Here is a 55,810-nt window from a genome sequence, read left to right as displayed (position 1 = left end):
GGGCCCCGGGACGCGGCCTGGGCGGCGGCGGTGGGCGCGCTGGAGGGCGGGCTCGCGGTCGCCGTGGACTACGCGCACCGCCGCGCGGACCGGCCGCCGTTCGGCACCCTGGCGGGCTTCCGGGCCGGCCGGGAGGTGCGCCCGGTGCCGGACGGTAGCTGCGACGTGACCGCGCACGTCGCGCTGGACGCGGTGGCCGTCCCCGCTGTCCACAGCCTGTGGACGACCCAGCGGGAGGCGCTGCACGCGCTGGGCGTGCACGGCGCGCGCCCCCCGCTCGCGCTGGCCTCCAGTGATCCGGTCGGGTACCTGCGCGCCCTGTCCGGTGCGGGCGAGGCCGCCGAACTGACCGACCCCGCCGGCCTGGGGGGCTTCGGCTGGCTGGCCCAGGCCGTCCGGATGCCGGTACCGCAGAGCCTGGCGGGGCTGCCGGGATGGCAGACTCTGACCCCATGAGGGAGACCACGGTCGGCATCGGCGCAGGCGCAGAGACGCTCACCAGCGAGCTGGGCACCAGCGACATGGTGCTCAACATCGGCCCGCAGCACCCGTCCACGCACGGCGTGCTGCGGCTGAAGCTGGTGCTGGACGGCGAGCGGATCGTGGCCGCCGAGCCGGTGATCGGGTACATGCACCGCGGCGCGGAGAAGCTGTTCGAGGCCCGGGACTACCGGCAGATCATCATGCTGGCCAACCGGCACGACTGGCTCTCCGCCTTCGCCAACGAGCTGGGCGTGGTGCTCGCCGTCGAGCGGATGCTCGGCATGGAGGTGCCCGAGCGCGCGGTCTGGATCCGCACCATGCTGGCCGAGCTCAACCGGGTGCTCAACCACCTGATGTTCCTCGGCTCGTACCCGCTGGAACTGGGCGGGATCACCCCGGTCTTCCACGCCTTCCACGGCCGCGAGGAGCTCCAGCACGTGCTGGAGGAGGCCTCCGGCGGCCGGATGCACTACATGTTCAACCGGGTCGGCGGCCTCAAGGAGGACGTCCCGGCCGGCTGGCTCGGCCGGGTCCGGGTCGCCGTCGCCACCGTCCGCTCCCAGCTGCCGGTCTTCGAGGACCTGGTGCTCGGCAACGAGATCTTCCGCGGCCGGACCGCCGGCGTCGGCGTGCTCTCCGCCGAGCACGTGCACGCCTACGGGGTCAGCGGCCCGATCGCCCGGGCCAGCGGCGTCGACTTCGACCTGCGCCGGGACGAGCCCTACCTCGCCTACGGGGAGCTGCGCGACCGCCTCACCGTGGTCACCCGGGAGGAGGGCGACTGCCTGGCCCGGTTCGAGTGCCTGCTGGAGCAGACCGCCAACTCGCTCGACCTCGCCGACGCCTGCCTCGACCGGCTCGCCGAGCTCGCCCCGGGCCCGATCAACCTGCGGCTGCCCAAGGTGCTCAAGGCACCCGAGGGCGAGACCTACGCCTGGACCGAGAACCCGCTCGGGATCAACGGCTACTACCTGGTCTCGCGCGGCGACAAGACCCCGTGGCGGCTCAAGCTGCGCTCGGCCTCGTACAACAACATCCAGGCGCTGACCGAACTGCTGCCGGGCACCCTGGTGGCGGACATGGTGGCGATCCTGGGCTCGATGTTCTTCGTCGTCGGCGACATCGACAAGTAGCCGCCGCGCCCGGTTGCCGCCCCCCGGCCGGGGAGCGGCGACCGGTCAGGCCTGCTCGTCGGCCGGGTGCGGGGCCAGCGTCCGGGCGCCGCCGGAGGCGATCCGCTGCTCGCACAGACCGACCAGCACGGCGTAGCCCGCCGGGCCCATCAGCTCGGTGAGCTCGGGGCGGTAGCTGACGTACACCGGGTCGGGCGCGTTGTGCGCCTCGGGGCTGCCGGTGCACCACCAGTGCAGGTCGTGGCCGCCCGGGCCCCAGCCCCGGCGGTCGTACTCGCCGATGGTGACCTGGAGGTAGCGGGTGTCGTCGGGGCGGTCGATCCAGTCGTAGGTCCGGCGCACCGGCAGCTGCCAGCAGACGTCCGGCTTGGTCTCCAGCGGCTCCTTGCCCTCCTTGAGGGCCAGCGTGTGCAGGGCGCAGCCCGCACCGCCCGCGAAACCGGGGCTGTTGAGGAAGATGCAGGCGCCGTTGACCCGGCTGGTCTGCCGGTCGCCGTCCTCGTCGAACATGGTGATGCCGCCCTCGACCTTGAGCCGGCCCTTGGCGTCGGTGCCGCGCCCGAAGTTCTCCCAGGTCTCGGGGGTGAGCCGGGCGGCGTGGCCGATCACCCGCTGCTCGTCGTCCTCGTCCGAGTAGTGCGCGCCGAGCGTGCAGCAGCCGTCCGAGGCGCCGCGGCCCGGGCGGATGCCGTGGCAGCCCTTGCCGAAGATGCAGCCCCAGCGCGAGGTCAGCCAGGTGAGGTCGCAGCGGAAGACCTGCTCCTCGTCGGCGGGGTCGGCGAACTCCACCCAGGCGCGGGCGAAGTCGAGCGGCACCTCGGGCCGGAGGGTCGGCGGGGCCAGGTCGACCAGGACGCGGCCGGTCGCGGCCCCGGTCCGGTCCTTCTCCTTGGCCTTCTTCGCCTTCTTGCCGGTCTTCGCGCTCTTCACGGTCTCTGCTGCCACCCCGCAAGGGTAGGCCCTCGCACCTCGCCGACCGGCCGACCGGCGCCCGCCGGGGCCGGCTCCCCCCGCCCCGGGCCGGGCGCCGGGCCGCCGCGGGCTCGTGAAGCGGCTGTGAAAACGGAGCGGCGGCCCTGCGGCGGCGCGGCGGCCGGGGCCTAGGATGGCGGCTTCCGGGTACGTGGCGCAGGGGCGCCGGTGCGGGGGCCGGGCCGACGGGGACGGGGGATGTCCGGATGGCGGACAGGGTGCTGATCAAGCCGTGGGAGGTCCACGGCGAGGGGCGCGAGTTCGAGGCGATCTCACGGGAGTTCGGGCAGGCGGCGGCGGAGCTGGAGAACGCGCTGGCCGGCCTCGGCACCCCGTGGGGCCAGGACGCCCCCGGCAGCGGCTTCGGCACCGCGTACGGCGAGGCCCGCGAGGGCGTGCTGGCCGGGCTCCAGGGCCTCGCGGACCGGCTCGGCCGGATCGGCGCCGGCCTGCACACCATGGCCGAGAACGCCGAGGGCAACGAGGCCGACGTGCGCGCCGACTTCACCGGCCGGGGAACCGCGAGCGGACCGAGCCTGGTCTGAGCCGGTAGGGCCCAGCCACCGACGACCCGAACAGACACGACCGCAGAGGGGGACCCGCGTGTCCAGGAAGCTGCCGGAGGAACTCGCCCCGGCGCTGGCGAGGACCGGGCACCAGTGGCCCGAGGCCGACGAGGACGGGCTGCGCCGGGCGGCCGGCCTGTGGCGGGAGTTCGGTGCCGAGTCGGACCGTCTCTCCCGGCGGGGCGCCGACTCCGTCCACCGGGTCACCGGTGAGAACGAGGGCCCGGCGGTCGACGCCTTCGCCGAGCACTGGCGGGGCTTCACCGGCGGCGGCCGGGGCCACCTGGACGACGCGCACACCGCCGCCGAGGCGCTGGCCGGCGCGCTCGACCGGGCGGCCGGCGCGGTCGACCACTGCAAGGCCGAACTGGTCTCCGTGCTCACCGAGTTGACGGAGCAGATCGCCCAGGCCGACGCCACCGAGGCAAAGGCCGCCACGAGCGCGGCGCAGGCCGGCCCCGGTCTCGCCGGGATGGTCGACAAGGTGGTCGGCGCTGTCCGCGGCGCGATCGCCGAGGCCGGCGAGGAAGCGGCCGTGGAGAGCGCCGCGCTGCGGATCGCCGGACTCCTGGAGGACCTCGGCCGGCAGCTGCGCGACGGGCTGCAGGCGGCGCTTCGGGAGCCCGCGATCATCGCCCTGGAGCGGATCGCCCAGGCGGACGGCCGCGGCCTGCACGGCGAGCTGCGGGAGAAGAGCGCCGCCGGCTCCGGGCAGTTCAGCGGCGCCGTGGGCGGCGGCGCGGCGGCGGTCGCCGGGGTGTGCGCGCTCTCGGCCGCGGTCGGCCCGGACGGCCGGGTGGTCACCGACGAGGCGGGCAACCCGGTGCTGCTGGACGCCGACGGCAAGCAGGTCACCGGCGTCCAGGGGCTCTCGGTCGCGACGGACGAGCACGGCCGCCCGGTGCTCGGCGAGGACGGCAAGCCGGTCCTGCTGGACGCCCAGGGCGCCCCCGTCACCGGGGTCGCCACCGGCGCCGACGGCAAGCCGCTCACCGACTCCGACGGTCACCCGCTGACCGTCTCCGCGGACGGCCGGCTCGGCGCCGGCGGGCTGAGCGTCGCCGTGGACGAGGACGGCAAGCCGCTGCTCGACGCCGACGGCAAACCCGTGGTCACCGGCCCGGACGGCAAGCCCGTCGACGCGCTGGCCACCGACCACGACGGCCGGCTGCTGACCGGGCGCGACGGCGGCCCGGTCGCCTTCGACCCGACCCACCCGGGCGGCCCGCACGACGGCCTGGACGGTCTCGGCGACCCCGAGCACCCGGACCCCCGCCTCGACCCGGACGGCGACCCGGACTCCCGCCTCGACCCGGACGGCGGCCCCGGCGGCCGCACCGGCAAGGACGGCCGGCCGCTGCTCGCCGTGGACGGCGAGGGGCTCGTCCCCGGCCACGGCCACCCGCTGCTGTCGGTGGACGCCGACCCGCTGTCCGGCACCCGGACGGCGACCGTGGGCGTGGACACCGGCGGCATCACCACCGCGGCGGGCTTCGACACCGACACCGACCGCGAGCCGGTCACCCTGCGGGCGGCCGCGGCCCCGCGCCACCAGACGTACCAGGCACCGCCGGTCGAGCCCGACAGCTACAGCTACGACCTGCCGTCCGCAGCGCCGGTGCACCACGCGGCGCCCTCGGTGCGCACCGACTCGGTGCTGCTCGACCTGCCGCAGGTCACCGCCTCGGCGGGCGGCGACGGGTCGGGTCCGTACTCCGGTGGTGGTGGCTACCGCTCCGCCGACCCCTCACCGGTGTACGGCGGGGGGTCGGCGGCCGGGGGCGTCTCCTCGGGCGGCGGGTTCCAGCTCGGCCCGGTCGGCGGGTCCGCCGGGCCGGCGCCCGCGCCCTACACCCCGGCCCCGGTGACCGCCGGGCCGGTGTCCGGCTCGGTCGGCGGTCCGGTGGGTGGCCCGGTCGGCGGTCCGGTCGGTGGTCCGGTCGGTGGTCCGGCGGGCGTGCCCGTCGGCGGAGTGGTCGGCGGCGGTGCGGCGGTGCCCGGCGGCGCCGGTGCGGGCGCGGCCGGCACGGGCGGCCCGGTGGCAGGTCAGGCCGGCGTGGCCGGTCAGCCCGGCGCCGCGGGCCAGCCCGGTGCGGCCGCCGCCGTGGTCGGCGGGGGTCAGGTGCCGGGCGGCGCCGGAGCGAGGTCCGCCGCGGGCCTGCCAGGTGCCGGTCAGCCCGGTGCCGCGGTCGGCAGCGGCGCCGCCCCCGGCGCCACGGCGACCCCGCCGGTCGGCGGCTCGGCACCGGTCCGGATCGGCCCCGAGGGCGGTTACGAGCTGCGCAGGCGCGCCGAGACGGCGGAGCACCCGCCGGCCTCCGGCGGGCCGGTGGTCGCGCTGGCCCCCGGGGTGGGCGCGGTCTACCTGCTGGCCCGGTACGCCGGACGCCCGGCACCGCAGGGCCCGGCGGCCACCCCTGAGCGGGTCAGGACCATCGCGGACAGCCGTCCGTACGGCGCCTCCGGCGGGCTCGGCCCGGTCGACCCGGCGCACCAGGCCGAGGTGGTGCGGCGCACCGCCGTCCCCGAGGGCGGTTCGCTCGACCTGCGGGACGACTGGACCGAGGCGTTGAACGGCGGCGGCCCGCGCGAGAGCGGCCGGGCCAACAACTGCGTGGACGTGGCCCTTTCGGCCGTCGACAGCTATCTGGGCCACGCCTGCTGCGCCGCGCCCCGGCTGCCGGACGGACCGGCCGGCGAGCGCGGCGGCCGGGACCGCGCGGAGCGCGAGCTCGGCACCCGGTTCCACGACCTGGGCGACGGCCGGGACGCGCTGGCCCGGCTGACGGGGAGCCTGCTCGGCGCGGGCCCGGGCGCCCAGGCGGTGCTGCTGACCCTGGACGAGTTCGGCCGCTCGCACACCTGGAACGCGGTCAGCGACGGCGCCGCCGTGCACTACCTCGACCACCAGGAGGCCCGCCGGTCGGCGCAGCCGCTGCACCCGGTGGAGCACGGCCTGTGGGCGATCGCGCTCGACGCGGACTGCCGGCCGATCGATCTGGCCCAGGCCCCGGCCGCGGCCACCGTGACCGTCCCGGCGGGCAGCGCGGCGCCCGCCGCCGTCCCGGTGCCGGCGGCGGCCGCCCCGCCCGCCGCCGCGGAACGGCGGCCGGCCGCTCAGCAGCCCGCCCCGCCGCGCTCGCGGCTCACCGCCCACCACAGCCCCGCCGCAGGACCGAGGAGCACCCGTCGATGATCACCCGTGAGCAGGCCGTCGACACGGCCCACCGCTGGATCAACGGCGAGCTCCCGCAGGACGCCGTCCGGGCGGTGCGCTCGCACGAGTTCGAGCTCGGCTGGGTGGTCTGGCCGGAGCCCTCGCCGGTCCAGGTGGATCCGCTCACCGGCGCCCGCCGCGCCCCCGAGGAGATCGGCGCGGCCTGCGCGGTGGTCGACCGGGTCACCGGCGAGCTGACGGTCTGGCCGTCCGTGCCGGTGCCGGCCGTGGTCCGGCGCTACCGCGACAAGCTGGGCGCGGGCAGCCACGATCCGGTGCTGCCCCCGTGCACCGGCCCCGGGGTGCGGGCCACCCTGGTGCACCGCGACGCCGACGGCGAGCCGCGGACCCTGGTGGTGGACTCCGCCCACGGGCTGCCGCACCCGCTGCTGCGCGGCTGGCAGCAGCTCGGCGCGCAGGGCGTGCAGCCGGCCGACCTGGTCTCGCTCCACGCCGACCTGCGGCCCGGCATGCTCCCCGGCGGCTACTGGGCGCACGTCCTGCGGGCCCGGCTGCCGGAGGTCCCGATCAGCTACGAGCACGCCGACGGGCCCTGGTTCCACCACCGGGCCGAGGCCGCCCGCCAGGTCTCCGCGGCCCGGACGGCGCCCGGGCGGCCGGGCCTGAACCGGGTGCCGTTCCCGGTCGCCGTCCCGCCCGCCCAGCCGGAGTCCGCGGCCGACCTGGCCGCCCGGCTGGCCGCGCTGTTCGGCCCGGACGGGGTGCGCCGCTTCGAGCCCGAGAGCCTGCTCGCCGCCGACCTGCCGGAGGCGGTGGCCCGCCCGCTGCGCGAGGTCGGCCTGCCCCGGGTGGTGGACGGCTTCTTCGCCCTCCACCACCCCGAGCCGGACGGCGTGCTCGACGGCGCCCCCGACGAGCCCGTCCTGCCGGAGCTGGCCACGTTCCTGGCCGCCGCCGGCCGGGGCGGGCGGGCCACCGCGGCCGCCCGGCAGGCGCTGCTCGGGCAGCTGGTGCTCGGCACCGACGGCTGGGCGCTGATCACCGTGGACACCGCGCAGGGCCGGGTCCGCGCGGTCGACCCCGACCACGCGGGCGCCCGCTACTGCAACGCCGACCTGACCGCCTTCACCCGCTGCCTCGCCCTGCTCGCCGACCGGCTGCCCCGGCTGCGCGGCCTCGACCCGCAGACCGCGGGGCCGGCCGTGGCCGAGTTCCAGTGGGTGCTGGCCACGCTGGACCGGACGGTCTTCGACGACCCGGAGAACTGGTGGGCCGTCATCGTCGAGCAGCTCTGGTACGGCCTGCTCTGACGGCCCTTGCCCCGGCCCGGCGCCGGAGCCCGCTCAGCCCCGCAGGAAGTCCTCCAGGGCGGTGGCGAAGGCGACCGGGATCTCGTACATCGGGTAGTGGCCGCAGCCGGCCAGGATCTCCAGGGTCGCGTCCGGGTAGTGGGCCAGCCAGGTGGCCCGCATCACCGGCTCGGTGAGCGCCAGGTCGTGCTCGCCGATGAAGACCCGCACCGGCAGGCGGGTCCCGGCGATCTTGGCGGCGAAGTCCTGGGTGGTCCAGTCCTCCAGGTAGCGCTGGAAGGCCTCCGGCCGGGAGCCGGCGACCGAGCGGGCGGTCATCAGGTCCAGCCAGCCGCCGTTCGCCCGCTGGCCGGTGACCAGGTCGAGGATCGCGCGCCGGTTGGCCGGGCGCTCGGCCGCGCCGTGGAACAGGGCGTGCGCCTCGGCGTCCAGCGGGTAGGCGGAGGCCGGCACCGGGGTGATCCCGGCCAGCCGGCGGACCCGGTGCGGCGCCTGGACCAGCACCCGCTGGGCGGCCTTGGCCCCCATCGAGTGGCCGACCAGCGAGAACGTGTCCCAGCCGAGCTGGTCGGCGAGGTCCAGCACGTCCTGGGCGATCTCCGCGAGGGTGTACTCGCCGGGCACCGCGGCCCGCTCGCCGTAACCGCGGTGGTCCGGTAGCGCGTAGCTGAACTCCTCGCCGTCCAGGTAGTCCAGGAACGGCCCCCAGTGCCGGGTGGTGGCGAACCAGTCGTGCAGCACCACCACCCGGTGCCCGCCGGTGCCGACAAGTCGGTGACTGATCGTCATATGGTCGTCCTCCGCGCCGAGATGAGGTCCCCGTCCGAGGGGGATTCATCCCCGATCGGCTGCCGGTCAACCATCCGACCGGGCCCGGCCCGGCCCCCGGGACCACACAATCGGGCAGGTGAGCGGGTCGGATCGCGTAGCGTGGAGCGTTATGCGACTCGGTGTGCTCGACGTAGGTTCCAACACCGTCCACTTCCTCGTGGTGGACGCCCACCCCGGTGCTGCCCCGCTGCCCGCTTACTCGCACAAGGCCGAGCTGCGGCTCGCCGAGCTGCTGGACGCGGACGGGGCGATCGGCGCGGAGGGCGTCGAGCGCCTGACCGCCATGGTCGCCTCCTCGATCCGGGTCGCCGAGGACAAGGGCGTGGTGGACCTGCTGCCCTTCGCCACCTCGGCCGTCCGCGAGGCGGTCAACGGCGAGGCGGTGCTCGCCCGGATCGCCGACGAGACCGGAGTCGCCCTGCAGGTGCTGTCCGGACAGGACGAGGCCCGGCTGACCTTCCTGGCGGTCCGCCGCTGGTTCGGCTGGTCCTCCGGCCGGTTGCTCAACCTGGACATCGGCGGCGGCTCGCTGGAGATGGCCTGCGGCATCGACGAGCAGCCCGACGTGGCCTGCTCGCTGCCGCTCGGCGCCGGCCGGCTGACCGCCCGCCTGCCCGGCGACGTCGCCGACCCGGACGACCTGCGGGAGCTGCGCCGCCACATCCGCACCGAGATCGCCCGGGTGGTAGGCGAGTTCAGCCGGATCGGCGCGCCCGACCACGCCGTCGCCACCTCCAAGACCTTCAAGCAGCTCGCCCGGATGACCGGCGCCGCCCCGGCCGACGCCGGCGCCCGGGTGCCCCGCCGGCTGACCAGGGCGGGCCTGTCGGCCTGGCTGCCCCGGCTGACCACCATGACGGTCGCCGAGCGGGCCCAGATCCCCGGCGTCTCCGAGGGCCGGGCCAGACAGCTGCTGGCCGGCGCCCTGGTCGCGGACGCCGCGATGGACCTGTTCGGCCTGGAGCAGCTGGACATCTGCCCCTGGGCGCTGCGGGAGGGCATCATCCTGCGCCGCCTGGACACGCTCGACCTCACCGCCGGCCGGCCGGCCGCCATCACGGCCTGACGGCCCGGCGGAGGCGCCCCCGGTCGCGCCCGGCGACCCTCCGGTGACCACCGGCGACGGCCGCGTGATGTCCGGCACGTCCCATTCGGCCGCTTGGCCGCTTACGCTGTTGCCCGTGGCGGAACCAGCGGACCAGGACGGGGCCCGGCCGGATCGCGCTGCCGGGAAGCGGCAGCCGGGGGCGGGCCGGCCGCGTCGCGCGAGGGCCACCGCCGAACCGGCGGCCGGCCGCCGGGCCGCCCGCGCCGCGAAGCAGCAGACGGAGCAGCAGGCGGAGCAGACAGGGTCGGAGCAGGCCGACGGGGATCGGGGTGCCGCCCCCACCGAGGGCCCCAAGGAGGGCCGCGGCGCCAAGGCCGCCCGGGCCGCGAAAGCCGTCAAGGCCGCCAAGACCGCCCAGGTCGCCAAGGCGGCCAAGGCCGTGAAGACCGCCCGCGCCGCCAAGGCCGCCCGCCGCGCCCCGCTGCTGCGCACCACCGACCGGCTGGTGCTCCCCCCGCACCCGGGCCTGCACATCCCGGACACCAAGGTCGCGCTCTCCACCGCCTCGGTCTACCCGGCCAACACCGCCACCGCCTTCGAGCTGGCCGCCAAGCTCGGCTACGACGGCGTCGAGGTGATGGTCTGGAACGACCCGATCAGCCAGGACATCGAGGCGCTGCGCCGGCTGTCCGACGCCCACCGGATGCCGATCCTGGCGGTGCACGCGCCCTGCCTGCTGATCACCCAGCGGGTCTGGACCTCGGACCCGTGGACCAAGCTGGTCCGGGCCAGGGCCGCCGCCGAGAAGCTGGGCGCCGACACCGTGGTGGTGCACCCGCCGTTCCGCTGGCAGCGCCAGTACGCCCGGGAGTTCGTCGAGGGCATCGACCGGATGGCCGGCGAGACCCACGTCCGGTTCGCGGTCGAGAACATGTACCCGTGGCGCTACCGGGACCGCGAGATGCTCGCCTACGCGCCGGGCTGGGACGTCACCGAGGAGGAGTACCGGCACTTCACCATCGACCTCTCGCACGCCGCCACCTCCCGGATCGACGCCCTGGAGATGTCCGCCCGGATGGGCGACCGGCTGGCCCACGTGCACCTCGCCGACGGCGCCGGCTCCGGCAAGGACGAGCACCTCATCCCGGGCCGCGGCAAGCAGCCCTGCGCCGCCCTGCTGGAACGGCTCGCCCGCACCGGCTTCGACGGCCACGTGGTGCTGGAGGTCAACACCCGCCGCTCCACCTCCCCGGCCGAGCGGGAGGCGGACCTCGCCGAGGCGCTCGCCTTCACCCGCCTGCACCTGGCCACCCCGGCCCGCCTGCGCTGACCGGGCCCGTCCGCGTCGAACCCGCCGAGCTCGGGCCGGGCGCCGCGTAGGCTGGCCGGACACGGAGGGGGAACACCATGACCGGTCTTCAGCAACGCGACTACGCCATGTCCTTCGGCCCGGTGGCGGCCCAGTACCAGGCCCACCGGCCCTCGTACCCGCCCGCGCTCTTCGACGAGCTGGAGCGGCTGACCGGGCGCCCGCTGCGGGGCGCGGACGTGCTGGACGTCGGCGCCGGTACGGGCATCGCCACCCGGCTGCTGCAGGCCCGCGGCGCCCGGGTGACGGCCGTCGAGCCGAGCGCCGGGATGGCCGCCGAGCTGCTCGCCGCGGGGCCCGGCACCCCGCTGGTGCGGGCCGGCGGCGAGGAGCTGCCGTTCCACGACTCCACCGCCGACCTGATCACCTACGCGCAGGCCTTCCACTGGACCGACCCGGCCCGCTCCGTCCCGGAGGCGATCCGGGTGCTGCGCCCCGGCGGCGCGCTCGCCCTGTGGTGGAACCACCCGGACAGCAGCGTCCCGTGGCTGGCCGCCTCGCGCGACCGGCTGGTGGCCGCGCTCACCCCGTACCACCCGGTGCCCCGGGCGGAGAGCACCGCCGACCCGCTCGCCGAGCACGGCCTGCGGCCCGCCGGGGCCGAGCTGACCTGGGAGCGCCGCACCACGGTGGACAGCCTGGTGGCCGAATTCGGCTCCCGCTCGCACTTCGCGGTGCTGCCGGCCGCCGTCAGGGAGGAGCTGCTCGCCGCCGAGCGCGCGGCGCTGCTGACCGAGTTCCCGGACGGCTCGGTGCTCCAGCCCTGGCGGCTCCGCCTCTCGGTCGGCGTCAAGCGCGGCTGACCGGATCGCGGACGGTCCGTCCGGCGGCCCGGCCCGGAGCGTAGGCTCGACAGCCACAGCGGTGCTGCACCCTCCCACCAGCGCAGCGGCCGCCAGCAGCCTCCGAAGGAGTGGCGCGAATGCCCGAGCTGAAGTCCCGTACGGTCACCCACGGTCGCAACATGGCGGGCGCCCGCGCGCTTCTCAGGGCCGCCGGCGTAGCCCGCGAGGACTTCGGGAAGCCGATCATCGCGGTGGCCAACTCGTTCACCGAGTTCGTGCCCGGCCACACCCACCTCCAGCCGGTCGGCCGGATCGTCTCCGAGGCGATCAAGGAGGCCGGCGGCATCCCCCGCGAGTTCAACACCATCGCGGTCGACGACGGCATCGCCATGGGCCACCACGGCATGCTCTACTCGCTGCCGTCCCGCGACCTGATCGCCGACTCGGTCGAGTACATGGTCAGTGCGCACTGCGCGGACGCGCTGATCTGCATCTCGAACTGCGACAAGATCACCCCCGGCATGCTGATGGCCGCGCTGCGCCTCAACATCCCGACCGTGTTCGTCTCCGGCGGCCCGATGGAGGCCGGCCAGGCCGTCCTGGTCGACGGCACCGTGCGCAAGCTGGACCTGGTCAACGCGATCTCCGACGCCGTCAACGAGAACGTCTCGGACGAGGACATCGCGATCATCGAGGAGAACGCCTGCCCGACCTGCGGGTCCTGCTCGGGCATGTTCACCGCCAACTCGATGAACTGCCTCACCGAGGCGATCGGCCTCTCGCTGCCCGGCAACGGCTCCACGCTGGCCACCCACACCGCCCGCCGGGCGCTGTACGAGGACGCCGGCCGCACCGTCGTCGACATCACCAGGCGGTACTACCACCAGGACGACGAGTCGGTCCTGCCGCGCTCGATCGCCACCCGCGCCGCGTTCGAGAACGCGATGGCGCTGGACATCGCGATGGGCGGCTCCACCAACACGATCCTGCACCTGCTGGCCGCCGCCCAGGAGGCCGAGCTGGACTTCGACATGCGGGACATCGACGCCATCTCGCGCCGGGTGCCCTGCCTGTCCAAGGTGGCGCCCAACGGCAGCTACTACATGGAGGACGTGCACCGGGCCGGCGGCATCCCCGCCATCCTCGGCGAGCTGTACCGCGGCGGGCTGCTCGACGAGCAGGTGCACACCGTGCACTCCGACTCGCTCGCCGAGTGGCTGAAGACCTGGGACATCCGCGGCGGCTCGCCCTCGCCGACGGCCGTCGAGCTGTTCCACGCCGCCCCCGGCTGCGTCCGCTCGGCCACCGCGTTCTCGCAGTCCGAGCGCTGGGACACCCTGGACACCGACGCCGCCGGCGGCTGCATCCGCAGCGTCGAGCACGCCTACTCGGTCGAGGGCGGGCTGGCCGTGCTGTACGGCAACCTGGCCGAGGACGGCTGCATCGTGAAGACCGCCGGTGTCGACGAGTCGATCTGGACCTTCAGCGGCCCGGCGGTGGTGCTGGAGTCGCAGGAGGACGCGGTCGACGCGATCCTCACCAAGCGGGTCAAGGAGGGCGACGTGGTGGTCATCCGCTACGAGGGCCCCAAGGGCGGCCCCGGCATGCAGGAGATGCTCTACCCGACCTCGTTCCTCAAGGGCCGGGGTCTGGGCAAGGCCTGCGCGCTGATCACCGACGGCCGGTTCTCCGGCGGCACCTCGGGCCTGTCGATCGGCCACGCCTCGCCCGAGGCGGCCTCCGGCGGCACCATCGCGCTGGTCGAGGACGGCGACCTCATCGCCATCGACATCCCCGGCCGCTCGGTCGAGCTCAAGGTCTCCTTCGAGGAGCTGCACGAGCGGCGCCTGAAGCTGGAGGCGGACGGCGGCTACCGCCCCAAGTCCCGGGTCCGCCCGGTCAGCGCCGCGCTGAAGGCGTACGCCGCGATGGCCACCTCTGCGGACAAGGGCGCGGTGCGGGACGTCAGCAAGCTCGGCTGAGCCGGTCGGCCGTACGGCGGAGCCGCTCCCGGCCGGGGGCGGCTCCGTCCGCGTCCCGGGGGTGTTCGGGGCGTGGTCCGTCCGCGTTCCGTTCGTGGTCCGGGCTCCCGGTCGGGCCATAATCGGATCCGTGGACGACGTACGGAGCACCATTCCCGCCCCCCGGCCCGCAGAGGGCCCGGCCCCCGAGCCGATCCGCTGGTTCGGCACCAGCTGGGTCGAGCGCGGCGCCGGCTACTGGGCCCGGCGGGTCCTGGTCGCGCTCGGCGCGCTGGCCGCCGCCGCGGCGGGCGCCGTGCTGCTGCGCCTCGCGGTGTCCGGCGTGACGATGTCCGAGGCGGGCGGGTTCGTGAACCTCCTGCTGACCGGCGGGATCGCGATCTGCTCCTGCCTGGCCGCGGTGCGCACCTGGAAGGTGCTGACCGAGGGCCGGGACGCGCTGACCGGCTGGATGGCCGAGGACAGGTCGCTCGGTGCGGTCTGGATCATCGGCGGGGTCGGCGCGCTCGGCGCGTACTTCGTCCGGAGCCTGGTCGAGGCGCCGGGCGAGGGCGTGCGGCGGGCGGCCCACGAGCGCGCCGTCGCGGCCCACCTGCGCCGCCGCGACGCCCGGGCCGGGCGCCCCGGCGGGAAGCCCGGCCGCAAGCGGCGCTGACGGGTCAGGTGCGCGAGAGCGTCCCGCAGCCCTCGCCGCGGTCCTCGCCGAGCGGCTTGGACCGGTCGTACGGGTCGGACGGCGGTCCGCTCGGGCTCTGCTCGGTGTTGCCGCCGCCCGGCAGGCCGGGGACGGGGAAGAACGGCTCCAGGTAGCCGCTGCCCATGTCGCAGACGTTGTTGCCGAAGTCGCCGTTCCAGGCCTCCAGCACCAGCTTGCCCTTGTCGACCTTGTAGCGCGCCGGGTTGTAGAAGCGGAAGTCCACCACCCGGCGGACGATCTCCCGCTCCACCCGGCTGTCGCCACCGGCCGCGCCGTCGGACCACGCGACCGTCCAGGCGACCGGCTTGGCGCCCGCGTCGGATCCGCCCTGGCCCCCGCCGGGCGCGTCGTGCTTGCGGCCGGCCTCGGGGCCCGGGCGCAGCGCGTACACGTAGGTGACGTCGGAGTGCACCAGGACGCCCTGGTCGCCGTCGCTCTCGAAGGTGATCCGGCCCTGCACCCTGACCTGGTCGGTGACCGGCACGGCCCGGCGCGGGTCGAAGCGGCTGAACAGGCTTGCCGGGTCGTCCTTGAGGGACGGCCGGGCCAGGGAGGCCTCCACCTGCTCCCGGCTGTGCCGGTCGAGCAGGTCGAGGGCGGCCTGCGGGGTCGCGCCGGCCAGCGTCTTCGGGTCGAGGTTGGCGGCCACCAGGAACTGCTTGACCTTGGTCAGCTGGTCGGCCACCTCGTCCTGGTCGAACACACCGAGGGCCGTCGCCGCGGGCAGCGCCAGCGCGTCCGGGCCGGCCGGCCACTGGGCGGCGGGGGAGCCGGCCCACGGGTTGGCGACGGTGGGGGTGTCGGGGTCGACGGCGGGCGGTGCGGCCGTGGGCGCGGCCGTCTCCGGGCCGAGGGTGGGCGTCGGCGCGGCGGCGGTGGAGTCGTCCGCCCCGGGGTGGAACCAGGTGCGCAGCTGGTCGACGTTGAGCGCGGCCAGGGTCACGGCGATCGCCAGCACGACGAACAGCGGTGCCTGCCAGCCGCGCCGTGGCTTCGGCCGACCCCACGGGTCCACCCGGGCGGCCCGGCGACCGAAGCGGCGCCGCCGGATCTGCGGCACCCGCTCGTCGTCGTGGCGCCACGGCACGGCCTGCGGCGGCTCGTGCTTCCACTTGGCGCTGAGCATCCGGGTGCGGCCGGAGGGCTCCTTCACGCTGGCTGCCCGGACGAACTCGTCGTCGAGCACCAGGTTGTCGAACGGGTCCTCGGCGGGCTCGCCCGAGGGGTGCGGGTTGGGGTCTTCGGCTATCGGCACGCGGTCAGTATGCCGATGTGTTCGGACACCCGTTCGCGAGGGTGTGGACCACCGGTGGAGACCGTGCGCGATCGGTGTCGGTTTCCACCCTTTCGCCTGATCGCCACAGGTGGCGGAGCCTCAGGTCCCGGCCTCGCGCCGGGCCGTACGGTCGTCAGGCGCGCCGCCGGGCCTGCTTCACCGAGCCCACCACCCCGGCCACGATCAGCAGCATCCCGGCCGGCAGCAGCGAGGTGAACAGTGCCCCGAACAGGCCCCAGCTGCCGAGCAGCGTCAGCGCCACGGTGTTCAGCACCAGCAGCGCGCCCGCCGCCGGCATCGCCGACTGCCACGGGTGCTCGTCCGCCCAGCGGCGCAGCCGGCGGTCCCCGGGGTCCCGGCGCAGCTTGCCGCCCACGGTGCCGACCAGGAAGAAGAAGAACAGGCCCAGCCCGACCGGACCGGCCAGGATGTCCATCGACCAGCTCCCGGTGACCACGTCCACCGCGAGCGCCCCGCCCGCCACCACCGCTCCGACCGCCGTCGCCGTCCGCCACGGTCCGAGCGTCGCCGAGGCGACGGCCAGCTGACGGTTCTCGCGTCGCGACAATTCCTCGTGTCCCATGACCCCACGGTGCGCCCACCGGGGCCCGGAAGCCAGAGCGGCGGCCCCTGACTTTCCCCCTACGGGGAGCCCCGGTGCGGGAGCCCGGTGCGGGAGCCCGGTGCCCTCCCGCGAGGCTCCCGCGCTGCGCGGCGGGGCGGGCCGCACGCCGGACGTACCCTGCGGGAATGACCCAGCGCCAGCCCCGCCCGCTCACCCCGGACGCCGCCCGGGCACTCCAGCTCCTGCTCCACCCGCGGCCCGGTCCCGGGCTCGGTGAGCGGGAGCTGGACGCGGTCGAGGAGCGGTACGGTTTCCGGTTCGCGGCCGACCACCGGGTGTTCCTCGGGGCCGGGCTCCCGCTCGGCGGCGGCTGGCCGGACTGGCGCGACGGCGACCCGGCGGTGCTGCGGGAGCTGCTCGGGCGGCCGGTGGAGGGCGTCCTCTTCGACGTCGAGCACAACGGGTTCTGGTACCCGGGCTGGGGGGAGCGCCCGGCGGGCACCGCCGCCGCCGTCGAGACCGCCCGGCGCGCTCTGGCCGACGCCCCGCAGCTGGTGCCGGTCCACGGCCACCGCTGTCTGCCGGGCCTCGCCGGGCAGTTCGGGCACCCGGTGCTCTCGGTCCAGCAGACCGACGTCATCGTCTACGGCGCGGATCTCGCCGACTACGTCCGCCACGAGTTCGCCGGGCGGCCCGCCGAACTCGACCGCGCCGAGGTCACGGTCGGCTTCTGGACCTACGTCTACCGGGAGAACAACGGCCTGCCCACCGACGGCACGTGACCTGAGCTGCGGTTTCGCAGTTGAGCAGGGCGAACTGCGGCGAGAGCGAGGACACGTGGGCCGGAACCGGGGACTGAACGCGCTGGAGGTGTCCGCCGCGATCCGCGAGGCCCGCGCCGTCAACTCGGGGGTGCCGACCAGTCGGACGCCGGCGGACGGCGCCCTGCTGCCCGCCTACCTCGCCTCGCTGCAGGTGCCGGGCAGCCCCCCGCAGGTGGTCCGCTGGGTCTCCAACGCGGGCCACCCGCCACCGCACCCGCTGCTGGTCGACCTGCTCGGCCCGACCGCCGGCTCCTGCCCCGAACTGACCGTGCTCACCGGCTGGTTGAGCCTGGCCGAACGCACCGCCGAGCGCCTGCCGGACGAACTCCGCGGCGCCACCCTCTCCTTGCTGCACGTCACCGGCACCCCGCCGCACACCACCGCCCACCTCCCGTGCCGCCCCTGCCGCCCGCTGCTGGAGCGGCTCGGCATCACCGTCGACACCCGGCCGCCCCCGGGCACCTGAGCCGTGCCCGCACCATGGACGGCTGCCGCACCGCTCCCCGCCCCGGTGCGAGGATGGCCGCAGCACCGTACGAAGGAGCAGCGGCCATGACCAGCAGCGCAACCGGACAGAAGATCGCCTTCCTGGGCACCGGCAAGATCGGGGAGGCCCTGCTCTCCGGCCTGCTGCGGGCCGGGAAGGCCCCGGCCGACGTCCTGGTGACCGCCCGCCGCCCGGAGCGCGCCGAGGAACTGACCACCCGCTACGGCGTCACCGCCGTCTCCAACGCCGAGGCCGCCTCGCTCGCCGACACCCTGATCCTGGCCGTCAAGCCGCAGGACATGGGCGCGCTGCTGCACGACCTGGCCCCGCACGTGGCCACCGACCGCCTGGTGGTGTCGGCCGCCGCCGGCATCCCGACCACCTGGTTCGAGGACCGCCTGGCCGCCGGGACCCCGGTGGTGCGGGTGATGCCCAACACGCCCGTCCTGGTCGACGAGGGCATGAGCGTGATCTCCGGCGGCACCCACGCCACCGAGGCGCACCTGCTGCGCACCGAGGAGATCTTCCGCTCGGTCGGTAAGGCGCTGCGGGTGCCGGAGTCGCAGCAGGACGCGGCGACCGCGCTCTCCGGCTCCGGGCCCGCGTACTTCTACTTCCTGGTCGAGGCGATGATCGACGCCGGCATCCTGCTCGGCCTGCCCCGCACGGTGGCGCACGACCTGATCGTGCAGTCCGCGATCGGCGCCTCGATCATGCTCCGGGACTCCGGCGAGCACCCGGTGAAGCTGCGCGAGGCGGTCACCTCCCCGGCCGGCACCACCATCGCCGCCATCCGCGAGCTCGAGAACCACGGGGTCAGGGCCGCCATGCTCGGCGCCCTGGAGGCCGCCAGGGACCGCTCCCGCGAGCTGGCCACCGGCGGCAAGTAGGCTCGGCCGGGTGAGCTACGACCTGGTCATCTTCGACAACGACGGCGTGCTGGTGGACAGCGAGCCGATCTCCAACCGGGTGCTCGCCGAGTACCTGACCGAGCTCGGCTTCCCCACCACCGTCGAGGACTCCTACCGGGACTACATGGGCTGCGCCGCGCACAAGGTGCACGACGTGATCGGCGAGCGGCACGGCGCCACCCTGCCGGCCGGCTTCGACGACCTGTTCCACGCCCGGGTGTTCGCCGCCTTCGAGCGGGAGCTGACCGCCGTCCGCGGCGCCGAACGGCTGCTGAAGGCCTTCCAGCAGCAGGGCGTCCCGTACTGCCTGGCCTCCTCCGCCCACCACGCCTGGATCCGCACCGCCCTGGACCGCACCGGCCTGCGCGGCCTGCTGGCCGAGGAGCGGATCTTCTCCGCCCAGGACGTCGGCGTGGGCAAGCCCGCCCCGGACCTCTTCCTGCACGCCGCCCGCACCCTGGGCGTCGAGCCCCGGCGCTGCCTGGTGATCGAGGACAGCCCGAACGGCGTCCTGGCCGCCCGCGCCGCCGGCATGGACGTGTACGGCTACACCGCGCTCACCGACCCGGCCAAGCTCACCGCCGCCGGCGCGACCGGGCTGCTGGCCGACCTCGACCTGGTACCGGCCCTGCTCGCCTGAGCCGCCCCGGCCACCGGCCGGGACGCCGGGCGGGGTGCCCGCCAACTGATCCGGTCGCACCCCTCCCGCAAACCCCGCGCACCACCTACGCTCTCGCCAACATCTTCGTACCGGCCGGTAGCGCCGGTGGTGAGCGAGGTCGGGCAGATGCAGGAAGCGGTCATCACCGAACGGCTCCGGCAGGCCCGCGCGGCCCTCGCCGGCAGCTTCCTGCTCCAGGGGGTCACCTTCGCCCTGCTGGTCACCTGCATCCCCGAACTGCAGGACCGCTACGGGCTGAGCGACGGCCTGCTGCCGGTGTTCCTGGCCGCCGTGCCGATCCTGGCCGGGGTCGGCTCGATCACCTCCGAGTGGCTGGTCAAGCGGACCAGCGCCCGGGCCGTGCTGCGGGTGGTCCAGCCCGCGGTCTGCCTGACCCTGGGCCTGACCGGCTTCGGCGACCGGCTCTGGGAACTGGGCCTGGCGCTCGGCGCGTTCGGCCTGCTGGTCGGCGCGCTGGACGCCTCGATGAACATGCTCGGCGTCGGCCTCCAGCACCGGTACGGCCGCAGCATCATGATCGGCTTCCACGCCGCGTTCAGCCTCGGCGGCATCATCGGCGCCGCCGTGGCCGGTCTCGGCGCGCACGAGGACCTCGGACTGCCGGTGCTGTTCGGCGGCGCCGCCGCGGTGCTGATCCCGCTCGCGCTGCTCACCGGCACTCGGTTCGCCGGCCGCCGGGAACTCGGCGACGCCGTCCGGGAGGCCGCCGAGGCCGCCGCCCGCTCGATCCCGTGGAAGCCGCTGCTGCCGCTCTGCCTGGCCATGGCGGTCGCCTACATCGCCGACGCCTCGGTCTCCAACTACAGCGTCAAGTACCTGACCGACGGCCTGGACAGCCCGAGCGACGTCGCCAAGCTGTCCTACCTCGGCTACATGGTCGCCATGCTGGTCGGCCGCACCCTGGGCGACCGCGCCGTGCAGAACTGGGGCGCCGTCCGGGTGGTCCGGGCCGGCGCCGGACTGGCCGCGCTCGGCTTCGCGCTGGCCGCCGCCGCCCCCGGACCGTGGGCCGCCATCGCCGGCTTCACCGTGCTCGGCTTCGGCATCTGCGCGGTCATCCCGCAGGTCTTCGCCGCCGGCGGCCGGCTCTTCCCGCACGACTCGGACGCCGCCGTGGCCCGGCTCAACCTCTTCAACTACGTCGGCTTCCTGATCGGATCCCCGCTGGTCGGCGCGGTCGCCGACGCCGGCTCGTACCGCACCGCCTTCCTCGCCCCGATGGCGCTGGTGCTGCTGATCCTGCCGCTCTCCGGCCACTTCGCCCCCGCCCCCGCGCAGCCGGTGCCCGCCGACCGGTAGGCCGCTCCGACCGCCCGGGCCGCGCCCGCTACGGTGGGCGCATGCCCGACGCCGAGCACGAGACCCCCTGCGGCCTGCAGTTGTACTGGGACGAGGCCGAGACCGGCTACGACTTCGGCCCGGGCCACCCGATGGACCCCACCCGGCTGGCGCTCACCATGCGGCTGGTGGAGGCCTTCGGCCTGACCACCGCGCCGGGCGTCGGGGTCCGCTCCGCACCGCCCGCCGGGGACTCCACGCTGCGCCTGGTGCACACCGCCGAGTACCTGAGCGCGGTCCGCCGGGTCGCCGCCGACCCCGGCCTGACCGACGCCCGGCACGGGCTCGGCACCGACGACAACTGGGCCTTCCCCGGCCTGCACACCGCCTCCGCGCTGATCGCCGGCCAGTCCGTCGCGGGCGCCGAGGCGGTCTGGCGCGGCGAGGCCCGGCACGCCGTCAACTTCGCCGGCGGCCTGCACCACGCGATGCCCGCCCGCGCCGCCGGCTTCTGCGTCTACAACGACCCCGCCCTCGCCATCGCCCGCCTGCTGGAACTCGGCGCCGAGCGGGTCGCGTACGTGGACGTGGACGTGCACCACGGCGACGGCGTGCAGCAGGCGTTCTGGAACGACCCCCGGGTGCTGACCGTCTCGCTGCACGAGTCCCCGGCCACGCTCTTCCCGGAGACCGGCTGGTCCACCGAGACCGGCGGCCCGGACGCCCCCGGCTCGGCCGCCAACCTGCCCCTCCCGGCCGGCACCGGCGACGCCGGCTGGCTGCGCGCCTTCCACGCCCTGGTCCCCGAACTCCTCGCCGCCTTCCGCCCCCAGGTCCTGGTCAGCCAGCACGGCGCCGACACCCACGTCGAGGACCCGCTGGCCCACCTCGCCGTCTCGCTGGACGCCCAGCGGCTGGTCACCGAGGCCGTCCACCGGCTCGCCCACGAACACGCGGACGGGCGCTGGCTGGCCCTCGGCGGCGGTGGCTACGCGGTGGTCGACGTCGTCCCCCGGGCCTGGACCCACCTGGTCGCCACCGCCGCGGGCCGGCCGGTCGACCCCACCGCCGAGACCCCCGAACTCTGGCGCGCCGAGGTCTACCGCCGCACCCGCCAGCAGGCCCCGCTGCGGATGACCGACGGCGTCGAGCCCGCCTGGCGGGACTTCCACGACCACGGCTACGACCCCGGCGACCGCCTCGACCAGGCGATCCTGGCCGCCCGCCGGGCCGTCCTGCCGCACCACGGCCTGCTGCCGTGAGCGCCGCCCGCGCGCAGCTGCGCGACCACCTGCTGCGCCGCCGGCTGGCCGGCGACGAGATCCCGACCAGCCGGCAGAAGAACCTGCGCAGCTACCGCCTGTTCGGCCAGGGCGACCCGACCGCGCTGATGGGCCTCGCCCCGGAGGGCCGCTGGGGCCCCGGCGCCGTGCTCGCGCTGATGGCCGAACGGGTCGGCGTGGACCCGGACTTCGGCCGCGGCCAGGGCCCCGACACGATCGACCCCGACCGCACCCTGGACGCCCTCGACCGGCTCGCCGACCTGTTGCGCGCCGCCGCCCGGCGCCGCGCCACCGTGCTCACCGGCACCGGACACCCGAACAGGCTGACGGCGTTTCACACCTCCCTCGCCAGGGCGCTCGAAGCAGCCGGTTGCACTCTGCTCACCCCCGCGCGCGGTCTGCGCTTCCGTGAGCCCACCCCACAGGGCGAGCGCTCCTGCGCCCTCGACTACCGCGGTCCGGTCGCCGTGGTCCGGGGCCTTGACGGGGGATCGGCCCGGGGTGGCAGACTCGACCGCGGCGCCGACGACCTCCTGCACACCCACTCCGCGCAGCCGGTCCGGCTGGCCCTCGCGGAGCTCGCCGGGGCCGGACAGCCCTTGCCGGGCCTGGTCCTGGGCGACCACGGCTGGCTCTGCGGGGCCGGCCGGCTCGGCGTCCCGGCCGGCGGGCTCGCCGACTCCAACGACCCGGCGCCGTTCGTCGGGGAGGCGGAGGGCACGGTCGCGGTGGCCGTCCCGGTGGACGACGGATCTCCCCCCGAGTGCTACAGACCGTTGAGTGACTACGTACTGCAACGGGCGGATCTCGCACCGTACAAGGAGTGAGCTTCTCCCTCTTCCCACTGGTACCACCCATAACTACTCTGGGGATACACGTGTGCCGGTGGAGTCACCGGAGGGGAAGCCGGTGCCTTGCACACGGGTAAGGGTCGGGTGAGGTCATGAGTTCCGGCGAACGCCCCCTCCAGGATGTCGTCTTCCTGACCGTGGCCGAGGTGGCCGCGGTCATGCGGGTGTCGAAGATGACGGTGTACCGCCTGGTGCACAGCGGAGAGCTTCCGGCCATCAGGGTCGGCCGCTCCTTCCGGGTCCCCGAGAAGGAGGTCCACGACTACCTCAAGGAGTCCTACGTGCGGCTGCAGAGCGCGTAGCCCGGACACGGCGCGACCCCTCGAACGGGCCCGATTACGGCTTGGGCGAAGCGGGGGGTAGGCTAGGCCCTCCGTCAGTCGTATGGACTCCCGTCTCTCACGGGCGTGGGTCCGAGTGAGCGAGGGTTGTTCCGTGGGCTCTGTCATCAAGAAGCGTCGCAAGCGTATGGCCAAGAAGAAGCACCGCAAGCTTCTGAAGAGGACTCGCGTTCAGCGTCGCAACAAGAAGTAACACCTCGGCTGGCGCTTGCCCCGTATCGCGCGGGAGTCAGCCCGCCCACGGTCGCTCTCGCGTACCAGGTGTGCGCACTGCCCGCCCCGGCACTCCGCCGGGGCGGGCAGTCGCTTTTCCACCCCTCGGCGTGTTTGCGTCCAGGAAATCCCCGCACGGTACGGTTTCAGGCAGGGACGGGACTGAGGAGGACACGGACACGTGGGCAAGGTCGTGCTCGTCACCGGAGTCGCTCGCCACCTGGGCGTCAGGTTCGCCACCGAGATCGCCGGACGCCCGGGGGTCGACCGGGTGGTCGGCGTCGACGTCCAGCCCCCGCCCGGCGCACTGCCCCCCGGGATGGTCTTCCACCGGCTCGACCTGCGCCGCCCGGCCGTTGCGCGGGTGATCGCCGAGCACGACGTCGACACCGTGGTCCACCTCAACGTCAGCGCCATGGGCTCCGGCGGCCGCAGCGCCGTCAAGGAGACCAACGTCATCGGCACCATGCAGCTGCTCGGCGCCTGCCAGAAGGCCCCCGGCCTGCGCCGCCTGGTGGTCAAGTCCACCACCGCCGTCTACGGCTCCGCGCCGCGCGACCCGGCGGTCTTCGCCGAGGGCATGCAGCCCAAGCAGCTCCCGCCCGGCGGTTTCGCCCGGGACGCCGCCGAGGTCGAGGGCTACGTCCGCGGCTTCTCCCGGCGCCGGCCCGACGTCGCGGTCACCGTGCTCCGCTTCGCCAACATCGTCGGACCGGCCGGCGACACCCCGCTCAGCGCCTACTTCGCCCTGCCGCTGCTGCCCACCGTGCTCGGCCGCGACCCCCGGCTCCAGTTCGTCCACGAGGACGACGCGGTCGAGGTGCTCCGGCTGGCCGCCGGCGAGCCGGCGCCCGGCACCACCAACACCGGCACCTTCAACGTGGCGGGCGACGGCGTGCTGCTGCTCTCCCAGTGCGCCCGCCGGCTCGGCCGGCCGACCGTGCCGCTGCTGCTGCCCGCACTCAACCTGGTGGCCGGACTGGTCCGGCAGACCAGGCTCGCCGACATGTCGCCCGAGCAGATCCAACTGCTCAGCCACGGCCGGGTGGTCGACACCGCCAGGCTGCGCGACACCTTCGGCTACACCCCGGGCTACACCACCCCGCAGGCCTTCGCCGACTTCGCCGCCGCCCAGCGCGCCGGCCTGCTGCCGCCCGAACGGCTGTGCGCGGTCACCGACCGGCTGGCCGGCCTGCTCGCGCCCGACACCCGCCACCGCACGGACCACCACACCGAGGAGCCGATGCCGCGATGACTGCCGCCAGGGAACACGCCACGGGCGAGGCCAAGGTCATCCCGATCCAGTCCGCGCCCAGCTGGCAGGGCGACCGCGCCGACCTGGCCGACCGGCTCGCCGGAGCGGTCGGCGGCGCGCTGGCCGGGCGGCTCGGCGAGAGCGCCACCCGGCTGTTCGGCAAGGGCTGGGAGGGCAAGGCCGCCGACGGCCTGTCCTTCCTGCGGCGCCGGATCACCGGCGACTACGAGGTGGACGACTTCGGCTTCGACCAGGAGCTCACCGAGGAGGTCTTCCTCTCGCTGCTGCGCCCGCTGGCGGAGCAGTACTTCCGGATCGAGGTCCGCGGCATCGAGCACATCCCCGCCGAGGGCGGGGTGCTGATCGTCGCCAACCACTCGGGCACCGTGCCGCTGGACGCGCTGATGACCCAGGTCGCCGTGCACGACCACCACCCGGCCCGGCGCCACCTGCGGATGCTCGCGGCCGACCTGGTGTTCGTGCTGCCGGTGGTCGGCGAACTGGCCCGCAAGGCCGGGCACACGCTGGCCTGCAACGAGGACGCGCAGACCCTGCTGGAGCGCGGCGAGGTGGTCGGGGTCTGGCCGGAGGGCTTCAAGGGCATCGGCAAGCCGTTCGCCGACCGCTACAAGCTCCAGCGCTTCGGCCGCGGCGGGTTCGTCGCCTCGGCGCTGCGGGCCCAGGTGCCGATCGTGCCCTGCTCGATCGTCGGGGCGGAGGAGACCTACCCGATGATCGGCAACTTCCGGACCCTGGCCCGGCTGCTCGGCCTGCCCTACCTGCCGATCACCCCGACCTTCCCCTGGCTCGGCCCGCTCGGCGCGATCCCGCTGCCCACCAAGTGGACCATCCAGTTCGGCGAACCGATCCCGACCGACGGCTACCCCAAGGAGGCCGCGGACGACCCGATGCTGGTCTTCGACCTCACCGACCAGGTCCGCGAGACCATCCAGCACACCCTGTACAAGCTGCTGGTGCAGCGCCGCTCGGTCTTCTTCTGAGCCCGCTCCCGCTGAGCCCGCTTCTTCCGAGCCCGGCGCCGCGGACGGACGGCCCCGGTGGTCGCGGGCGGGTGCCCGCAGCCACCGGGGCCGTCGCCCGGTCGGGGTCCTCAGTTGAGCGTGAGACCCGGCAGCAGACCGGGTAGCAGCGGCGGGATGGTCAGACCCTGGCCCTGCGGGGTGGCCGCGCCGGACGGGGCGGGGGAGCCCTCGCCCGAGCGGTCCGGCCCACCGGCCGGCGGGGTGGTGCCGGCGCCGTTGCCGGTCAGCCCGTTGGTCAGCCCGTCGACCAGGCTGCCGACCCCGCCGGGCGCACTGCTCGGGCTGGCGCCACCACCCGACGACCCTCCCGAACTCCCGTTCTTCGCGTGCGAGTTCGGCGTGCCGGCGGGTGCGTCCGGCCGGCCGCCGACCAGGCCGGGGCCGTGGCCGGTGCTGCTCGGGGACTGGTCGCCGCCCGCTCCCGTACCGCCGGAGGCCGAACCGCCCGTGGCGGGCGGCTGCTCCAGGTGCAGGGGCGCGACGTCCTCGCTTATGTCGTCGAAGAGCTGGTCGACCTTGCCGGCCTGGCTGGTCAGCTGACCGGGGAGCCTGCTCTGCAGGGTGCTCCAGCGGTCGTCCTCGCCGTCGGCGAAGGTGGCGAGCTTGCGCATCGGGGCCAGCGAGCCGTTGCTCCGGTAGACCGCACGCAGCAGGTCACGGCCGCGCACCGCCTCGGTGTGCATGTCGTCCAGCGCGCGCCGGACCTGCTCGACCGTGTCGGGGCTCAGCGCGTTCGCCGAACCGGCCCGCTGGAGCAGCGACTGGGCCTCGTCCAGCCGGGTGGAGGCCTGCTCCAGGAGCAGCGCTCCGCGCTCCGCGTCGGAGTCCGCCCAGTCCAGCTGGAGCCCCTCCAGGCCGCGCTTCATCCCGTAGAGCGTGTCCCCCGGCAGGGCGTTGGTGCTCGCGGTGGCCGCGCCGGCGAAGCCGCCGACCGCCACCCCGGCCACCAGGCCGCCGATCGCCAGCCGCCGGCCCCAGCGGCTGCGCGAGACCGCCCGGACCGCCCGGTGCCGGCGCTGGCGCGGAACCACCGCGGTGGGCCGGACCCCGGCCCACTCCTGCTCGAACGCGGCCATCAGCTGCGCCCGCTGGACCGTACGGGTCTGCGGGTCCAGCTCCGGCCCGGGCAGCGCGCCCAGCGCGCCGGCCATCGCCAGCAGCTCGGCCATCGCGGCCGAGCCGGTCCGGGCAGGGCCACCCGGGGACGAGCTCTCCGGGGCCGGGCCCTGCGGGGCCGCGTCTCCGGTGTCGGCCCTGCTCTCTGTCCGGTGGGCCTCCAGCGCCTCGGCGAAGGCCTTTGCCCGCCGGTGCTCCAGCACATGTGCCGTCACGGGCCACACCTCCCTTCGTCGTTTTCGACACCCAGGCCGGCCGGACGGTTGCCTCGGCGGGCCGAAACCACACCATCGGGTGACATGCCTGGATCGGGCTTGACTACGGCCCCGATGACGGATTGCACGCTGGCCAACGAGCGGTGCCGGGAGTCGGTTACGCACGACTGATCATGTGACCGCCCATTCACCCGCACGTGTGCGGACGGGGGAGGGGCTGACGGATCGTCGGATATTTCGCCCGCGTCGGAGCCGCGCCGCGTAGCGGTCGCGGTCACCGGGCGTCGGGCGGCAGCAGGCGGGCCAGCGTCCGCACCGCGCGGTACTGGAGGGTCTTGATGGCGCCCTCGTTCTTCCCCATGATCCGGGCCGTCTCGGCCACCGAGAGGCCCTGCAGGAAGCGCAGCGTCACGCACTCCTGCTGCTGCGGGTTGAGCCGCCGCACCGCGTCCAGCAGGGCCGCGTTGGAGAGCGACTCCAGCACCGAGTCCTCGGGGCTGCGCTCGCACTCGTTGGAGTCCAGCATCTCGCCGGTGGTGACCTCCAGCCGGAAGCGGCTGGACTTGAAGTGGTCGGCCACCAGGTTGCGCGCGATGGTCACCAGCCAGGCGCCGAAGTCGCGGCCCTGCCAGGTGAAGGTGCCGATCCGCCGCAGCGCGCGCAGGAACGTCTCGCTGGTGAGGTCCTCGGCGGTGGCCCGGCTGCCGACCCGGTAGTAGATGTACCGGTACACGGTGTCGGAGTAGTGGTCGTAGAGCCGGCCGAAGGCCTCGCTCTCGCCGTTCTGGGCCCGCTCGACCAGGTCGACGATGGGGTTGTGCTCGGTCTCGAAGCCGGTGTTCGGGGCGGAGCGGGTGCGGCCGCGGCCGGTGCCGACGGCGGTTCTGCCGCGGGCGCCGGTGCCGGAGCCGCTGCCCGCGGCGGTGCCCGGCCCGCTGGTCGCGGTCGAGCGCAGCAGCGCGCCGGTGGGACGGTGCTGGCGGTCGGGGCCGGCGACCGGGACGCCCCCGGCCAGGGCGGGCTGGGGCCCGAGCAGCTCGAAGTCACGGATCGCGGCCCACAACTGGTCCAGGCGCGTACCGGGACGCAGGGTGGCGGTCGACGGGCGGGGGGAGGTAGGCGCGTCGTTCCGGACGGGTGGGTACACGGGACTCCCAGAGGCAGAACTGTGGACGGGTCACCTCCGCCACGGCGGAGAGCACACTGCCTGACCCCCCGTCATCGGGGATGCGTGGTGGCGTGCATCCAGGAGAGGATAACGCTTTGTGCAATGACAGCTACACCCTGTGGTCGAAGTGGTCGTTTGAAGTCCACTTGTCGCACATATTCAGCTGGTAATGACCGGAGTTGCCACCAGCCGTCTGGCGCAACGTGAGCGCTCGTAAGCGCTGTGTGACCAATTTGGGGGAAGGAGCGGCGGTTTCCCCGTCCTTGGGCCTCGCAACCCCCGACTTTCCCAAGTCGACGAACGATCAGATCCTGTCACCGGCGATCTGGTTCGGGCACTCGGTCGCCCGCGGGCCGGTTCGCTCGTTAGCGTGATCAGAAGCCCATCCATGGAGTGGCCGGACGAACGCCAGGTTGACGCCCGATCGACCGGGCGGAGCAGCCGAGGAGCGGCCGCCGAGCAGGCCGGGAACAGGCGCCGGGCAGCCCGGGGCGGACCGGCAGGAGGTACCGAACACCCCGGCGGCGCGGCGCGGACCCCGACGGGCCCGACGGACCCCGTCAGGCCGTGCGCCGCCGCCGCTGCACCGCGACCGCCGCCGCGGCCCCCACCACCACCCCGAGCCCGGCCGCCGCCGGCAGCCCGATCCGGGCCGCCTTGCGCCCGGTCCGGAAGTCGCGCACCCGCCAGCCCATCGCGCGGGCGTGCCGCCGCAGCGTGGCGTCCGGGTTGATCACGTACGGGTGGCCGACCAGGGCCAGCATCGGGATGTCGTTGGCCGAGTCGCTGAACGCCGCGCAGCGGCTGAGGTCCAGCTGCTCCCGGCGGGCCAGCGACTGCACCGCGGCGGCCTTGGCCGGCCCGTGCAGCAGCCCGCCGACCAGCCGGCCGGTGTACTCGCCGTCGACGGTCTCGGCGACCGTGCCCAGCGCGCCGGTCATGCCGAGCTGCCGGGCGATGATCCGGGCCACCTCCTGCGGGGCGGCGGTCACCAGCCAGGTCCGCTGGCCGGCGTCCAGGTGCATCTGGACCAGGGCGCGGGTGCCGGGCCAGATCTTGCGGGCGATCACCTCCTCGAAGATCTCCTCGCAGATCGCCTCCAGCTCGGCCGTCCGCTTGCCGGCGACCAGCCCGAGTGCGGTGTCCTGGGCGTCCGCGATGTGCGCCGGGTCCTCCGAGCCGTGCAGCCGGAACCAGGCCTGCTGCCAGGCGAACCGGGCCACGTCCCGGCGACTGAAGAACCGCCGCCGGTACAGCCCGATGCCGAGGTAGAAGATCGCGGCCCCGCGCAGGATGGTGTTGTCGCAGTCGAAGAACGCGGCGGCCCGGGGGTCGTCCGGCGTCGGGGTGTGGTCCTCGGCGGGCGCCTTGGGCGCCCTCGCGGACTTCGCCGGCTTGCCCTCGGCGGCGGTCGGCGCGGGCGTGTCGGCCCCGGGCGCGTCGGAGGCGGGCGCGGGTGTCCCGGGTGCGGTGGTGACCGGCGGGCCGGCGGCGGGCCGGCCGGTGACCGGCGCGTCGGAGGCGGCCGCGGAGCCGACCGGGCCGAGGGCGAGCAGGTCCGCCTCGGCGGCCTCGGCCGCGGCCTCGCCCGCCAGGGCGGTCCGCTCGTTCGGGGAACGCCTTGCCTGGGTGAGCCTTCGCAGCGCGGCCATGGCACCGAGCATAGCCAGCGGGGGTGTCGGATCCCGTGACCGCGATGTGCAGGCGCCGTTAACAGCCCGCATCCGGACCGTGACCGCGGCCCGGCCGCCGGGCACCGGGGAGGCACAATGGCCCGGTGAGCCTGCTGCGACGCGACAAGAAGAATCCGGCGGACCGGACCGTGACCCTGATCGGCAAGCCGGACTGCCACCTGTGCGAGGACGCCCGCGCGGTGATCGTCAAGGTCACCGGCGAGCTGGGCGCCGCCTTCGAGGAGAAGGACATCACCCAGGACGAGGCGCTGTTCGAGAAGTACTGGGAGCAGATCCCGGTCACCCTGATCGACGGCCGCCAGCACGACTTCTGGCGGGTGGACGAGCGCCGGCTGCGCACCGCGCTGGGCGGCTGAGCGCGGGCGGCGACGGCGCCACCGACCCCCGCCGAACGGCGGGGGTGGTACGCCAAATCGTTGCCCGCGAGATGAAGATCTCCTTGAAAAACGGCTCGTTCGTCGGCTTACCATCGTCAGGCTTGGTGTCCGCCGGGGGCTGTAGACATGGAGGAGAGCAGGACGATGCCACTCGGTCACCGCCCCTCCCCTCCCGCCCCCGCCTCCTCGCCCGAGCGTCCCGGCCCTCCCGTGCCCGGCGGGTTCGCCGTGGTCGACGTCGAGGCCACCGGCCGCAGCCCGTGGCGGCACCGGGTGGTCGAGGTCGCCGTCGTGCTGCTGGACCACCGGCTGGGCGCCGAGGGCGAGTTCTCCACCCTGATCGATCCGGCCGGGCCGGTCGGCCCCACCCACGTGCACCGGATAACCCAGGACGAGGTGGCCGGCGCCCCGCGCTTCCGCGACGTGGCGCCCGCTCTGCTGGAGCTGCTGGCCGGCCGGGTGCTGGTCGGCCACCACGTCAGCTGCGACCGGGCGTTCCTGGAGCGCGAGTTCGCCCGGATCGGCGTCGTGCTGCCGGCCGTCCCCGAGCTGTGCACCATGCGGCTGGCCCGGGCGCACCTGCCCGGGGCGGGCGGGTACGGCCTCGCGGCCTGCGCCGCCGCGGCCGGGCTCGGCTGGTACCCGGCGCACACCGCGCTGGGTGACGCCAGGGCCACCGCCGAACTCCTCCGCCGCTGCGTCGCCACCCCGCCGCCGGCCGACGCCCTCGCGGCCCGCACCCCCGCACCGCCCACCGACCGCACCCCCGCACCGCCCGCCGACCGCGCGACCTCCCCGGCGGCCGACCGGCCGGCCGACTGGAGCGCGCCGCTGCGCGAGGCCGCCCTGCTGTCCTGGCCCCGGCTGGACCCCGACCGGGCCGAGCGGCCCGGCGGCCTCGTCCCGCAGATCCGCCGTACCCTGCCGTCCGCGCCGCCGTCCGCGCCGCCGTCCGTCCCGCCGCCGGCGGGCCCGGACGGTCACCGGCCGCCGATCCTCGCCGCCGGTGGTGAGTGATGCGCATCACTGTGCGGGGACAAATCGGACACCATCTTTGTGCACACGTTCACAAACGCATAGCCTGGCTGTCTAAGCCCAGCTTCACCCACAGGAGCACCGTGGCAATCGGCCGACCCACCCAGAGCAGTTCGCAGACGCCCGACGCAGGCGCCGCGCGCCGACCCTCCCGTGCCCGGGGCATCCCGGAGGCGACCGTCGCCCGCCTGCCGCTCTACCTGCGGGCGCTGACCGCGCTCTCCGAGCGCTCGGTGCCGACCGTCTCCTCCGAGGAGCTGGCCACCGCCGCCGGCGTCAACTCCGCGAAGCTGCGCAAGGACTTCTCCTACCTCGGCTCCTACGGGACCCGGGGGGTCGGCTACGACGTCGAGTACCTCGTCTACCAGATCTCCCGCGAGCTGGGCCTCACCCAGGACTGGCCGGTCGTCATCGTCGGCATCGGGAACCTGGGCCACGCCCTCGCCAACTACGGCGGCTTCGCCTCCCGCGGCTTCCGGGTCGCGGCCCTGCTGGACGCCGACCCGGCCGTGGTCGGCAGCAGCGCGGCCGGGCTGCCGGTGCGGCACATGGACGAGCTGGAGGCCATCGTGGCCGGCCAGCAGGTCTCCATCGGCGTGATCACCACCCCGCCCGGCGCCGCCCAGCAGGTCTGCGACCGACTGGTGGAGGCCGGGGTGACCAGCATCCTGAACTTCGCGCCCACCGTGCTCACCGTCCCGGACGGCGTGGACGTGCGCAAGGTCGACCTGTCGATAGAGCTCCAGATCCTCGCCTTCCACGAGCAGCGCAAGGCCGGCGAGGAGCCCACCCAGGACGGCGGCATGCTGGACCGCGCCCCCGGCCCGGTCCGGGCCGCCGCCGCCAAGCTCCGCCGGGCCGCCGGCGGCACCGCCAAGGCCGAACCGGCCAAGGGCAAGCCCGGCAAGGGCACCGAGGGCGAGCGTTCCGCGGTGATGCCGGCGTGAACACCAGCAACCACTGTCAGCGCGGGGGTCGGGCATGAGCCTTCTCGTGGTCGGCCTCAGCCACCGCACCGCCCCCGTGGGCGTGCTGGAGCGCGCCGCACTCACCGGTGACGTCCCCACCCGGCTGCTGCACGACGCGGCCGCCACGGCGACCGTCGGCGAGGCCGCGCTGGTCAACACCTGCAACCGGATCGAGCTCTACGCCGACGTGGACAAGTTCCACGCCGGGGTCGCCGAGCTGTCCCTGCTGCTCGCCCACCACAGCGGCGTCGACCTGGAGGAGCTCACCCCGCACCTCTACGTCCACTACGAGGACCGGGCCGTCCACCACCTCTTCTCGGTCGCCTGCGGCCTGGACTCGATGGTGGTCGGCGAGGGCCAGATCCTCGGCCAGCTGCGCGACGCGCTGGCCCGCGCCCAGGACGAGCACACCGCCGGGCGCGGCCTGAACGAGCTGTTCCAGCAGGCGCTGCGGGTCGGCAAGCGGGCGCACAGCGAGACCGGCATCGACAAGGCCGGCCAGTCGCTGGTCACCTTCGGCCTGGAGCAGATCGCCGCCGGCGCCGGGGAGATCGCCGGCAAGCGCGCCCTGGTGGTCGGCGCCGGCTCGATGAGCTCGCTGGCCGCCGCCACCCTGGTCCGCTCCGGGGTCACCGACCTGCTGGTCGCCAACCGCACCGCCGCCCGGGCCGAGCGCCTGGTGGAGATCCTCGGCGGCGGCGCCCGCACGCTCGACCTCGCCAAGGTGCCCGAGGCGCTCGCCGACGTCGACCTGGTGATCTCCTGCACCGGCGCGTCCGGCGTGGTGATCGGCGCCGACGCGGTGGCCCGCGCGGTCGCCGCCCGCACCGGATCCGGCCCGCTGGCCTTCCTCGACCTCGCGATGCCGCGGGACGTCGACCACGGGGTGCACGGCCTGCCCGGCGCCCTGCTGGTCGACCTGGAGAGCCTCTCGCACGCGCACGCCGCCACGCCCGGCGCGGGCGACGTCGACGCGGTCACCACGATCGTCGCCGACGAGGTGGCCGGTTTCGCCGCCGCCCAGCGGGCGGCCCGGATCGCGCCCACCGTGGTCGCCCTCCGGTCGATGGCCTCCGACCTGGTCAGCAGCGAACTCGCCCGGCTGGACAGCCGGTTGCCCGACCTGGACGAGCGGTCCCGGGCCGAGATCACGCAGACCGTCCGGCGGGTGGTCGACAAGCTGCTGCACGCACCCACGGTGCGGGTGAAGCAGCTCGCCGCCGAGCCCGGCGGAGCCTCGTACGCGGACGCCCTGCGCGAACTGTTCGACCTGGACCCGGCGGCGGTGCACGCTGTCTCCGGCACCCCGGTCGGTACCGCGGTCGGTACCGCGATCGGCGCCCAGAGCGCGCACCCCGGCAGCCAGTCGGCCGGAGCATCCAGATGAACCACCAGTCAGCCACCCAGCACGACCAGGACGAACCCATGCATGGTCAACCGCGCAACCCCCAGGGTGAGCCGCGACCGCTCCGCCTCGGCACCCGCCGCAGCGCCCTCGCGATGGCCCAGTCGGGCATGATCGCCCGTGCGGTGTCCAGGGTCACCGGTCGCCCCGTCGAGCTGGTGGAGATCACCACCTACGGCGACACCTCCCGCGAGGCGCTCGCGCAGATCGGCGGCACCGGCGTCTTCGTCTCCGCCCTGCGCGACGCCCTGCTGGAGGGCCGGATCGACCTCGCCGTGCACTCCCTCAAGGACCTGCCGACGACGGCGCCCGCCGGTCTGCGGCTGGCCGCCGTCCCCGAGCGGGAGGACCCCAGGGACGCCCTGGTCGCCCGCGACGGCCTCGGCCTGGAGCACCTGGTCGAGAAGCTGGCCGGCCGCCCGGCCCGGATAGGCACCGGCTCCCCGCGCCGGATGGCCCAGCTCAACGCCTGGGCCGCGGCCCGCGGCACCGAGCTGGAGACGGTCGCGATCCGCGGCAACGTGGACACCCGGATCGGCTACGTCGCCGAGGGCGAGCTGGACGCGGTGCTGCTGGCCGTCGCCGGCCTCAACCGGCTCGGCCGCGCCGAGGAGATCACCGACCACCTCGACCCCGAGCTGATGCTGCCCGCCCCCGGGCAGGGCGCGCTCGCCGTCGAGTGCGTCGACCCGGAGCTGGCCACCGCGCTCGCCGCGCTGGACCACCGGCCCACCCGGGCCGCCGTGGTCGCCGAGCGAGCCCTGCTGGCCACCCTGGAAGCCGGCTGCTCCGCCCCGGTCGCGGCTCTCGCGACCTGGCAAGGAACCGAACTGCGGCTGGAGGGCGTGGTCGGTACCGTCGACGGCGCCACCCTGCTGAAGATGACCGCCAACGGCCCGATCGTCCTGGACGAGGACGCCGAGCAGCAGGCCGCGGCCCTCGGCCGCGCGCTGGCCGCCCGGCTGCTCGCCGAGGGCGCGGCCGACCTGATGGGGGAGCGAGCCCGATGAGCCCCACTGCCGCCACCGCCGCCGTACCGGTCCCCAGCGCGGGCCGCTGCACCTTCCTGGGGGCGGGCCCGGGAGACCCGGGCCTGCTGACCCTGCGCGCCGTCGACGTGCTGGCCTCGGCCGACGTCCTGGTGACCGACCCGCTGACCGCCGCCGCGGTGCGCACCCACTGCCCCAGCGGCGTCCAGGTGCACAGCCCCGCCGAGGAGGCCGGGCTGGACGTGGCCAAGCTGGTCGCGGACGCCGTCCGGGCCGGCAAGCACGTGGTCCGCACCGTCGACGGCGACCCGGGCCTCGACGGCTGCGCCGCCGAGGAGATGCTGGTCTGCGCCCGCTCGGCGATCCCGTTCGAGGTGATCCCGGGCGTCGCCCAGTCGGTCGGCGTGCCGGCCTACGCGGGCGTCCCGCTGCGCGGCAGCCACGGCGCCGACGTGCGCTTCGTGGACGCCGCCCAGCTGCTGGCCGGCGGCGTGCCGGACCTCGGCGCGCAGGAGACCACGCTGGTGGTCCGCACCACCCTCGGCCAGCTGCCCGCCACCGCCAACGCCCTGGTGGCCAACGGCCGCAAGCCCGAGGCCGCGCTCTCCGCGACGCTCTCCGGCACCACCACCCGCCAGCGCACCTTCACCTCCACGCTGGCCTCGATCGCGGCCGACCTGAAGGCCGCCCGGGTGCTGCCCTCGCCGGTGTCGGCCCCGGTCGACCCGGCCACCTCGGTGATAGCCGTGGTGGGCGAGCAGGTCGCGCACCGCTCGTCGCACTCCTGGTTCGAGACCAAGCCGCTGTTCGGCTGGAACGTCCTGGTGCCGCGCACCAAGGAGCAGGCCCACGGCCTCTCCGACCAGCTGCGCTCGTACGGCGCGGTGCCGCAGGAGGTGCCCACCATCGCGGTGGAGCCGCCGCGCACCCCGCAGCAGATGGAGCGCGCCATCAAGGGCCTGGTGACGGGCCGCTACGAGTGGATCGCCTTCACCTCGGTCAACGCCGTCAAGGCCGTCCGGGAGAAGTTCGAGGAGTACGGGCTGGACGCCCGGGCGTTCGCCGGCATCAAGGTCGCGGCGGTCGGCGAGACCACCGCGCAGGCGCTGGTGGACTTCGGCGTCAAGCCGGACCTGGTGCCCTCTGGCGAGCAGTCCGCCGCCGGGCTGCTGGAGGACTGGCCGCCGTACGACCCGGTCTTCGACCCGATCGACCGGGTGCTGCTGCCGCGCGCGGACATCGCCACCGAGACCCTGGTGGCCGGCCTGGTCGAGCTCGGCTGGGAGGTGGACGACGTGACGGCGTACCGCACGGTCCGCGCCTCGCCGCCGCCGGCCGAGACCCGGGAGGCGATCAAGGGCGGCGGCTTCGACGCCGTGCTCTTCACCTCCTCCTCGACCGTGCGCAACCTGGTCGGCATCGCCGGCAAGCCGCACAACGTGACGATCATCGCCTGCATCGGCCCGGCGACCGCCAAGACCGCCGAGGAGCACGGCCTGCGGGTCGACGTGATGGCCCCCGCGCCGTCCGCCGGCGCGCTGGCCCAGGCCCTCGCGGAGTTCGGCGCCAACCGCCGGGACACCGCCACGGCCGCCGGGGAGCCGGTCTACCGGCCCAGCGAGCGCCGTCCGGGCTCCCGCCGCAAGGCCGCCCGCTGACACCCCGCCCGGGGAGGCACCGCCGCCTCCCCGGGCCTCTCACTGTTCGGAGTCGCCCAGTGTCCGCCCAGTTCCCGTTCGTCCGCCCGCGCCGACTGCGCTCCACGCCGGCGATGCGCCGGCTGGTCGCCCAGACCAGGCTGCACCCGGCCGAGCTGATCCTGCCCGCCTTCGTCCGCGAGGGGATCAGCGAGCCGCGGCCGATCGGCTCCATGCCGGGCGTGGTCCAGCACACCAGGGACACCCTGCGCCGGGCCGCCGCGGAGGCGGCCGAGGCGGGGCTCGGCGGCATCATGCTGTTCGGCGTCCCCGAGGTGCAGGACGCGATCGGCAGCGAGGGCACCAACCCGGACGGCATCCTGCAGCAGGCGATCCGGGACGTGGTCGCCGAGGTGGGCGACGCCCTGGTGGTGATGTCCGACCTGTGCCTGGACGAGTACACCGACCACGGCCACTGCGGCGTCCTCGCCGCGGACGGCAGCGTCGACAACGACGCCACGCTGGCCCGGTACGCCGACATGGCCGTGGTGCAGGCCGACGCCGGTGTCCACCTGGTCGGCCCGTCCGGGATGATGGACGGTCAGATCGGCGTGGTCCGCCGGGCCCTGGACCAGGCCGGCCACCAGGACGTCGGCATCCTGGCCTACACCGCCAAGTACGCCTCGGCCTTCTTCGGCCCCTTCCGCGAGGCCGTCGGCTCCTCGCTCCGGGGCGACCGCAAGAGCTACCAGCAGGACCCGGCCAACGCCCGCGAGTCGCTGCGCGAGCTGGAGCAGGACCTCGCCGAGGGCGCCGACCTGGTGATGGTCAAGCCCGCCATGGCCTACCTGGACGTCCTGCGGCAGATCGCCGACGCCTCCCCGGTGCCGGTCGCCGCCTACCAGGTCTCCGGCGAGTACGCGATGGTCGAGGCCGCCGCCGCCAATGGCTGGGTGGACCGGGAGCGCATGATCCTGGAGACGCTGACCTCGATCCGCCGCGCCGGCGCCGGCCAGATCCTGACCTACTGGGCGATGGAGGCGGCCCGGATGGTCCGCTGACCGGCCGTCAGGGCGGCCCGCGACAGGGGCCCGGAACACCCGGAGGCCGGGTCGCGGTGCACCCGCGGCCCGGCCTCCGTGCTGCAAGCGGTCAGTCGATGATCGCGATGCCGTCCTCGCCACCGGCGACGGTGGTGGCCGTCGCCCAGCCCCACTGCTGGCCGGCCGCGAAGATGTGGCTGGTCTCCGCCCAGCCGTGCTGCTCGCCGGCCAGGAAGGGCTCGTGCGCGGACGCCACGAACTCGCCACCGCCACCGGCGGCGACGTGCGCGTGCGCGGGGGCGGCGACACCGGCGACGGCGACCGCGGCGGCCGCGGTGAACAGGGCCTTGCCCAGCATGCTCTTCATGAGAAGTCCTCTCTTCTGCGTGCCCTCGGCACCCTGCGGACAGAGCCGACGGCACGCGTGACGGGGGAGTCACTACACGTGAACACATGGTGCGTCGGGCCGATGGTCTGTACGCGCCGGATCGACGCGCCAGTCACCCGAACGCACCGCAGCCGTACGGGTGAGCCCGGAACCGTCCACACCTGGTCTGACCTGCGGTGAAACGGCGACCGCCGGACCTGGGGGAGATCCCCCCGGCCCGGCGGTCGCTGCTACCCGGCTGATCAGCCGATCAGGTGGCTGACGCCACCGTCGCCGCTGCCCACGGTGTTCTGGCCGACGACGCAGGTCTGCTCCGGGTTGTTGTTCAGAGCCTTGACCTCGATCGGCACCGCGGCACCGATGACGGCGACCGCGATGTTGTGAACCTCCGGCAGGCAGAGGTTCGGGTTGTCCAGGGTGTGGTAGTTGGGGCTGTGGTTGCCCTCGGTGCCGGTGTGGTTGGTGCCACCGTTGCCCTGGCCGGAGACGGCGGCGCCGTCCGCGTCGCCGATGGCCATCGCGGGGGCGGTGGCCATGGTGAAGCCGGCGGCGGCGATACCGGCGACGGCGAGAGCCTTCTTGATCATCTCTGAGGTTCCTTTTCGGATCTGATGGAGTGGAGCGAGAGCCCAACCGGTGGCTCAGGTTGGGCCGGTGGAGCGAGCCCGGCCGGGGGAGCGGACCGGGCCCCGGACCAGTGCGGAACGTACGGGCCCCGAACTGGGTGGTGGTCGGGCCGGGCCGGCGGCGCTGCGGCCGCCAGGCCCGGCCTCAGCCGGAGACGGCCTCAGCCCACCAGGTGGGACACGCCGCCGTCGCCGCTGCCGAGGGTGCTCTGGCCGACGACGCAGGTCTGCTTCGGCTGGTTGTTCAGAGCGGCCACCTCGACCGGGACCGCGACACCGAGCACGCCGACACCGATGTTGTGGATCTCGGGCAGGCAGATGTTCGGGTTGTCGAGGAAGTGGAAGTTCGGGCTGTGGTTCCCGTAGGTGCCGGTGGAGTTGGTGCCACCGTTGCCCTGGATCGAGGCGGCGGAGCCGTCTGCGTCACCGATCGCGGAAGCGGGCGTGGCGATGGCGGCCAGCGCGGCGGCAGCCAGGCCGACGGAGGCGAAGGTCTTCTTGAGCATGAGCTGAGATACCTCTCTGAATGCTAGGGACGGTCGTCTCGGCGGGCTTGACCGCTGTTTCGTGCAAAGCGTTCAACGAGCGACCCGGTCTGCGGTTGCTAGCCCGTCAGGGGGGATTTCGAAATGCGACCGATCCTTGAAGATCAAGGGCTTCAAGCCGATCCGCGATCCGACTCCTGCCGCTGTCCTGGCTGCGACAACCAGCTCAAAGAGTCAGCGGCGGGAAAGTTACGGCAGATTCACGGGAGGGGGACCGGGATCGCTCGCAGGAGTGTCAGACGGTCTGATTAATAGGCCGTACCGGTTAACTCTCGCAATCCCGGGTGGGCGTCGCTCGTTTGGACAGAGTGCTTTCCGCTGCGCAGCGGCTATCGGCCGAAGGCACCCATCCGATGATCATGGACAGAACGGTGAACAGCATGAAGCTCTCCAAGCGGGCGACCGGAGCACTGCTCCTGGCGGTCGGCGCCGGCGTCGTGGCCACCCAGGGCACGGCCACGGCAACCCCCATGGCGCCGAAGGACGTCGCCGCGCTGGAGGACTCCTTGTCCACCCAGACCGTGCCCTTCACCGTCCCGCTCAGCGCCCCGACCAGCCGGCTGCCCGTGCTGGCCGAGGGCGGCGAGGTCTCCGGGGCGATCCCGACCTCCCCGCTGATGCCGCCGGTGCCGCAGGAGAAGCACCAGCTGATGCCGGAGCAGGTGGTGCCCTCGCTGGTCGCGGGCAAGGTCGGCCCCGCGCTGCGGACCACCCTGCCGCTGCCCGCGGCCGCCGAGGGCCTCACCCCCGGCACCCTCGGCCTGGACGCGCCCTCCGCCCCGCTGCACGCGGCCGGCCCGGCGCTGGAGCTCGGCCAGCCGGTCAGCTACCTCGGCGACCACAGCGGCGAGCTGGCGGACGGGGCGCTCAGCTTCGGCCGGCTGGACCCGCGGCTGGTGAGCGAGGGCGTGCAGGTGGTTCCGGGCGCCAAGGCCTCGCTCGGCGGGGACGACCGGCCGGTCTCGGCGGTGGACACCGTCCGCAACCTGACCGCGGCGGCGACCACCAGCGTCGACGGGGTCCTCAACCACGACGCCGCGGAGTGAGGGCCGGCGCGGCCGGCTGACCGCCGGCCCGCCCGGGCCGACGACCGGAGCCCGGTACCGCCCCCGAGGGGAGGTACCGGGCTCGTCGTGTGCGGCGCGGCCGGCGGGGGTGGTCGCGGACGGGGCTCAGCCCGGCAGGACGCCCAGCAGCGGGCCGACGGCCGGGAGGTCCTTGGCCCCGCCGCCGGCGCTCAGCGGGGAGGTCAGGGTGCCGGTGCCGAGGGCCGGCAGGCCGTTGTCGGGCTGCACGCCGACGCCGTTGTTCAGGAAGTCCGCGGAGGACTGCGCCCACGGGTCCAGGCGCAGCGACTTCACCGGGGCGACCGCGTAGCCGAGGCCGGTGGAGGTGCCCGCCATGGCCTGGCCGACGTCGGTCGGGGCGAGCTGGGGGGTCTGGAGCTGCGGTACGGGCAGGCCGCTCGCGGGCAAGGTCGGGGCGGCGTGCGCGGCGGGGGCGGCGGCGCCCAGCAGCATCGCCGCGCCGAGCGCGGCCAGCGCGCCGGTGCCACTCGGGTTGAGTGCCATGCGGGACCAATCCTTCGGTGGGAACGGGTGGTGGGCGTCGGCGGGGGCCGCCGCGGGGAGCCGGGCGGGCCGGCCGGCCGCGAGGGCCCGCCGCCGATGCGAACTGCCCCCCGGCCTGGGGCCGAGGGGCAGCTGACACGAGGCGGGGCGGATCAGCGGATGATCAGCAGTCGTCTTCCATGACCGGGGTCTCGTGCTGGACGCCACCGTCGACGTTCGCGCAGGAGTTGCCGAACGCCGGGTTCAGCAGGCCGACCACGTCGATCGAGTTGCCGCAGAGGTTGACCGGCACGTGCACCGGCACCTGGATCGAGTTGCCGGAGAGCACGCCGGGGGAGTTGGTGACGACGCCCTCGGCGCTGGAGCTGGCGGCCGCACCGCCGGCCGCACCGAGCACCAGGCCCGCCGCCGTGGCGGAGAGGAGGGCGACCTTCTTCACGTTCTGCATGGGAGTTGATCTCCTAGATCACACGCGGGGAGGAGTGCGTCGCACCGCCCCGGTCGGGGCGGTGCGACGCGGGTGGTGCAGCGTCAGCTACGGCTGGGTCAGCCGATGTTGGCGCAGGAGTTGCCGAACGCCGGGTTGAGCAGGCCGATCACGTTGATCGAGTTGCCGCAGACGTTGACCGGGATGTGCACCGGGATCTGGATCGAGTTGCCGGAGAGCACGCCGGGGGAGCCGGCGACGACGGCCTCGGCGCCGGAGCTGGCGGCCGCACCGCCGGCCGCACCGAGCACCAGGCCGGCGGCGGCGAACGACAGGACAGCAGCCTTCTTGATGTTGCGCATGGGGTTCTTCCTCCGTTTTCTGCCCGACTGTTTGGAGGTCGGGTGCCGGGCGAATCAGAATCATCGCCCGCTGATTTAGGGATGCGCCGTGATTGTCACTCACGCGGCTCAGGCATTGCGTGTCGCCCGTGGCTGGGGCGGGAGCGGCCGCGTTCTGTCTGCGCCCCGCGGTCATTTCTCGCACGGTCGAGAAACATCCGCACTCCGGCGCGGCCAGGAGAGTGCCTCGAAGAACTCGGGACCGAGGCACATGTGACGCACCATCGGACCGTCCGGTTGTCCCGGCCGGTACGGGGCGGCCCGTCACTCCTGGGGTCATGGGCTCCTGGTGGGGGCCATGGCGGCAGCCGGTCCGTCCGGTGGAGCCGAACGGACCCGTCGGCCTCAGGCGTTGAGGCAGGAGTTGCCGAACGCCGGGTTGAGCAGGCCGATCACGTCGACGGTGTTGCCGCAGAGGTTGACCGGCACGTGCACCGGCACCTGGATCGAGTTGCCGGACAGCACACCGGGGGAGCCGGCGGTGACACCCTCGGCCGACGCGCCACCGGCGGCGGCCACGCCGGCGGAGCCGAGCAGCAGGGCCGCGGCCGCGGCAGAACCGAACGCGCCGTAGGCGAGCTTGCGCATGGTGAAGTCTCATTTCTTCGTCCGGTGGCGGGCACCGGATGGAGCTGGTTTCGCCAGGGAGAACGACCCAGGACGCGGTGGGAAACGGGCGGGCCCGGCGATCACCCGAATGCCTGGATTGCTGCAACCGGGTGAATGTCGGCGGCCCTGCGCATCCGCGTGACCCGGGCCTCGTTGGGGTTGGTGCACGCCCTGTGCGCTTCCGTGCTGAGCCATCGGTGCGCGGCAATTGGAAGATCTGATTTTTCGAGGAGACTCAATATGAGCGTCAAGAAGGTTGCCGCTGTCGGCGCCGCGGTCGTCGGCATCGTCGCGGTGGGTGCGGGCTCGGCCGCGGCCAGCTCCAGCGCCGAGGGCGTCGCGGCCGGCTCCCCCGGCGTGCTGTCCGGCAACCAGGCTCAGGTGCCGGTGCACATCCCGGTCAACGTCTGCGGCAACTCGGTCGACGTGATCGGCCTGCTGAACCCGGCGTTCGGCAACTCCTGCGCCAACGTCGGCTGACACAGGTCGACAGGCCCTAGCCGGCCTGCTGGTCGATTCCGCAGCATCCGGGCCGCCGCTCCGCCTCTCCCCCTCCTGAGACGCGGAGCGGCGGCCTTGGCGCGTCCCGGGCCGGACGGTTCCGTGCGTTCGGGTCTGCCGCGACCCTTGTTGCGTTACTTGTCAGTACCTAACATATGAGCCTGGCTCATGTTCACCGGCCCGCCCGACCACGCCGACCTCCCCCACCGGTCCGGGTGGCGCCGCCGCACGCTCCACGCACCGCGCCGCCCGGCGCACGCCGGGCGGTCCCCCACCCCTCAGGGAGTCATGCGTGATCAGGTCCCGCTTGTCAGGTGTGCACAGCAGAAGGCCGCTCGCCCTGCTGGCCGCGGCCGGGCTGTCGCTCGCCCTCGGGCTCGGCGCGATGCCGAGCGCCGCGGCCGCGGTCGCCGCCGCACCGCCGTCCGCGGCCGCCAAGGCCCCCGCGATCGTCGCGCTCGGCGACAGCGCGATATCCGGGGAAGGGGCCGGTACCGACACCGGCGACGACTACACCCCCGGCACCGACACCCCCACCAACTACTGCCACCGCAGCGCCAAGTCGGAGATCTTCGTCACCGGCATCGCCGGGGTCACCCCGATCGACCTGGCCTGTTCCGGGGCGCAGACCGGTGACCTGGTCAGCGATCCCGAGCTGGCGAAGATCACCGGCGGCGGCAGCGGTGACTTCGGCGAGCCCAAGCAGGACGTCCAACTCGCCCAGGTGGCGAGCCAGTACGACGTCAAGATGGTGGTCGTCACGATCGGCGCCAACGACGACTTCGACTTCAGCGGCATCATGCTCGGCTGCCTGGCCCAGTACTTCCCGATCCCCAAGTCGCAGGGGTGCCGCGACACCATCGGCACCCCGGAGATCGCCCGGCGGGCCGAGGGCGTGAAGCCCAAGGTGATCGCCGCGCTGACCGACATCCGCGCCACCATGCGCCGGGCCGGCTACCAGGACGGCGCCTACCAGCTGGTGTTCCAGTCGTACTTCACCCCGATCACGCCCGACATCCGGCGCAACGACTACGTCGGCAAGGTCGCCGACGGCTGCCCGGCCTTCCCCGAGGACCTCGCCTGGGGCCACAACCTGGTGGTGCCGATGCTCAGCGACGCACTGCGGCAGGCCGTCGGCCAGGTGCCCGGGGTGCGCTACCTGGACCAGCGCCGGGTCAGCTACGGCCACGAGGTCTGCGCCGAGTGGACCAGCTCGCCGTACGAGTACACCAACGGCGACGTGATCGACCTCTCGGAGCGCACCCGCAACGGCTGCGACCAGGAGATCGGGATCCCGGGCGTCTGCATGAACATGGTCCGGCAGTCCTACCACCTGCGGGTCGCCGGCTACCGGGGCGAGGGGGTCTGCCTGGCGCAGTTCTACCAGCAGCCGGGCCTGGAGCAGGCGTTCTGCAGCCTCAACCAGCAGAACACCACCTCGATCACCCCGCTCACGCCCGGACAACCGTTCCCGGACAAGCCCGAGGACGGCTCCTGGTACCAGCTCACCAACGCCGCCACCGGCAAGGTGCTGGACCTCGCGGGCGGCGGGACCTACGGGGATTCCACCAACGGCCGGGCCGCGATCGTCTATCCGGCGACCGGCGGGCTGAACCAGTCCTTCGTGTTCGAGATCAAGGCGGACGGCAGCTACGAGCTGGACTTCAGCGGCAACCGGGACATGTGCCTGGACGCCACCGGGGCGTCCACCACGCCCGGCACCAGGCTGGAGCAGTGGCGCTGCAACGGCGGCGGCAACCAGCACTGGGTGCTCGCCCCGGCCGGTGACGGGACCTACAAGATCGCCGACTCCCAGGACCGGGGCAAGGTGGCGACCGCCTCCGCCGACCTCGACGGCCAGGGCAACCCGCTGGTCGAACTCGCCGCCGACAGTGGGGCGGCGGCCCAGCACTGGCGGCTGGAGAAGCTCGGCATCGTCTACCTGCACGGTTGATCGCGACGGGTGGGGCTACGGCGGCGGCCCCACCCGTTCCAGGACTGATGCCGGCTCAAGGACGGCTCGGAGTCGGAGATCCAGCATTGCGCCAACTGGTCTAGTCCACTCATTGACAGCGGGCGCCGGGGCGCCAATAGTGGTCCACCATCCGACCACGACCAGGAGGCCACCGGTGCCCTCTCCTTCCGCAGCGGACTTCGCGGCCGCGGCCCACGCCGCCATCGACCGCGTCACCAAGGAACAGGCCGAAGGGGTCGTCGCGGCGGCCGAGTTGATCGCTGCCGCGCTGGCCGCCGACGGGGTGGTGCAGGCCTTCGGCACCGGCCACTCCGAAGCGCTCGCGATGGAGATCGCCGGCCGGGCCGGCGGGCTGGTGCCCAGCAACCGGATCGCGCTGCGCGACGTGGTGCTGCGCGGCGGTCGCCCGGTCGAGGTCCTGGAAGGCCCCGAACTGGAGCGCGGCACCGAATCGGCTGCCCTGCTCTGGGAGTTGACCGCCCCGCACCCGTCCGACGTGTTCGTGCTGGCGTCCAACTCCGGCGTCAACGGCTGCGTGGTCGAACTCGCCCACCTGGCCAAGCGCCACGGCCACCCGCTGATCGTCATCACCTCGGCCGAGCACACCGCCCAGGTCGAGCCCAAGCACCCGTCCGGGCTGCGGCTGCGCGACCTCGGCGACGTGGTGCTCGACAACGCGGCCCCGTACGGGGACGCGGTGCTGGAGATGGCGAACGGCGCCCGGGCCTGCGGCATCTCCTCGATCACCGCCGCCCTGCTCGCCCAGCAGATCGTCGCCGAGGTGATCCGCCGGATCGAGCGCGAGGGCGGCGTCCCGCCGGTCTACCTCTCGGCCAACATCCCCGAGGGCGACGCCCACAACCGCGCCCTGGAGGCCCGCTACGCCGGCCGCATCCGGCGCGCCTCGTGACGGCGGGCCCCCTCGTCCTCGGTCTGGACGTCGGCGGCTCCACCACCCGGGTCCTGGTCGCCGACCTGGCCGGCCGGATCCTCGGTACCGCCCGCGGCAGCGGCGGGAACCCGGTCTCCAACGGCGAACCGGCCGCGCTGCGGGCCATCGCCGGCACCCTGCGGGAAGCGCTCGCCGGGGTCGACCCGGCGGGCGTCGCGGCCGGTGTCCTGGGCCTGGCGGGCGGGCTGTCCGGCTCGCCGGCCCTGTCCGGACTGTGGCCGGCCGCGGGCCTGCCGGTCGAGCCCCGGCTCACCGGTGACGTCGAGCTGGCGTACGCGGCCGGCACCAGCGAACCGGACGGCACCGCGCTGATCAGCGGCACCGGCGCGGTGGCCGCGGAGATCCGCGGGTACGCCGCCGTGCGCACCGCGGACGGCCACGGCTGGCTGCTCGGCGACCGGGGCTCCGGCTACTGGCTCGGCCGGGCGGCCGTCCGCACCGCGCTGGCCGCCGTCGACCGCGACGCGGTGCCCGCGAGCGGCCTGGTGGCCGAGGTGATCGACGCCCTGCTGCCCGACCGACCGGCCGCCGCGCCGGGCGCACTGCGGCTGCGGGCCGCGGTGATCGGCGCGGTGCACGCCGGGCCGCCGGTCCGGCTGGCCCGGCTCGCGCCGCTGGTGCTGGCCGCCGCGCGGGCGGGGGACCAGGACGCCGTCCGGCTGGTCGAGCAGGCGGCGGACCGCCTGCTGGAGACCCTGGCCGCGGTCCGCGAGCCGGGCTCGGTACGGCCCGTGGTGCTGGCCGGCGGTGTCCTCGACCCGGCCTCCCCGCTGGCCGCCGCCGTGCGCCGGCGGATCGCGGACCGCTGGCCCGACGCCGCCCCCGTGCACGCCGGCAACGCCGCGGGCGCCGCCGCCTGGCTCGCGGCCCGGACCATCGCTCCGCCGGCCACCGATCTGACCGACCTCCACCGGCGGCTGGTCACCGGCCCCGCCTGACCGGCCGGCAGGCGTCGACCCGTCAGGCCGCCAGTGCCGCCGCCACCGCCCGGGCGCTGCGGGCCACCACCCGGCCCCAGCTGAACCGGCTGGGCGCGCCGGCGCCCTCGAAGTGCACCTCCATCGAGAGCGTCAGCAGGTGCGTGCGCAGCGGCCCGGCGGTGATCTTCTCGCGCGGGGTCGCCGACACGATGCTCCGGCCGACCCGCCCGTTGACGTTGTCGACCAGGTACATCCGGCGGTCCGTCAGCACCAGGTAGTAGCCGCGGGGTTTGACCGCGACCAGCACCGTGCCGCCGCTGACCACCCCGGCCAGGGCCGCCGTCGCCACCTGGCGGCCGACCGGGACCTTGCCGATCGCCACCGCCTCCACCAGCTGCACCTGCTCGCCGGGTGCGAACGCGGGAGCCACCACGGCGAGGCACTTCCGGGCGTACTTCTCGTTCATCGGGCTTCTCCTGGGTCGGGCGCGAGCTGCGCGGCGCTCATCGTAGGAACGGCTCTGACCTGGCGCAATGTCCGTTCGCCGACGCACTGTCACCCCGATTTGCGCCGTTTCGGACCGCGCTGGGGACACGAGTGCGCAACTATCACCGCCCCGGACTTCAGATCGCCCCGGCGCGTCCTCTAGCGTCGGCCGACACCGCACCACCCTGAACCGAGGAACCACGTTGAGCACTCCGCCGGCCCCCGAGGCCACCGCCCCCTCCGACCTGCCCGAATTCCCGCCCGGCGTCACTGCCGCCCCGCCGGCGAAGCGCACCGCGGGCCGGAAGGTCAAGAAGGCCCTCGGCATCGTCGTGGTGCTGGTGGTCGCGTTCTTCGCGTTCGGCTACTACATCATGGACGACCCGTCGATCGCGGAGGTCGGCAACTGCGTCCACAACGACGGCAGCGACAGCAAGCCGGACGTCGCGATCGTCGACTGCGGCGCGGCCAACGCCGACTTCAAGGTCCTCAAGGTGGTCCGCAACAGCACCGACGACGCGGTGTGCAACGAGGTCGACGGCGTCGAGGCCTCGTACCTGGAGAAGTCCTCCGACCCCTTCGTGCTCTGCCTGGGCAAGAACCACTGAGGCCGAGAGCCACCGTGCCCGACAGCCGCTGAGGCCGACAGCCGCCGAGCCCGAGAGCGGCTGAGCCCGCCCGCACCCCCGGACCCGCCCGCGCCCTCCCGGCGCGGGCGGTCGCCGTTCCCCGGCGCACCCGCCCCCGGCCGGGCCGGGCCGGCGGGTGAGCGGCCGTCAGGGCCGACCGGTCAGGGCCAGACCAGGCAGTACAGCTGGTGGCCGGCCTCGTGCAGGCGGTTGGCGAAGTCCTGCCACTCGTGCAGCATCGTGTAGATCACGAAGGCGTCCCGCGGCCCGCGCCGGTCCGGCACGGTGGACCAGATGAAGGCGGCCGCGCCGAGCTCGGTCTCGTCGGCGCCCCGCAGCGGCTCGACCACCGTCTGCGGCAGCTGGACCACCGCGTAGTCGGGGTGCAGCACGACCAGCTCCAGCGGCGGCACCTGGTGCAGCGGCACGCCCTTGATGCCGGTCAGGACCATCGCGCTCATGGTCTCCGGCTTGATCTTGGTGGAGAGGTGGCCGTTGGGCGAGCCGCTGGTCTCCATCAGGTCGCCGAGCCGCCCGAGCGAGCCGAGTTCGCCCGCGTCGAGGCCGAGTCCGTCCGGCCCGAGCGCGGTGGGGACTCTGGCGGCGGTGGCCCGGTCGGGCGCGCCGAAGTATTTGTAGGTCACGCCGACGCTGCTCTCACCCCGCCTTCCCCTGCCCGCTCCCGTACCCCCGCCCGCGGCCCGGGCGGACCTGCGGGAACCACCCACGGCCTCGTCGGAGCCGTCCTGCGCCTCGGACACTCGGACCATCCTCACCGGAATTCGCCGGAATCGACAGACCCCCACACGCTCGGTGTCCCTCCGAACGTGCCCTATACCCGTCTCGCGCCGCCGTACACAGCCGACCGCACGGTCCGACCGGAGCCGGCCAGGTCGGCCGGCGGCTGCGGGAGCCGGGTAGTACGGATAACCGTACCTCTGCTCCGTACTGTCTGACGGCAGCAGTACACGGATCATCGTTCCAGATGATCGGCTCGTCCATGCAGAGCCGAAGGACACGATTTGAGAGCATGTCCCGGTAACCCGACCTGAGGACGCAGTCGATGAGCGAGCCGATGAACGAACCGAAGCGCTACCCGTACGAAGCCCCCCAGTCCCAGTCGCTGTTCGAGCGCGCCACGCGGGTCACGCCGGGCGGCGTGAACTCGCCGGTGCGCGCCTTCAAGGCGGTGGGCGGCACCCCGCGGTTCATGGTGTCCGGCACCGGGCCGTACCTCACCGACGCCGACGGCCGCGACTACGTCGACCTGGTCTGTTCCTGGGGCCCGATGATCCTCGGGCACGCGCACCCGGCGGTGGTCGAGGCCGTGCAGCAGGCGGTCTCCCGCGGCACGTCGTTCGGCACCCCCGGCCAGGGCGAGGTGGAGCTCGGCGAGGAGATCGTCGCCCGGGTCGCCCCGGTCGAGCAGGTCCGGCTGGTGTCCAGCGGCACCGAGGCGACCATGTCGGCGATCCGGCTGGCCCGCGGCTTCACCGGCCGGGCCAAGATCGTCAAGTTCGCGGGCTGCTACCACGGACACGTGGACGCGCTGCTGGCCGCCGCCGGTTCCGGGGTGGCGACCTTCGGTCTGCCCGACACGCCCGGCGTGACCGGCGCCCAGGCCGGCGACACCATCGTGCTGCCCTACAACGACCTGGACGCCGTCCGCCAGGCCTTCGCCGCGCACCCCGGCGAGATCGCCTGCGTGATCACCGAGGCCTCGCCCGGCAACATGGGCGTCGTCCCGCCGCTGCCCGGCTTCAACCGGGGCCTCGCCGAGCTCTGCCGCGCCGAGGGCGCGCTGTTCGTCTCGGACGAGGTGATGACCGGCTTCCGGGTCTCCGAGGCGGGCTGGTACGGCCTGGAGGCCGCCCACGAGGGCTGGGCCCCGGACCTGCTGACCTTCGGCAAGGTGATGGGCGGCGGCTTCCCCGCCGCGGCCTTCGGCGGCCGTGCCGACGTGATGGCGTACCTGGCCCCGGCCGGCCCGGTCTACCAGGCCGGCACCCTCTCCGGGAACCCGATCGCCACCGCCGCCGGCCTGACGCAGCTGCGCCACTGCACCGACGAGGTGTACGCCACCGTCGACCGGGTGGCCGCCGAGATCTCCGGCCTGGTGTCGGCCGCGCTCACCAAGGAGGGCGTGACCCACCGGCTGCAGACGGCGGGCAGCATGTTCTCGGTGTTCTTCACCGACGAGCAGGTCACCGACTACGACGCGGCCAAGCGCCAGGAGTCCTACCGCTACAACGGCTTCTTCCACGCGATGCTGAGCCAGGGCGTCTACCTGCCGCCCTCGGCCTTCGAGTCGTGGTTCGTCTCGGCCTCGCACGACGAGCGGGCGGTCGAGCGGATCGCCGCCGCCCTGCCCGCGGCCGCCCGCGCGGCCGCCGAGGCCCGCCCGGCCTGAACCGCGCCACCCGGCCCGCAGCGGCCACCGAGCAGTTCCGCGGACGGGGCCGGCCGGCGCAGCACCGGCCGGCCGGCCACACCCGGCGGAGCACCCCACCAGCAGAGCACCCGAGGAGACCGAGAGCAGTGAGCGCCAAAGACACCACCGTCGTCCACCTGATGCGGCACGGTGAGGTGCACAACCCCGAGGGCGTGCTGTACGGCCGGCTGCCGGGCTACCACCTGTCGGAGCTCGGCCGCGAGATGGCCGACCGGGTGGCCGAGCACCTGGCCGACCGCGACATCACCCACGTGGTGGCCTCGCCGCTGGAGCGGGCCCAGGAGACCGCCGCCCCGATCGCCAAGGCGCACGGCCTCGACGTGGCCGCCGACGCCGGTCTGATCGAGGCCGACAACATCTTCCAGGGCAAGACCTTCGGGGTCGGCGACGGTTCGCTGCGCAACCCGGCGTACTGGCGGTACCTGACCAACCCGTTCAAGCCGTCCTGGGGCGAGCCGTACCTGGATCAGGTGGTCCGGATGATGGGCGCGCTGGCCAAGGCCCGGGACGCGGCGCGCGGGCACGAGGCGGTCTGCGTCAGCCACCAGCTGCCGATCTGGATCGTCCGCTCGTTCGCCGAGCGCCGCCGGCTCTGGCACGACCCGCGCAACCGGCAGTGCTCGCTGGCCTCGCTGACCAGCTTCACCTACGAGGGCGACCGGATCGTCTCGATCGGCTACCGCGAGCCGGCCCGCGACCTGCTGCCGGCCCACCTGGTCGGCAAGGGCCGCAAGGGCGACAAGCCGGTCGGCAAGAGCTTCGGGGCGTAGCGCGCGGGCAGCGGCGGCGGTGGCGGGCGGGGGCCGGCGGGGGCCGGGCGACCGTACCGTCGGGGGTCGGGCGATATGACCGGATTAAGTGGATCATAAGCGTAAGAACCGCAGGTCAGCGGGGGTCCGACGCGCAACCTCGGACCCCCCGAAATCTGCCCGAAGTCCCATGCGAAACTTTTCACATGTCTGGGACGCACCCCCGCCGCCTCCGCCTCGCCGCCGCCCTCGGCGCGGCCGCCCTGCTGGCCCTGGCCGGCTGCAGCTCCTCCGGGAGCAGCAGCGACGGCCAGGCCGGCTTCATCGCCGGGAAGGGCGGCATCGACACCGCCGAGGCGAGTGTCCGCAAGGGCGCTCCGGACATCTCGGGGGTCGGCCTGGACGGCGGCAACCTCAAGCTGTCCGACTACCGCGGCAAGGTCGTGGTGCTCAACATCTGGGGCTCCTGGTGCGGCCCCTGCCGGGCCGAGGCGAAGAACCTCCAGGAGGTGTACCAGGCCCACCAGGCCGACGGCGTGCAGTTCCTGGGCATCAACACCCGGGACACCGACCCGGCCAACGCGGTCCGGTTCGAGCAGGAGAAGGGCATCACCTTCCCGAGCATCTACGACCCGGCCGGCACCGAGATCCTCAAGTTCCCCAAGGGCACCCTGAACCCCTCGGCGATCCCGACCACCATCGTGGTCGACCGCCAGGGCCGGCTGGCCGCGCGGTCGCTGCACCCGCTGACCACCGACGACCTGGAAGCGATGCTGAAGCCGGTCCTCGCGGAGCAGCAGTGAGCGTCCGGCTGGCCGCGGAGTTCACCAACGAGACGGTCTCCAGCGGCGCCCTGCTGGTCGCCGCGCCGATCGCGCTGGCGGCCGGGCTGGTGTCGTTCTTCTCCCCGTGCGTGCTGCCGCTGCTGCCGGGCTACCTGAGCTACGTCACCGGCTTCTCGGCCGCCGACCTGGCCGAGGCCAAGGGCGGCCGGCGCGGGCGGATGCTGCTCGGGGTGAGCCTGTTCGTGCTGGGCTTCAGCGCCGTGTTCATCTCGATGGGGACGCTGTTCGGCCAGTTCGGCTCCACCATGAAGGAGCACCGCACGGTGCTCCAGATCGTGCTCGGGTCGCTGACCATCGTGATGGGCCTGGCCTTCATGGGCCTGGTGCCGGGCTTCGCCATGCGCGAGCTGCGGCTGCACCGCCGGCCCGCGGTGGGTCTGGCCGGCGCCCCGCTGCTCGGCCTGGTGTTCGGGCTGGGCTGGACGCCGTGCCTGGGGCCGACCCTCTCCTCGATCCAGGGCCTGGCCATCAACCAGGCCAGCGCCGGGCGCGGCGCCTTCCTGACGACGGTCTACTGCCTCGGGCTGGGCGTACCGTTCATCCTGGCCGCGCTGGCCTTCCGGCGGACGCTGAGCGCGTTCGGCTGGGTCAAGAACCACTACCAGCTGGTGATGCGGATCGGCGGCGGCATGCTCGTCGTGGTCGGCGTGCTGCTGGTGACCGGCGCCTGGGACACCCTCGTGAACCAGCTTCAGTACGCCACCGGCGACTTCTCGATCGGATTCTGACCGTGAGCGACACCCGGACCGGGCACCCCACGCCCGCCGACGAGACGGCGGAGCGCGAGGCCGAGCGCCTCACCAGCGCGCCGGCCGACCCCGCCGACCCCGGCGCCCCGATCGGGATCGGGGTGCTCGGCTGGGCGCGCTGGACCTGGCGCCAGCTGACCTCGATGCGGGTCGCGCTGATCCTGCTGTTCATGCTCTCGCTGGCGGCCATCCCCGGCTCGCTGATCCCGCAGAACAGCCAGAACAGCTTCAAGGTCGACACCTGGAAGGCGGCCCACCAGGGCATCGCCCCGTACTACGAGAAGCTCCAGCTGTTCGACGTCTACAGCTCGGTCTGGTTCTCGGCGATCTACATCCTGCTGTTCGTCTCGCTGGCCGGCTGCATCGTGCCGCGCACCTGGCAGTTCGTCGGCGTGCTGCGGGCCGCGCCCCCGGCGGCGCCGCGCAACCTGACCCGGATGCCGGTCTACGCGGCCTGGCACACCGACGCCGACGCCAAGGCGGTCAACGCCGCGGGGTACCGGCTGCTGAAGGGCCGGCGCTTCCGGGCCCAGCTGGCCGGCGGCGCGGTGGCGGCCGAGAAGGGCTACCTGCGCGAGGTCGGCAACCTGCTCTTCCACCTCTCGCTGTTCGCGCTGCTGGCCGGCTTCGCCTGGGCCAGCCTGGCCAGCGGGACGGGCGGCAAGCTGCTGGTGGAGAACCAGGGCTACTCCAACACCACCACCCAGCTGGACGACTTCACCGGCTCCGCCTTCTACACCGCCGACGACCTGGACGCCTTCGGGTTCAAGCTGGACAGCTTCAGCGCCCGCTACCAGACCGCCGGCGACCAGATGGGCAGCGCGCGGGACTTCACCGCGCACATCCGGTACTGGAAGGGCACCGACAGCAGCAAGCTGACCCCGAGCACCATCGAGGTCAACCACCCGCTGGAGGTCGACGGCAGCAAGGTGTTCCTGATCGGCCACGGCTACGCGCCGGTGGTGACGATCCGCAACGCCAAGAACGAGATCGTCTACCGCGGGCCGACGCCCTTCCTGCCGCAGGACTCCAACAACACCTCCACCGGTGTGATCAAGGTCAGCGACTACGGCACCGGGCCGGACGGCAAGAAGACCATGCTGGGCTTCAACGGCTACTTCCTGCCGACCGCCCCCGCCAACTTCGAGCAGACCGGGCCGGTCTCGCTCTTCCCGGACGCGGCCGACCCGATGCTGGTGCTCACCGCCTACCAGGGCGACCTGGGCACCGACTCCGGCCCGCAGAACGTCTACCAGCTCAACACCAAGCGGATGACCCAGCTGAAGCAGGACGGGGACATCGCCCGCGCCCGCCTCAAGCCGGGCCAGGCCTGGGAGCTCCCGGACGGCTACGGCACCCTGACCTTCGACGGCTACCAGCAGTGGGCCAGCTTCAACATCTCGCACCGCCCCGGCAACGCGGTCGCGCTGACCGGCGCCGTCTGCGCGATCCTCGGCCTGGTCGGCTCGCTGTTCGTGCAGCGCCGCCGGATCTGGATCCGGGCCACCGCCGGGCCGGACGGCCGCACCCTGGTCGAGGTCGCGGGCCTGGGCCGCAGCGAGTCCGCCCGCACCGCGGAGGAGCTCGCCGAGCTCGCCGTGGAACTCCAGGACAGCGCCCCCGCCCTGGCGGAGGACGAGGACCCGTCGGACGGCCCGCCCGACGATCCGGGCGACCACCCGGCCCACCCCGCAGACCCCGCCGACCCGGACTCCAAGGAGTAGACGGTGCATCTCGCCTCGGTCGACCCCCAGCTGGCCGACCTCTCCAACAAGCTGATCTACTCGGCCATGGCCGTGTACACCCTGGCCATGCTGGCCCACGTCTTCGAGTGGACCTTCGGCAGCAAGGGCGCGGTCGCGGTGCGCTCGGCCGAGCAGTCCAGCCTGGCCGAGACGGTGGCCGCCGCCGACGGTGCCACGCCCGCCCGCAAGGTGACCGTGAAGGTCGCCACCGCGAACGGCGGCACCGCCACCCTGACCCGCACCGCGCTGGCCGACGCCGGCGCCACCGTGGTCACCAGCGGCCGCGGCGCGGACGAGGCGCCGGACGGCCCGGGCGCGGCCGGCACCAGCGTCAAGGGCGACCTGGCGGGCCGGATCGCGGTCTCGCTGACCGTCCTCGGCGTCGTGCTGCACATCGGCGGCGTGGTCAGCCGCGGCCTGTCGGTGATGCGCTGGCCGTGGGGCAACATGTACGAGTTCTCCTGCGCCTTCGCGCTCACCATGGTGCTCGCGTACGTGGCCCTGCTGGCCGCCCGCAGGAACGTCCGCTGGCTCGGCCTGCCGGTGATCCTCGCCGCGCTGGTCACCCTCGGGGTGGCGGTCACCAACCTCTACACCGACTCCGAGCAGCTGGTGCCGGCCCTGCACTCGTACTGGCTGGGCATCCACGTCTCCACCGCGATCATCTGCGGCGGCGCGCTCTACGCCGGTTTCGTGGCCACCGCGCTGTTCGTCGGCAAGGACTCCTACGAGCGCCGGGTGGCGGCCGGGCGGACCGGGCGGATGCTGGGCGTCCCGGCCACCGTCTGGCAGCGGCTGCCCGCCGCGGGCACCCTGGACAAGCTCTCGTACCGGATCAACGCGTTCGTCTTCCCGCTCTGGACGTTCACGATCATCGCGGGCGCGATCTGGGCCGAGTCGGCCTGGGGCAAGTACTGGGAGTGGGACCCGAAGGAGACCTGGTCGTTCATCACCTGGGTCGCCTACGCCGCCTACCTGCACGCCCGGGCCACCGCCGGCTGGCGCGGGCGCAAGGCCGCCTACCTGGCGCTGCTGGCCTTCGCGTGCTGGCTGTTCAACTACTACGGGGTCAACATCTTCGTCACCGGCAAGCACTCGTACGCCGGTCTGTGACCGGCCCCGGGCCGGGGCGCCGTCCGCCCCGGCCCGTCCGTCCCGGCCCGCCGGGACGGGCCCGGGTGTCACCCGGGCGGCCGTACGGCGAACAGCCGTCGAAGTAGATGTCGCATACGAATCAACCCTGAGGAACCGTCACCTCAGTCGTTATCAGGACGTGCTCCGTCGCGCGGTTTGCCACCCGTCCGGGTGTGGCAGATCGAGGCGGGGCGAGCACCTGATCGTTCGAGCAGCCGCGAGGAGGGCCGCGCCATGGAGAGCGACGAGGTCATGCTGACCGTACGGATCACCGCGGCGGAGAGAGCACTGCTGCGCAGGCTGGCGCAGGGCCACCGCAGCGACGTCTCCGAGGTGGTCGCCGACGGCCTGCTGGACGTCCTGCCGACCCTGCACTGCAGCGCGGACGCGCACCGCCTGCTGGCGGCCCTGAGCGACCCGGCGCCGTGCGCCCAGACGGTCTGGCTGCCGGCGGCGCTGGCCGATCTGCTCGTCCCGGCGGCCGCCCGGATCGCCCAGGTGACCGGTTCGCCGCTGTGCGCCGCCGCGCCGCCGGCCTGGCGGCTGGGCGGGGCGCCGAGCACGATGCTGGGCGCCGCCGTGCGCCTGTGGCTGACCCAGGACCCGCAGCGGCTGGCGGACAACCTCAGCGTGATGCACGAAGGCCGCCCGACCGCCCTTGCGGCGGCCTGAGCGGCCCGGTGCCTCCCCGGGGCCACCTGGGCCCGGGGAGGAGGCGTCCGCGGCCCGTCAGGCCGCCTGCTGCCAGCTGACCGGCGAGAAGTAGGCCGGGCGGCGCTCCAGGCGCTGCCAGTTGGCGATCGGCTCGACCGCCCGGGCGGCCGCGACCTGCTGCGCGACGGCCGCGCGGGCCATCAGCACGGCGGTCAGGGCGGCCAGTTCCTCGTCGTTCAGCGAGCCGCGGACGATGCGGACAAGAGGTTCGGCGCTGGTGGTCATGGTCCTGTTTCTCCCCCGGTTCGAGTTCCGGCTGACGATGGTGGGCGATGGTCCGTCACATCGGCGGGTTGCCGTGCTTGCGGCTGGGCAGGTCGGCGTGCTTGGTGCGGAGCATGGCGAGGGAGCCGGCGAGCACGGCCCGGGTCTCGGCCGGGTC

The 55,810-nt window shown here is 74.2% G+C and carries 58 protein-coding genes (1 of these 58 cut by a window edge); 41 read left to right on the top strand and 17 right to left on the bottom strand.

Annotation, left to right across the window (positions count from 1 at the left end; translation table 11 throughout):
- Both ABT014_RS18510 and ABT014_RS18505 read left to right on the top strand, forming a co-directional pair.
- On the top strand, positions 1-456 hold the final stretch of the coding sequence (locus ABT014_RS18510; RefSeq protein WP_350640027.1) for an SAM-dependent methyltransferase. The gene continues 549 nt to the left of window position 1, outside the view; the window shows 456 of its 1,005 coding nt (coding positions 550-1,005); its start codon lies off the left edge, out of view; its stop codon occupies positions 454-456.
- Positions 453-1,616, top strand: coding sequence for an NADH-quinone oxidoreductase subunit D (locus tag ABT014_RS18505; RefSeq protein ID WP_350640026.1), 1,164 nt, complete (start codon positions 453-455; stop codon positions 1,614-1,616). Before ABT014_RS18510 ends, ABT014_RS18505 begins: the two co-directional genes overlap by 4 nt.
- A gap of 45 nt (positions 1,617-1,661) precedes the next feature.
- Here the strand turns inward: ABT014_RS18505 and ABT014_RS18500 are convergent, their stop codons facing one another.
- Positions 1,662-2,561 (bottom strand): DUF3109 family protein, encoded by a 900-nt coding sequence (locus ABT014_RS18500; RefSeq protein ID WP_502895014.1) that lies wholly within the window; start codon positions 2,559-2,561, stop codon positions 1,662-1,664.
- A gap of 233 nt (positions 2,562-2,794) precedes the next feature.
- On the opposite strand from ABT014_RS18500, the gene ABT014_RS18495 reads away from it, so the two are divergent.
- From ABT014_RS18495 to ABT014_RS18485, 3 genes are read left to right on the top strand one after another with little or no spacing between them, the layout of a single operon-like run.
- Entirely contained in the window at positions 2,795-3,133 is a 339-nt protein-coding gene (locus ABT014_RS18495) for a hypothetical protein (protein ID WP_350640025.1), read from the top strand.
- Between the two features lie 58 nt (positions 3,134-3,191).
- Complete coding sequence (locus ABT014_RS18490) at positions 3,192-6,350, top strand: toxin glutamine deamidase domain-containing protein (RefSeq protein ID WP_350640024.1); 3,159 nt, start codon at positions 3,192-3,194, stop codon at positions 6,348-6,350.
- Positions 6,347-7,642 (top strand): SUKH-4 family immunity protein, encoded by a 1,296-nt coding sequence (locus ABT014_RS18485; RefSeq protein WP_350640023.1) that lies wholly within the window; start codon positions 6,347-6,349, stop codon positions 7,640-7,642. The genes ABT014_RS18490 and ABT014_RS18485 overlap by 4 nt, the downstream gene beginning before the upstream one ends.
- Positions 7,643-7,675: 33 nt before the next feature.
- Here ABT014_RS18485 and ABT014_RS18480 read toward each other — a convergent pair whose 3' ends face one another.
- A complete protein-coding gene (locus ABT014_RS18480) occupies positions 7,676-8,431 on the bottom strand; it encodes an alpha/beta fold hydrolase (RefSeq protein ID WP_350640022.1) in 756 nt (251 codons plus the stop codon).
- A 151-nt stretch (positions 8,432-8,582) separates the two neighbouring features.
- Between ABT014_RS18480 and ABT014_RS18475 the strand changes: the two genes are divergently transcribed.
- From ABT014_RS18475 to ABT014_RS18455, 5 genes are all read left to right on the top strand, one after another.
- Complete coding sequence (locus tag ABT014_RS18475; protein WP_350640021.1) at positions 8,583-9,539, top strand: Ppx/GppA family phosphatase; 957 nt, start codon at positions 8,583-8,585, stop codon at positions 9,537-9,539.
- 484 nt (positions 9,540-10,023) lie between these two features.
- On the top strand, positions 10,024-10,851 hold the full coding sequence (locus ABT014_RS18470) for a sugar phosphate isomerase/epimerase family protein (RefSeq protein WP_502895026.1): 828 nt from the start codon (positions 10,024-10,026) through the stop codon (positions 10,849-10,851).
- A gap of 77 nt (positions 10,852-10,928) precedes the next feature.
- Positions 10,929-11,693, top strand: a complete 765-nt coding sequence (locus ABT014_RS18465) for a class I SAM-dependent methyltransferase (RefSeq protein ID WP_350640020.1) — start codon at positions 10,929-10,931, stop codon at positions 11,691-11,693.
- Positions 11,694-11,812: 119 nt separating this feature from the next.
- Entirely contained in the window at positions 11,813-13,657 is a 1,845-nt protein-coding gene (ilvD, locus tag ABT014_RS18460; RefSeq protein ID WP_350640019.1) for a dihydroxy-acid dehydratase, read from the top strand.
- Between the two features lie 130 nt (positions 13,658-13,787).
- The gene (locus ABT014_RS18455; RefSeq protein ID WP_350640018.1) at positions 13,788-14,312 is read left to right on the top strand and encodes a hypothetical protein; all 525 of its coding nucleotides are present in this window, start codon (positions 13,788-13,790) and stop codon (positions 14,310-14,312) included.
- 4 nt (positions 14,313-14,316) lie between these two features.
- Here the strand turns inward: ABT014_RS18455 and ABT014_RS18450 are convergent, their stop codons facing one another.
- Positions 14,317-15,609: an SCO2583/SCO2584 N-terminal domain-containing protein gene (locus tag ABT014_RS18450; RefSeq protein ID WP_350640017.1), complete on the bottom strand. Its 1,293-nt coding sequence runs from the start codon at positions 15,607-15,609 to the stop codon at positions 14,317-14,319.
- A gap of 154 nt (positions 15,610-15,763) precedes the next feature.
- Positions 15,764-16,213, bottom strand: a complete 450-nt coding sequence (locus ABT014_RS18445; protein WP_350640016.1) for a hypothetical protein — start codon at positions 16,211-16,213, stop codon at positions 15,764-15,766.
- Between the two features lie 167 nt (positions 16,214-16,380).
- Between ABT014_RS18445 and ABT014_RS18440 the strand changes: the two genes are divergently transcribed.
- The 11 genes from ABT014_RS18440 (at position 16,381) to ABT014_RS18390 (ending at position 25,321) form a co-directional block, all read left to right on the top strand.
- A complete protein-coding gene (locus ABT014_RS18440) occupies positions 16,381-16,977 on the top strand; it encodes a hypothetical protein (protein WP_350640015.1) in 597 nt (198 codons plus the stop codon).
- 55 nt (positions 16,978-17,032) lie between these two features.
- The gene (locus ABT014_RS18435; protein ID WP_350640013.1) at positions 17,033-17,485 is read left to right on the top strand and encodes a hypothetical protein; all 453 of its coding nucleotides are present in this window, start codon (positions 17,033-17,035) and stop codon (positions 17,483-17,485) included.
- An 86-nt stretch (positions 17,486-17,571) separates the two neighbouring features.
- On the top strand, positions 17,572-18,396 hold the full coding sequence (gene proC, locus ABT014_RS18430) for a pyrroline-5-carboxylate reductase (protein WP_350640011.1): 825 nt from the start codon (positions 17,572-17,574) through the stop codon (positions 18,394-18,396).
- Positions 18,397-18,406: 10 nt separating this feature from the next.
- Positions 18,407-19,057: an HAD family hydrolase gene (locus ABT014_RS18425; RefSeq protein ID WP_350640009.1), complete on the top strand. Its 651-nt coding sequence runs from the start codon at positions 18,407-18,409 to the stop codon at positions 19,055-19,057.
- Between the two features lie 147 nt (positions 19,058-19,204).
- Complete coding sequence (locus tag ABT014_RS18420; protein WP_350640007.1) at positions 19,205-20,398, top strand: MFS transporter; 1,194 nt, start codon at positions 19,205-19,207, stop codon at positions 20,396-20,398.
- 41 nt (positions 20,399-20,439) lie between these two features.
- The gene (locus tag ABT014_RS18415) at positions 20,440-21,639 is read left to right on the top strand and encodes an acetoin utilization protein AcuC (RefSeq protein WP_350640005.1); all 1,200 of its coding nucleotides are present in this window, start codon (positions 20,440-20,442) and stop codon (positions 21,637-21,639) included.
- Positions 21,636-22,487: a phosphatase gene (locus ABT014_RS18410; RefSeq protein WP_350640003.1), complete on the top strand. Its 852-nt coding sequence runs from the start codon at positions 21,636-21,638 to the stop codon at positions 22,485-22,487. Before ABT014_RS18415 ends, ABT014_RS18410 begins: the two co-directional genes overlap by 4 nt.
- Before the next feature lie 116 nt (positions 22,488-22,603).
- Positions 22,604-22,813 (top strand): helix-turn-helix domain-containing protein, encoded by a 210-nt coding sequence (locus tag ABT014_RS18405; RefSeq protein WP_033825303.1) that lies wholly within the window; start codon positions 22,604-22,606, stop codon positions 22,811-22,813.
- A gap of 82 nt (positions 22,814-22,895) precedes the next feature.
- Positions 22,896-23,045, top strand: coding sequence for a 30S ribosomal protein bS22 (locus tag ABT014_RS18400; RefSeq protein ID WP_484626215.1), 150 nt, complete (start codon positions 22,896-22,898; stop codon positions 23,043-23,045).
- Positions 23,046-23,246: 201 nt separating this feature from the next.
- Positions 23,247-24,320 (top strand): NAD-dependent epimerase/dehydratase family protein, encoded by a 1,074-nt coding sequence (locus ABT014_RS18395; RefSeq protein ID WP_350640000.1) that lies wholly within the window; start codon positions 23,247-23,249, stop codon positions 24,318-24,320.
- A complete protein-coding gene (locus ABT014_RS18390) occupies positions 24,317-25,321 on the top strand; it encodes a lysophospholipid acyltransferase family protein (RefSeq protein WP_350639998.1) in 1,005 nt (334 codons plus the stop codon). Before ABT014_RS18395 ends, ABT014_RS18390 begins: the two co-directional genes overlap by 4 nt.
- A gap of 110 nt (positions 25,322-25,431) precedes the next feature.
- Here ABT014_RS18390 and ABT014_RS18385 read toward each other — a convergent pair whose 3' ends face one another.
- The 3 genes from ABT014_RS18385 to ABT014_RS18375 all read right to left on the bottom strand — a co-directional run bounded on the left by ABT014_RS18385 (position 25,432) and on the right by ABT014_RS18375 (position 29,514).
- A complete protein-coding gene (locus tag ABT014_RS18385) occupies positions 25,432-26,694 on the bottom strand; it encodes a DUF5667 domain-containing protein (RefSeq protein ID WP_350639995.1) in 1,263 nt (420 codons plus the stop codon).
- Positions 26,695-26,968: 274 nt separating this feature from the next.
- A complete protein-coding gene (locus ABT014_RS18380) occupies positions 26,969-27,841 on the bottom strand; it encodes an ECF subfamily RNA polymerase sigma factor, BldN family (protein ID WP_350639993.1) in 873 nt (290 codons plus the stop codon).
- 581 nt (positions 27,842-28,422) lie between these two features.
- Entirely contained in the window at positions 28,423-29,514 is a 1,092-nt protein-coding gene (locus tag ABT014_RS18375; RefSeq protein WP_350639991.1) for an HAD family hydrolase, read from the bottom strand.
- Positions 29,515-29,639: 125 nt separating this feature from the next.
- Here ABT014_RS18375 and ABT014_RS18370 point away from each other — a divergent pair, with 125 nt between their 5' ends.
- From ABT014_RS18370 to hemB, 7 genes are all read left to right on the top strand, one after another.
- On the top strand, positions 29,640-29,912 hold the full coding sequence (locus tag ABT014_RS18370; protein ID WP_350639989.1) for a glutaredoxin family protein: 273 nt from the start codon (positions 29,640-29,642) through the stop codon (positions 29,910-29,912).
- 165 nt (positions 29,913-30,077) lie between these two features.
- Complete coding sequence (locus tag ABT014_RS18365; protein WP_350639987.1) at positions 30,078-30,950, top strand: 3'-5' exonuclease; 873 nt, start codon at positions 30,078-30,080, stop codon at positions 30,948-30,950.
- 101 nt (positions 30,951-31,051) lie between these two features.
- Positions 31,052-31,915 (top strand): redox-sensing transcriptional repressor Rex, encoded by an 864-nt coding sequence (locus ABT014_RS18360; protein ID WP_350639985.1) that lies wholly within the window; start codon positions 31,052-31,054, stop codon positions 31,913-31,915.
- 34 nt (positions 31,916-31,949) lie between these two features.
- Positions 31,950-33,323 (top strand): glutamyl-tRNA reductase, encoded by a 1,374-nt coding sequence (locus ABT014_RS18355; protein ID WP_350639983.1) that lies wholly within the window; start codon positions 31,950-31,952, stop codon positions 33,321-33,323.
- A gap of 38 nt (positions 33,324-33,361) precedes the next feature.
- Complete coding sequence (gene hemC / locus ABT014_RS18350; RefSeq protein WP_350640142.1) at positions 33,362-34,351, top strand: hydroxymethylbilane synthase; 990 nt, start codon at positions 33,362-33,364, stop codon at positions 34,349-34,351.
- Positions 34,348-35,988: a bifunctional uroporphyrinogen-III C-methyltransferase/uroporphyrinogen-III synthase gene (locus ABT014_RS18345; protein WP_350639981.1), complete on the top strand. Its 1,641-nt coding sequence runs from the start codon at positions 34,348-34,350 to the stop codon at positions 35,986-35,988. The genes hemC and ABT014_RS18345 overlap by 4 nt, the downstream gene beginning before the upstream one ends.
- A gap of 59 nt (positions 35,989-36,047) precedes the next feature.
- Positions 36,048-37,028 carry a porphobilinogen synthase gene (hemB, locus tag ABT014_RS18340; protein WP_350639979.1) on the top strand — a complete coding sequence of 327 codons (981 nt, stop codon included), beginning with the start codon at positions 36,048-36,050 and terminating at the stop codon, positions 37,026-37,028.
- A gap of 91 nt (positions 37,029-37,119) precedes the next feature.
- Here hemB and ABT014_RS18335 read toward each other — a convergent pair whose 3' ends face one another.
- The 3 genes from ABT014_RS18335 to ABT014_RS18325 all read right to left on the bottom strand — a co-directional run bounded on the left by ABT014_RS18335 (position 37,120) and on the right by ABT014_RS18325 (position 38,530).
- Positions 37,120-37,377 carry a hypothetical protein gene (locus ABT014_RS18335; protein ID WP_350639976.1) on the bottom strand — a complete coding sequence of 86 codons (258 nt, stop codon included), beginning with the start codon at positions 37,375-37,377 and terminating at the stop codon, positions 37,120-37,122.
- A gap of 263 nt (positions 37,378-37,640) precedes the next feature.
- The gene (locus tag ABT014_RS18330) at positions 37,641-37,985 is read right to left on the bottom strand and encodes a rodlet layer protein (protein ID WP_350639974.1); all 345 of its coding nucleotides are present in this window, start codon (positions 37,983-37,985) and stop codon (positions 37,641-37,643) included.
- A gap of 200 nt (positions 37,986-38,185) precedes the next feature.
- Positions 38,186-38,530 (bottom strand): rodlet layer protein, encoded by a 345-nt coding sequence (locus ABT014_RS18325; protein ID WP_350639972.1) that lies wholly within the window; start codon positions 38,528-38,530, stop codon positions 38,186-38,188.
- A gap of 398 nt (positions 38,531-38,928) precedes the next feature.
- Between ABT014_RS18325 and ABT014_RS18320 the strand changes: the two genes are divergently transcribed.
- The gene (locus ABT014_RS18320; protein ID WP_350639970.1) at positions 38,929-39,615 is read left to right on the top strand and encodes a hypothetical protein; all 687 of its coding nucleotides are present in this window, start codon (positions 38,929-38,931) and stop codon (positions 39,613-39,615) included.
- A 126-nt stretch (positions 39,616-39,741) separates the two neighbouring features.
- Here ABT014_RS18320 and ABT014_RS18315 read toward each other — a convergent pair whose 3' ends face one another.
- From ABT014_RS18315 to ABT014_RS18300, 4 genes are all read right to left on the bottom strand, one after another.
- Positions 39,742-40,140 (bottom strand): hypothetical protein, encoded by a 399-nt coding sequence (locus tag ABT014_RS18315; protein ID WP_350639968.1) that lies wholly within the window; start codon positions 40,138-40,140, stop codon positions 39,742-39,744.
- A 163-nt stretch (positions 40,141-40,303) separates the two neighbouring features.
- Positions 40,304-40,588, bottom strand: coding sequence for a chaplin (locus ABT014_RS18310; RefSeq protein WP_350639966.1), 285 nt, complete (start codon positions 40,586-40,588; stop codon positions 40,304-40,306).
- A 98-nt stretch (positions 40,589-40,686) separates the two neighbouring features.
- A complete protein-coding gene (locus ABT014_RS18305; RefSeq protein ID WP_350639963.1) occupies positions 40,687-40,929 on the bottom strand; it encodes a chaplin in 243 nt (80 codons plus the stop codon).
- A 384-nt stretch (positions 40,930-41,313) separates the two neighbouring features.
- Complete coding sequence (locus ABT014_RS18300) at positions 41,314-41,556, bottom strand: chaplin (protein ID WP_350639961.1); 243 nt, start codon at positions 41,554-41,556, stop codon at positions 41,314-41,316.
- A gap of 261 nt (positions 41,557-41,817) precedes the next feature.
- Here ABT014_RS18300 and ABT014_RS18295 point away from each other — a divergent pair, with 261 nt between their 5' ends.
- From ABT014_RS18295 to ABT014_RS18280, 4 genes are all read left to right on the top strand, one after another.
- On the top strand, positions 41,818-42,057 hold the full coding sequence (locus tag ABT014_RS18295) for a chaplin (RefSeq protein ID WP_350639959.1): 240 nt from the start codon (positions 41,818-41,820) through the stop codon (positions 42,055-42,057).
- A gap of 313 nt (positions 42,058-42,370) precedes the next feature.
- Entirely contained in the window at positions 42,371-44,032 is a 1,662-nt protein-coding gene (locus tag ABT014_RS18290) for an RICIN domain-containing protein (RefSeq protein WP_350639957.1), read from the top strand.
- A 175-nt stretch (positions 44,033-44,207) separates the two neighbouring features.
- Complete coding sequence (locus ABT014_RS18285) at positions 44,208-44,963, top strand: sugar isomerase domain-containing protein (RefSeq protein ID WP_350639955.1); 756 nt, start codon at positions 44,208-44,210, stop codon at positions 44,961-44,963.
- Positions 44,960-45,943 carry an N-acetylglucosamine kinase gene (locus ABT014_RS18280; RefSeq protein WP_350639952.1) on the top strand — a complete coding sequence of 328 codons (984 nt, stop codon included), beginning with the start codon at positions 44,960-44,962 and terminating at the stop codon, positions 45,941-45,943. The genes ABT014_RS18285 and ABT014_RS18280 overlap by 4 nt, the downstream gene beginning before the upstream one ends.
- Before the next feature lie 22 nt (positions 45,944-45,965).
- Here the strand turns inward: ABT014_RS18280 and ABT014_RS18275 are convergent, their stop codons facing one another.
- A complete protein-coding gene (locus ABT014_RS18275; protein WP_350639950.1) occupies positions 45,966-46,391 on the bottom strand; it encodes a hypothetical protein in 426 nt (141 codons plus the stop codon).
- Between the two features lie 223 nt (positions 46,392-46,614).
- Between ABT014_RS18275 and ABT014_RS18270 the strand changes: the two genes are divergently transcribed.
- Positions 46,615-47,019, top strand: coding sequence for an LppU/SCO3897 family protein (locus ABT014_RS18270; RefSeq protein WP_350639948.1), 405 nt, complete (start codon positions 46,615-46,617; stop codon positions 47,017-47,019).
- A gap of 182 nt (positions 47,020-47,201) precedes the next feature.
- On the opposite strand, the gene ABT014_RS18265 is transcribed toward ABT014_RS18270, so the two are convergent.
- On the bottom strand, positions 47,202-47,684 hold the full coding sequence (locus tag ABT014_RS18265; RefSeq protein ID WP_350639946.1) for a hypothetical protein: 483 nt from the start codon (positions 47,682-47,684) through the stop codon (positions 47,202-47,204).
- A 431-nt stretch (positions 47,685-48,115) separates the two neighbouring features.
- Here ABT014_RS18265 and hemL point away from each other — a divergent pair, with 431 nt between their 5' ends.
- The 7 genes from hemL (at position 48,116) to ABT014_RS18230 (ending at position 55,386) form a co-directional block, all read left to right on the top strand.
- Positions 48,116-49,450, top strand: a complete 1,335-nt coding sequence (gene hemL / locus ABT014_RS18260) for a glutamate-1-semialdehyde 2,1-aminomutase (protein WP_350639944.1) — start codon at positions 48,116-48,118, stop codon at positions 49,448-49,450.
- A 161-nt stretch (positions 49,451-49,611) separates the two neighbouring features.
- A complete protein-coding gene (locus tag ABT014_RS18255; protein ID WP_350640141.1) occupies positions 49,612-50,262 on the top strand; it encodes a histidine phosphatase family protein in 651 nt (216 codons plus the stop codon).
- Between the two features lie 185 nt (positions 50,263-50,447).
- Positions 50,448-51,044: a TlpA family protein disulfide reductase gene (locus ABT014_RS18250; RefSeq protein ID WP_350639942.1), complete on the top strand. Its 597-nt coding sequence runs from the start codon at positions 50,448-50,450 to the stop codon at positions 51,042-51,044.
- Entirely contained in the window at positions 51,041-51,814 is a 774-nt protein-coding gene (locus tag ABT014_RS18245; protein WP_350639940.1) for a cytochrome c biogenesis CcdA family protein, read from the top strand. Before ABT014_RS18250 ends, ABT014_RS18245 begins: the two co-directional genes overlap by 4 nt.
- A 2-nt stretch (positions 51,815-51,816) precedes the next feature.
- Positions 51,817-53,559 carry a cytochrome c biogenesis protein ResB gene (gene resB, locus ABT014_RS18240; protein ID WP_350639938.1) on the top strand — a complete coding sequence of 581 codons (1,743 nt, stop codon included), beginning with the start codon at positions 51,817-51,819 and terminating at the stop codon, positions 53,557-53,559.
- A 3-nt stretch (positions 53,560-53,562) separates the two neighbouring features.
- The gene (ccsB, locus tag ABT014_RS18235) at positions 53,563-54,693 is read left to right on the top strand and encodes a c-type cytochrome biogenesis protein CcsB (protein WP_350639936.1); all 1,131 of its coding nucleotides are present in this window, start codon (positions 53,563-53,565) and stop codon (positions 54,691-54,693) included.
- A gap of 255 nt (positions 54,694-54,948) precedes the next feature.
- Positions 54,949-55,386, top strand: coding sequence for a hypothetical protein (locus tag ABT014_RS18230; RefSeq protein ID WP_350639934.1), 438 nt, complete (start codon positions 54,949-54,951; stop codon positions 55,384-55,386).
- 57 nt (positions 55,387-55,443) lie between these two features.
- On the opposite strand, the gene ABT014_RS18225 is transcribed toward ABT014_RS18230, so the two are convergent.
- Entirely contained in the window at positions 55,444-55,653 is a 210-nt protein-coding gene (locus ABT014_RS18225) for an acyl-CoA carboxylase subunit epsilon (RefSeq protein WP_350639932.1), read from the bottom strand.
- Between the last annotated feature and the right edge of the window lie 157 nt (positions 55,654-55,810).

The sequence above is a fragment of the Kitasatospora sp. NPDC094015 genome, from assembly GCF_040304075.1.
Taxonomy (GTDB): domain Bacteria; phylum Actinomycetota; class Actinomycetes; order Streptomycetales; family Streptomycetaceae; genus Kitasatospora.
This window is presented reverse-complemented; position numbering and strand designations above follow the sequence as displayed.

Coding starts and splice junctions, on each gene's coding strand:
- ABT014_RS18505 (WP_350640026.1), top strand. CDS start 453: ATGAGGGAGACCACGGTCGGCATCGGCGCAGGCGCAGAGACGCTCACC.
- ABT014_RS18495 (WP_350640025.1), top strand. CDS start 2,795: ATGGCGGACAGGGTGCTGATCAAGCCGTGGGAGGTCCACGGCGAGGGG.
- ABT014_RS18485 (WP_350640023.1), top strand. CDS start 6,347: ATGATCACCCGTGAGCAGGCCGTCGACACGGCCCACCGCTGGATCAAC.
- ABT014_RS18480 (WP_350640022.1), bottom strand. CDS start 8,431: ATGACGATCAGTCACCGACTTGTCGGCACCGGCGGGCACCGGGTGGTG.
- ABT014_RS18475 (WP_350640021.1), top strand. CDS start 8,583: ATGCGACTCGGTGTGCTCGACGTAGGTTCCAACACCGTCCACTTCCTC.
- ABT014_RS18465 (WP_350640020.1), top strand. CDS start 10,929: ATGACCGGTCTTCAGCAACGCGACTACGCCATGTCCTTCGGCCCGGTG.
- ilvD (WP_350640019.1), top strand. CDS start 11,813: ATGCCCGAGCTGAAGTCCCGTACGGTCACCCACGGTCGCAACATGGCG.
- ABT014_RS18445 (WP_350640016.1), bottom strand. CDS start 16,213: ATGGGACACGAGGAATTGTCGCGACGCGAGAACCGTCAGCTGGCCGTC.
- ABT014_RS18440 (WP_350640015.1), top strand. CDS start 16,381: ATGACCCAGCGCCAGCCCCGCCCGCTCACCCCGGACGCCGCCCGGGCA.
- proC (WP_350640011.1), top strand. CDS start 17,572: ATGACCAGCAGCGCAACCGGACAGAAGATCGCCTTCCTGGGCACCGGC.
- ABT014_RS18420 (WP_350640007.1), top strand. CDS start 19,205: ATGCAGGAAGCGGTCATCACCGAACGGCTCCGGCAGGCCCGCGCGGCC.
- ABT014_RS18415 (WP_350640005.1), top strand. CDS start 20,440: ATGCCCGACGCCGAGCACGAGACCCCCTGCGGCCTGCAGTTGTACTGG.
- ABT014_RS18405 (WP_033825303.1), top strand. CDS start 22,604: ATGAGTTCCGGCGAACGCCCCCTCCAGGATGTCGTCTTCCTGACCGTG.
- ABT014_RS18400 (WP_484626215.1), top strand. CDS start 22,896: ATGGACTCCCGTCTCTCACGGGCGTGGGTCCGAGTGAGCGAGGGTTGT.
- ABT014_RS18390 (WP_350639998.1), top strand. CDS start 24,317: ATGACTGCCGCCAGGGAACACGCCACGGGCGAGGCCAAGGTCATCCCG.
- ABT014_RS18375 (WP_350639991.1), bottom strand. CDS start 29,514: ATGGCCGCGCTGCGAAGGCTCACCCAGGCAAGGCGTTCCCCGAACGAG.
- ABT014_RS18365 (WP_350639987.1), top strand. CDS start 30,078: ATGCCACTCGGTCACCGCCCCTCCCCTCCCGCCCCCGCCTCCTCGCCC.
- ABT014_RS18355 (WP_350639983.1), top strand. CDS start 31,950: ATGAGCCTTCTCGTGGTCGGCCTCAGCCACCGCACCGCCCCCGTGGGC.
- hemC (WP_350640142.1), top strand. CDS start 33,362: ATGCATGGTCAACCGCGCAACCCCCAGGGTGAGCCGCGACCGCTCCGC.
- ABT014_RS18345 (WP_350639981.1), top strand. CDS start 34,348: ATGAGCCCCACTGCCGCCACCGCCGCCGTACCGGTCCCCAGCGCGGGC.
- ABT014_RS18335 (WP_350639976.1), bottom strand. CDS start 37,377: ATGAAGAGCATGCTGGGCAAGGCCCTGTTCACCGCGGCCGCCGCGGTC.
- ABT014_RS18330 (WP_350639974.1), bottom strand. CDS start 37,985: ATGATCAAGAAGGCTCTCGCCGTCGCCGGTATCGCCGCCGCCGGCTTC.
- ABT014_RS18325 (WP_350639972.1), bottom strand. CDS start 38,530: ATGCTCAAGAAGACCTTCGCCTCCGTCGGCCTGGCTGCCGCCGCGCTG.
- ABT014_RS18320 (WP_350639970.1), top strand. CDS start 38,929: ATGGACAGAACGGTGAACAGCATGAAGCTCTCCAAGCGGGCGACCGGA.
- ABT014_RS18315 (WP_350639968.1), bottom strand. CDS start 40,140: ATGGCACTCAACCCGAGTGGCACCGGCGCGCTGGCCGCGCTCGGCGCG.
- ABT014_RS18310 (WP_350639966.1), bottom strand. CDS start 40,588: ATGCAGAACGTGAAGAAGGTCGCCCTCCTCTCCGCCACGGCGGCGGGC.
- ABT014_RS18305 (WP_350639963.1), bottom strand. CDS start 40,929: ATGCGCAACATCAAGAAGGCTGCTGTCCTGTCGTTCGCCGCCGCCGGC.
- ABT014_RS18300 (WP_350639961.1), bottom strand. CDS start 41,556: ATGCGCAAGCTCGCCTACGGCGCGTTCGGTTCTGCCGCGGCCGCGGCC.
- ABT014_RS18295 (WP_350639959.1), top strand. CDS start 41,818: ATGAGCGTCAAGAAGGTTGCCGCTGTCGGCGCCGCGGTCGTCGGCATC.
- ABT014_RS18275 (WP_350639950.1), bottom strand. CDS start 46,391: ATGAACGAGAAGTACGCCCGGAAGTGCCTCGCCGTGGTGGCTCCCGCG.
- hemL (WP_350639944.1), top strand. CDS start 48,116: ATGAACGAACCGAAGCGCTACCCGTACGAAGCCCCCCAGTCCCAGTCG.
- ABT014_RS18255 (WP_350640141.1), top strand. CDS start 49,612: ATGCGGCACGGTGAGGTGCACAACCCCGAGGGCGTGCTGTACGGCCGG.
- ABT014_RS18250 (WP_350639942.1), top strand. CDS start 50,448: ATGTCTGGGACGCACCCCCGCCGCCTCCGCCTCGCCGCCGCCCTCGGC.
- ABT014_RS18230 (WP_350639934.1), top strand. CDS start 54,949: ATGGAGAGCGACGAGGTCATGCTGACCGTACGGATCACCGCGGCGGAG.
- ABT014_RS18225 (WP_350639932.1), bottom strand. CDS start 55,653: ATGACCACCAGCGCCGAACCTCTTGTCCGCATCGTCCGCGGCTCGCTG.